We start from the raw sequence: 57,671 nt of genomic DNA, 5'->3' as shown, positions 1-57,671 counted from the left end.
TATGGACAACGCCGAGGCATCGGGCCAGATGGTGGCTTTAATTACCACCTATACACAGCATTTGGCTGTGCCTAAGCGGCGTATTCCTGATGTACAAAAAGCAAATATCGATCAAGGTGAAGCACTATTTAGCCAGCTAGGATGCCAAAATTGTCACACACCAAATTTTTCGTTTACGACAGACAAAGCACAGCGCAAAGCCATTAGCATTCAACCATATACCGATCTACTGCTACATGATTTGGGGGAAGGCCTGGCAGATCATCGCCCAGAGCAAGGGGCCAACGGTCGTGAATGGCGCACAGCCCCTTTGTGGGGAATCGGGCTGGCCGGTATGATCAATGATCATCGGTTTTTTTTACATGATGGCCGCGCTCGCACCCTTCAGGAAGCGATTCTCTGGCATGGTGGTGAAGCTGAACAGAGCACTCGTGCGTATAGGCAGCTTTCAAAAGCACAACGACAACAACTGATCCAATTTTTGGAGTCACTTTAATGATCCGTCAAGGCTCTCTTATCCCGGTATTGCTGGTATTTATTCTGATCACCCTCTCAATAGGTACGCTGCATGCTGCACCATCCGAGCAAGATTGGCACAAACTGAACAACGCCGTCGTCGAACAGCATATCCTGCCCCGCTATGAAGCACTTGCCAAATCCAGCGCGCACTTAGCCCAAACCGTCGAGGGATATTGCAGCCAGCAGCAAACCATCGATGCGGCCCAAAGCGCGTTTATCGATGCTTTTTCTCAATGGCAAACTATCCAACATATCCAATTTGGACCTGTCACACTGCTCATGCGCAACCACAGTTTGCAGTATTGGCCGGACAAAAAGAATACGGGCGCACGACAATTAAGAGCGGTGCTATCAGGATCTGATACTGCATTTAATGAAAGTTTCTTTCGCCAAGCCAGTATCAGTTTAAAAGGGTTTCCTGCACTAGAAAGAGTGCTATTTGATATGATTACCCCGTTACAACCCGCATCAAAGCCTTGCCGCCTAGCTTCTGCAATTGCAGCCAATATTCATCAGCTCAGCGAGGGGACGCTGTCAGATTGGCAAGCTGAATCCCAAGCGATAAAAGACGCTGGCAATAATGACCTCTACGAGTCAGCCGATGAGGCAGCGACTGAATTGATGAAATCGCTGGTGGAGCCCATTGAGGTGATCAGGGATAGTAAAATCCTTCGCCCACTGGGGGATAAGCCCAGCAAAACCAACTGGAAACGTAGCGAATCCTGGCGTAGTAAGCGCTCTATCGCCAATCTCAGTATTAATTTGAGCACCTTGCAACACCTTTATAGCGGAACACAAGGTAGCAGCACAAAAGCGCTATTAGCCATTGAGGATGCCACGTTAGCGGAGTCGATTGACCGGCAATTTAGTGCGCTCTTAAATAAGTTACAGCACATACCGGAGGTAGAAAACACCCTCGTATCTGACAATCAACGCGCGCAACTCATAGGGGTGGCATCCGATCTGAAGCATTTACATGTCGATCTTGAACAAGCGATGGCATTACTAAACATACAGCTAGGATTCAATAGTCGTGACGGGGATTAATCGTCGACACTTTCTCAGCTTCTTGGCCACGGCGCCTTGGCTTTGCCAACAAGCACTGGCAAGCTCTAATAGCACAGAGGCTAACCTGTTAGCCTCTGCTAGCAAGGGGGCGGATGGGCGCTATTTTCTGAACACACTCACAGCAGACGGCCAAGTATCGCTTGAGTATCCTCTGTCTGAGCGTGCGCACCAAGTCATCAATCACCCCCACCAGCCTTGGCTAATAGCCATAGCCCGAAGGCCCGGGACCTCTATCGACATCGTTGATTACCAAACCCATCAGCAGGTAGCCCATATCACCACTCAACCGGGTTATCACCTTTATGGTCATGCACAGATCTCTGCGGATGGCCGCCACCTGCTAACCACAGAGCACCACCCAACGCAGGCAAACGGCAGGATCGTCATCCGTGAACTTACCCCTCCTTTTGCAATCGTCGAGTCCTATTCGACTCAAGGGATTGGCCCCCATGAATTTCGCCTCTCTGACGATCAGCAACAGCTGATTATTGCTAATGGCGGCATTCAAACCCAAGGGCGTACCAAAGTTAACCTAGCAACGATGCGACCTTCACTGGTTTACCTCTCGGTCAGCTCCGGGCATTTATTAGAAAAAGCAGAACTACCCAACATTTATCATCAATGCAGTATTCGCCATATTGACCTTTCAGCCGATGGGGAGGTCGTCATTGCCATGCAATATCAGGGGCACTTAGCGGATGATGTTCCTTTGGTCGCACACCATCGTCGTGGAGAAGCGATTCGCACGCTGCCTTTGCCAGAGCATATCAGAAGCCAGTTAAAGCAGTATTGTGGCAGTTGTTGCTTTGATCAGTCAGGTCGTTATGCCGCTGTTTCTGCCCCACGAGGCAATCAGGTGATGTTTTGGGATATGCGTGAACAACAATTCCTTGGCACCGTTCGTTTAAAAGACGCCTGCGGACTAGCTGCGACTAGCGTCGCTGGGCGCTTCACGATCAGTACTGGCCGCGGAAAAGCCTACCGTTGTTCGGTGCGTAATGGCCAATTAGTCACTGACGTATTAAGCCGGTCACCCTTTTGGTGGGATAACCATTTAACTCGCCTCTAGTTTATCCAACCTCCCTTCGTCTAACACAGAGAAGGGAACCATTTCCCCATAAAACCACTCCTAATCGAGCTGTGATTAAAAGCTACGCTTAATTTTTTCAAAAAAAGTGTAAGGAATCTAAACCAAACAGCGACTAAATCAGTAAGAAAAGGTGTTTGCTGTGCTTTTTGGGTGAATTTGAAAAAAATTTGAAAACAAGTGTAAGGAACCACTTCCAGCGACGACTAAATAATCAAAGCTAAATAATTTATTAAAACATTAATAATGTAACCCGACTTTAAAAGGTGACTCATATGAACAAGACAATCAAACCTATCGTAGCTTCTGTTGGTACTGCTTTTCTTCTAGGTGCAGCGGCACCTGCAGTAATGGCCGCTGAAAACCCATTTGCAGCTCAGCAGTTAAGCGCTGGGTATGAGCAACTGGCTGACAGCCACAAAGCCAAAGAAGGCAAGTGTGGTGAAGGTAAGTGCGGTGGCGAGAAAAAAGCTGAGAAAGAGGGCAAGTGCGGCGAAGGTAAATGCGGCGGCGACAAAAAAGCTGAGAAAGAAGGCAAGTGCGGCGAAGGTAAGTGCGGCGGCGACAAAAAAGCCGAGAAAGAAGGCAAGTGCGGCGAAGGTAAGTGCGGCGGCGAGAAAAAATCTGAAAAAGAAGGTAAGTGCGGTGAAGGTAAATGCGGTGGCGAAAAGCGCAAAGGCTAATTCGCAACTAACAGCGATTGCTTTCTCACTGTAAGCACACACGGGCTCTTAGGAGCCCGTATTATTAAAGAGGCGGTATTTATGATGTCACAACCACTTCAGGGCACAGGACTGGGTTTACGTCGCTGTATGCTGAAAGATCTCCCTCCAACAGGCCCCCAAGGTGTCGATTTCCTTGAGGTTGCTCCTGAGAACTGGATGAGAATGGGTGGGCGTTTAAGCCGTCAGTTTAAAGCACTTACCGAACAATATCGCTTTGTAACACACGGACTCTCTCTCTCCGTGGGTGGACCAAAACCGTTAGACACGCAATTTTTAACTGACTTAAAACAGTTTTTGGATATCCATCAAATTGATACTTATACCGAGCATCTCAGCTATTGCTCGGATGATGGTCATTTATACGACCTGATGCCCATCCCTTTCACAGAAGAAGCCGTTCGCTATGTTGCCCAGCGTATTCGTGAAGTCAGCGACCGTCTAGAGCGCCCCCTAGCGATTGAGAATGTTTCTTTTTATGCCATGCCAAGCCATGAGATGACCGAACTGGATTTCCTTTTGGCCGTATTGCAGGAAGCGGATTGCGATCTGCTGCTGGACGTTAATAACATCTACGTCAACAGTATTAATCACGGCTTTGATCCCGCAGAGTTTTTGACTGCAATCCCGGGTGAACGTATTCGCTACATTCACGTTGCAGGTCATTATGATGAGGCTGATGACCTGATTGTCGATACCCACGGCGCCGACGTTATCGACCCAGTATGGCAATTGCTCGAACAGGCCTACCAACAGTTTGGTGCTATTCCTACCTTGCTGGAGCGCGATTTTAATATCCCCCCAATGGCTGAACTGATGGGTGAGGTGCATAAAATTCGGCACATGCAAGCGTCCGCCAAACCTGCCGTAAAAACCGCGGGGGTGAATCATGTCATCACAGCTTAACGCACCGACTGATTTCAAAGCCCTGCAAATGCAGTTTGCAGGCCATATTCGGGATCCAGAAACGCCAATCATTGCGGGGATTGAAGATCGCCGCATGAAGATCTACCGGGAACTATTCTTTAATAACGTGGAAGGTTTCGCGGCAACCGCTTTTCCAATGGCCAAGTCCATTATGGGAGAAGCCTGGTGGCAGCAAGCGGTACGTGATTTCTTGATCGAATACCGTTGCGAAAGCCCCTATTTCCACCAAATCAGTGCAGAGTTTCTGACATTTATTTCGGAGTTACGCGAGCCAACAATCGACCAGCCCGACTTCCTTAAGGAACTCATGCACTACGAATGGGTTGAACTGGCCTTGGATGTTGCCGAAGCCGACCCATTCAATGAGTCCAATGTCTATAGCAACGACCTTCTTGATCAACACCCAGTACAGTCACCCGTGGCTTGGTCGCTGAGCTATCGCTATCCGGTGCACCAGATTGGAACTGAGTTTCAACCAACAGAGGCTCCAGAGCAACCGACATGGATGATGGTTTATCGTGACCGCCATGATCAGGTTCAATTTATGGCACTCAATGCGCTCACCGCGCGACTGCTCTATTTGCTGGACCAGAATGAAAGCCTCACGGGCCGAGATGCTTTAACACAGATTTCTCAAGAGATGGGGCATAACGACCCGACCCCTATCGTCGATGCCGGCTATCAAATTCTTCAACAGTTCTATGAGGCAGGCATCTTGTTAGGTGCCCGTTAAAATAAAAAGGATAACACCATGAGTAAACTGATCGAACTTTACCGCTACGCCCACGACATACTGGAGCGCATTCGGGTTGCCGATGGCATAGCCCCCTTATTGCTACGCCTCTACTTGGCTCCTGTGTTTATACAAGCAGGTTACAACAAGCTTGCCCACTTTGAATCAACCGCCGCATGGTTTGGTAACCCCGATTGGGGGCTAGGCCTGCCAATGCCAGAAGTGATGGCCGCATTGGCCGCCGGTACTGAGTTTTTCGGGGGAATTTTGCTTATCGCAGGTTTAGCCGTACGTTGGATCAGTATTCCATTGATGGTCACGATGCTGGTCGCTGCGCTCACCGTACACTGGGAAAATGGCTGGCTAGCTATCGCTGATGCGAGCAGCTGGTTAGCGAATGATCGTGTACTCGAATCGGTCGAGCGTTTAGAGCGCGGTCGTGAGATTCTTCAGGAAAATGGCAACTATGATTGGTTGACAGGGCGTGGATCCTTTGTAATCCTAAATAACGGTATCGAATTCGCAGCTACGTATTTTGTGATGCTGTTGAGTCTTTTCTTTACTGGGGCTGGTCGTTACTTCAGCGTTGACTACTGGCTAGCGAAGGCAACGGGGCTCTCGAAGGATGCGTAGAACCTCGTGATAAAAACCACAATTTAATCCGGTTTCCTCCAGCGACTGGATTAGCCCAAAGGCAGCGAAAGCTGCTTTTTTATTTCCTTTTCATTGCATTTAGCCTATTTGACCTGCCTCAAACTCACATCAGGTTTACCTGATATACCCCGTTAAAAGGTCTATCCTTCTTTTATGCATTCAATGATGAGAGGGATCGTCATGCAACCCCAGTACCGTATGATGGATGGCAACGAAGCCGCCGCTTATATTGCTCACCAGCTAAATGATGTGATTGCGATTTACCCCATTACTCCCGCATCCCCTATGGGAGAACTGAGCGATGCGTGGAGTGCTGCCGGACGCAAAAACCTGTGGGGCACCGTGCCCGATGTTATCGAACTGCAAAGCGAGGGTGGGGCGGCAGGCGCAGTGCATGGTGCACTACAGGCGGGAGCGAAAACTTGCACCTTTACGGCATCCCAAGGGCTGCTCCTCAAAATTCCGAATATGTTCAAGATAGCAGGGGAACTAACACCTACCGTTTTCCATATTGCAGCTCGCTCTGTGGCAACCCACGCACTCTCTATTTTCTGTGACCACAGCGACGTGATGGCGGCGCGCTCTACGGGGTTTGCGATGTTAGCCTCCTCCTCGGTGCAGGAGGTCATGGATATGGCCACCATTGCCGAGATGGCAACGCTGAAAGGCCGGGTTCCAGTGCTGCACTTTTTTGATGGTTTCCGTACCAGCCATGAAGTTAGTAAGGTAGAGATGGTCACCCCTGACATGCTCAAAGCGCTGATTGATCAGGATGAAGTACGCGCCTGTCGAGACCGCGCCTTATCACCTGAGCATCCGGTGGTTCGTGGCACCTCGCAAAACCCTGATCTTTTTTTCCAGTCCAGAGAAGCTTCAAATCCGTTTTACAACGCCTTTGCAGATGTAGTGCAAGCGTCAATGGATCGTTTTGCGAACGTAACGGGCCGACAATATCACCTCTATGAGTACATAGGGGCTCCCGACGCAGAAAGGGTCGTGATTTTAATGGGATCAGGTGCAGAAACCGCGCAAGAAACCGTGGAGTATCTCAACCAACAGGGCGAAAAAACCGGCGCCTTAAAAGTTCGCCTATTCCGTCCGTTAGATGCCGAGCGACTACTTGCCGCATTACCCATAACCGTTCGCAAGATCGCAGTACTGGATAGAACCAAAGAGCCCGGTGCCGATGGCGAGCCTTTGTATAAAGACATATCCACCGCCCTTTTACAGCGCTTACTGGCAGGCACGTCTCACGCTGCTAGCGGCATAGAAACGCTGATTGGTGGACGCTTTGGTTTGTCTTCAAAAGAGTTTACACCGGCTATGGTTAAGGCGGTCTTAGACGAATTGGATAAAGCACAAAGCAAGAATCAGTTCACGGTAGGCATTGAGGATGATGTCACTCACACCAGTTTGGACTATGACTCAAGCTTCACAACGGATGCCTATGAGAGTAATTTTCAGGCCGTCTTCTATGGATTAGGTGCCGACGGTACGGTGAGCGCCAATAAGAACAGTATTAAGATTATCGGTGAGCAAGACGGATTCTATGCTCAGGGGCACTTTGTTTACGACTCTAAAAAATCCGGTGCAATTACCGTTTCTCACCTCAGGTTCGGTGCCGAGCCGATTCACTCCGCTTACGAGATCCAGGACAATCGCGCTAACTTCATAGGTTGCCACCAACCCGGTTTTTTAAGCCAATACCCGATGCTGGAAAAGGCCGCTCAACAAGCAGTGTTCCTCATTAATACCACCGCTAGCGTCGATGAGGCATGGGAAACACTTCCAACATCGGTGCAGCAAACCATTATCGACAAGCAGCTCAAAGTCTACGTCATTGATGCCTACAAAGTGGCTCAGGCAGCAGGCCTTGGCAAACGCATCAATACCATCATGCAGACCTGTTTTTTTGCTATATCAGGCATCCTTCCACAAGATGAAGCGATCGAGCAGATAAAAGCGGCTGTACATAAAACTTACGGTCACCATAGTAAACGCATTGTCGACCTGAACATCAAAGCGATCGATAGCACATTGGCTCAGTTATATGCCTTGGCGGTTCCAGCACAGGTCAGCAGCCGTATCCCTATGCGAGCGATCCATACAGAACGCGCTAGTGACTTTGTCAAAACCCTGACCGCCGAGCTAATCGCCGGGCATGGAGATCGTGTGCCCGTCAGCCAAGTACCCAACGACGGCACCTGGCCAACCGGCACGGCGCGTTATGAGAAACGTGACCTTGCTCATCAATTACCTCGTTGGGAAGAGGATCTCTGTACTCACTGTGGTAAGTGCGTTTTCGTCTGCCCCCACAGTGTGATTCGCTCCAAAGCCTTCTCCCCTGACTACTTAGAAGGGGCGCCTGACGGTTTTAAAGCGGTGCCAATCAAAGGCGCGAAAGATTTTCCTGATGGCACGTTGATGACTTATCAGATATCCCCTGAGGACTGCACCGGTTGTACCTTGTGCGTCGATATCTGTCCCATCAAAGATAAGAGCAACGTTAGCCGTAAAGCGTTGAATATGGTGCCAAAAGAGCAAACGTTGGCGCAAGAGAAAGCTAATTGGGCCTTTTTTGAACACCTTCCTGAATTTGATCGCTTAGGTGTAAAAAGTGACACGTTAAAAGGCGCGATGCTGATGCAGCCACTGTTTGAGTTCAGCGGCGCCTGTTCCGGCTGTGGTGAAACCTCATACATCCGCTTGGCTAGCCAACTTTTTGGCGATCGTATGTTGGTCGCCAACGCAACGGGGTGCTCCTCCATCTATGGCGGTAACTTACCCACAACACCTTGGACGACCAATGCGGATGGTCGTGGCCCCGCATGGAACAATTCACTGTTTGAGGATAACGCCGAGTTCGGGTTAGGTATGCGCGCGGCGGTGGATAAACAGACGGAGTACGCACGCGAACTACTCACACAATTGAAAGAGCACCTAGAACCAACACTGGTTGATGCGATTCTCAATGCTGATGAACAGGACGAGGCGGGTATTTATGCGCAACGCGAACGTGTTGACGAACTCAAGAAAGCGCTGGCATCCCTTCATTCCCCAGAAGCTGAAGAACTAACCCACGTCGCCAATAAACTCTGTCGTAAGAGCGTGTGGATTATTGGCGGCGACGGTTGGGCATATGATATTGGCTATGGTGGTTTGGATCATGTGCTGGCATCCGGCCGCAATGTGAATATTCTTGTGCTCGATACCGAGGTCTATTCCAATACCGGTGGGCAAACCTCGAAAGCGACGCCACTAGGTGCAGTGGCTAAATTCTCAGCTGCTGGTAAATCCGTAGGTAAAAAAGATCTGGCTCGCATCGCTATGGACTACGGACATGTGTATGTTGCTCACGTCGCCTACGCCGCCAAAGATGTGCAAACCTTGCGCACATTCCTTGAGGCTGAGTCCTATGATGGTCCATCGTTAATAATCGCTTACTCACCCTGCATTGCCCATGGTTACGAGATGCAAGATAACCATCTGCATCAAAAGCTGGCCGTGGATAGCGGCCACTGGCCGTTATTCCGTTTTGATCCAAGACGAGCCACACAAGGGGAGAACCCGCTAAAACTCGACTCTAAAGCACCCTCTATTCCTTATGCGAAGTTTGTACTGTTAGAGTCACGATTCAGTATGCTCTATCGCAGCCATCCAGAAGAGGCCAAAGCCTTTCTTGATCAAGCTCAACATGAGGTCAGCGAGCGTTATAAGCGTTATGAACAACTGGCCAATATGGATTATACCGCCGCGCCCATTCCAGAAGAGGCCGACCCAATCCTAAATTCAAAAGAGGAGAAGCCATCATGAATCGCCTACTGAGCCACTATCTAGGTATGACGCTGAGCTCTCCTTTGGTGGCATCGGCTTCGCCACTCACCGCTGGTGTACAGAGTGCAAAACAACTTGAAGATGCCGGCATAGGCGCGATTGTGATGCGCAGCCTATTTGAAGAACATTGCCAGCGAGACAATGAGCTGATACATCAGATTTTACATGATCAAGATATCGGGCACTTCGAGGCGGATGGATACTTGCCTCCTCCCATCTTAGAGAAGATGAAAACAACCGAAGATCGCTATCTTGAAACCTTGATGGCAATGAAAGCACAGCTGTCAGTGCCCATTATTGCCAGCTTGAATGGCGTGTCTCCCGAAGGCTGGGAGGAGCACGCTAGCAATATGCAGCAAGCCGGTGCTGATGCACTTGAGTTGAATATTTACTATGTTGCCGCCAATCTCAACGAAACCTCCGAGCAGGTAGAAAAGCGCTATACCGATATCGTGCGCACGGTACGCGAACGTGTTGATATCCCCATTGCTGTAAAGCTGTCCTCCCAATTCAGTAGCCCTATCCATATGATCGAGAAGATCAAAATGGCCGGTGCCGATGCCGTAGTGCTGTTCAATCGCTTTTATCAACCAAGCATCAACCTAGAAACCTTAGATGTGGACAGCCAAATTCAATTATCCACATCTGCGGAACTAGCTGAGCGGATTCGCTGGACTGCTATTCTCAAGCACCAAGTGGCTATTGATATTGCTGTTACCGGTGGTGTGCACACAGCGACTGATGTGATTAAAGCATCATTAGCAGGGGCGAATACCACTCAAGTGTGCAGTGTTTTGCTGAAACACGGCACACCGGTTATAGCGTCGATAACGGATGATGTGACACGCTGGCTTGAAGCAAATGAGTACGAGTCACTGGAGCAGCTCAGGGGGAGCGTTTCTTACAAGCACTCCCAAGACCCCGCTGCTTATGAGCGTGCTAACTATTTGGATGTTTTGGATAACTGGCAACCATAACTTACGAAACGAAAGAAAAGCTCCCTATTAAGCTTTATTTTTTAACCTTTATGCTTTTCTTTCGTTAGTTTCCCGCTGTATTCGTGAGTCAGTTTCTTCCTACAATAGCCCTATTGAAAACACCTATTGTTTGGATAAAACCGCATGTTCAATGTACTCAAACCTTCACACTTACTATTAGTGTGCGTCGCCGCTATTTGGGGCTTCGCTTTCGTTGCTCAAACCAACGGCATGGAGCATTTAGGGCCCCATAGCTTTAATGCCGCCCGTTTTCTGTTAGGGGCCCTGTCCCTTTTGCCGTTGTGGTTCTACTTTAAGAAACAGCATGTTCCCCATGGCAAAGAGTTATGGATCGGAGGCCTCTTGGCAGGCAGCGTGATGTTTGGCGGCTTTAGCTTTCAGCAGATCGGCCTACAGTACACCACGGCAGGCAATGCTGGTTTCATAACCGGCATGTATATCGTACTGGTACCTATTGCGGGCATCATGCTCGGCCATGCGACAAACATCAAGACATGGTGTGGCGTTGCTCTGGCACTGGCAGGTCTTTTCGCGCTATCGGTATCAGATGAGCTTAAGATCAATAAAGGGGATGCGTTAGAGCTGGTAGGCGCGTTTTTTTGGACGGCTCATGTACTCATTTTAGGCTGGTTATCTCGTAAGGTTGATGCCATCAGCCTCTCCATCTGGCAGTTTATTGTTGCCGCTGTATTGGCCAGCCTAGCCGCAGTTACGTTCGAAACCCCGGCACTAGCCCAATTTGAAGCGGCACTATTGCCTCTGTTATATGCCGGTGTTGCTTCCAGCGGTATCGCATTTACACTACAGATTATCGCCCAACGCAAAGTTGAGCCGAGCGTTACGGCCTTAATTTTATCCACAGAAGCCGTATTTGCGGTGATCGGAGGCTGGCTGTTACTCAATGAACAACTCACATCAAACCAACTGACAGGCTGCGCACTAATGCTCTGCGGTATGTTGATCAGCCAATGGCCCGACCGCAAACGTAAAGTTTCTGAAGAGCAAGTTACCATCTAAGCAAGCCATCCATCGCCTACTGGGAGTCAGGTTGTTGGAAAAAGGTATCGGGGAGTGTGCGATATACCGGCGTCGAGAGCACCATCATGGTGTTGGTATCGCACATATCTCCGAAGGTTTCGAGTATTTCATCTAATCGTGCCATCGACTGGGTTGCGATTTTGATCACAAAGGCCTGTTCGCCGGTGGTGTTGTAGCACTCAATCAAGTCAGGGATAGTCAGAAGCAAATCTTTAAACTTTCGCTCCATGGCAGGGAACACTTTACACTGTACGATCGCCAGTATCGGCAACCCCACTTTATCCAGATCCACCGATAGTCGATAACCCGTGATGATGCCATCTCGCTCCATCTTTCTCATCCTCTCCGCCACAGCTGGCGCTGACAGGTGCACTTGCTTGCCTAACTCGGCGTAGGATATGCGCGCATCTTCCTGAAGCGCTTTGAGAATTCGACGATTGGTATTATCCAGCATGGCCGCAACACTTCTTTGATAAATGAGCCACCAGTTTAGCGGAACGTTATCAGCCTGCCTATTCATCTTAATGGCGCGTTAATATGAAAAAATATCCGCTTATTTTTTGTACAAACGTGTCGATAAATTAAGTGATACGACACTCAGAGGTTTGTATGAAAGTCGAAGCAGCGGAGATTACTTTCAGCGCCCAAACGCATCAGTCGTCAGAGAGACGCGTAGAGGAGCAACTGACAGCTGGATTTGTTCAGGAAGGGGATGCCTTTAATGAAGCCTCCCTAGTAAATGGCGTGCACTGGGAAAGCTCATCCAAGGAAACCGCTGAGACAAACACCTACGAAGACCCACGCAGAGTACTCGCTTATGAGCAGATAGGAAAAATATCTCTACAACAACTCAGAGCATCGGCAACGCAAGAAGCAGGGCCTAAACTACTAGAACTGACTCCAGAGGATCAACTTAAGCTGGATGTGATCAAGACCCTGTTTGAAAAGGTCATGGGCCGTAGTCTGAATGTTGCGATGGTCAATCAAAGCAGTGAATCTACAACGCCTCAGCCTCAGGAAAATAGCTCAGCCCAAACAGATAATTTATCCATTAATATCCCAGAATCACCGGGGTTAGCCTTTGGTTTAGATTACACCTATCGAGAAACCTTAATCACACAGACACAGCAATCATTTTCTGCCTCTGGAAAAGTCACCACAACCGATGGGCGAACATTAGATATCGGGTTACAGCTCAATCTTAGCAGGGAAGCCAGCCAATCACGCGAATTACGCATTCGTTTAGGCGCTGCTCTCCAGGACCCATTGGTGGTCAATTTTGCTGGGGAGTCAGCACAACTACAAGACAAGACTTGGCAGTTTGATATCGATGTGGATGGATCAGAGGAAACCTTATATCGACTCAAAGAAACCAGTGGCTATCTCGCATTAGATAAAGATAGCAACGGCGTGATAGATAATGGCGCCGAGCTATTTGGCGCAGTTTCCGGTAATGGTTTTCAAGATCTACAAGCCTATGATGACGATCAAAATGGCTTTATCGATGAAAACGATGCTATTTTCGACCAGCTAACCATTTTAGTACAAGCTGCAGACGGTACAGACCACATGTTTACCCTCAAGGAAAAAGGCGTAGGGGCATTGTATCTAGGCTCAATTGAAACGCCGTGGGATATTCAAGCGGGTACGACAAATGATCTCGCCGGAAAGCTACGCAGCACGGGTGTCTTTCTCAGCGAAGAGGGCACCGCTGGCACCCTTCAACAAATAGACCTAGTGGTTTAACAAATTTATAAACTATCCAGAAACACTGACAGCGTTCATGCGTTGTGGCGTCATGGGTAGATGCACGGCGGCAGCGAGTAACCCTAGTGCCGCACTTACCATCAAGGCCACATCATAGGAGCCATACCACTCAAAGGTAAGCCCCGCCCACCAGCTACCAAAGAAAGCCCCAATCTGGTGGCTGAACATCACAATACCAAATAAAGAGGCTAAATTTTTCGTGCCAAACAACTGTGCAACCGCACCACTGGTGAGCGGAACGGTCGATAGCCAGAGCATGCCCATTAACCCAGAGAAGATATATAGAAGCGACTCTGTTTTCGGTAACACCAGCAACATCATGATCAAACAGGCGCGTAACCAGTAGATCAACACCAGCAGCCAAGGTTTATGCCAGCGATCACCTGCCCAACCAATCAGAATCACGCCAAAAATATTCATCAGCCCGATCAAGGCCAAGGAGTCAGAAGCCACCGCAGGCATCAAACCGCAAAACGCCACGAACCCCGACATATGCACCGAAATAAACGCGATATGGAACCCACACACAAAGAAGCCGATATTCAGCAGCTGATATTCTCTTAATCGAAACGCCTCTCCTATGGCCTGCCAATCAAAAATGGATTGCCGGGGCTCATTGACCGATGCCGTCACCGCTTTATCATCCTTCAGAAGGAAGATCATCGCTAATATCAGCACCGTGGTCGCCGCAAACAACATAAAAGTATCGGCCCAACCATTACCCGGTGCGTAGCTTCCTAGTAAAAGGGCATACAGGAATTGACCTAGCGATCCGCCAGCGCTGGCAATGCCTAGCGCTAATGTACGCTGATGGGCAGGAAAGCGCTTGCCAACAGCCGCCAGCACAATGGGAAAAGTTGTTGCCCCCACACCAACGCCTATCAGTAAGGCATTACCAACAAAAAAGAGCCAACCGCTTTGAGCAACCGCAGCAGCCACCAGACCCGCAGCATACAGCAGAGCACCCGCCAACAGCACTTTGGCTGTACCGTAGAGTTCTGCCATCATGCCAGCAACCGGAGAGACCGCTCCCCATAACAAGTTCTGAATAGCAAAGCCTAACGATATCTCCGCCACAGACACCCCAAGCCCCTGACTAATATCAGGTACTAACAGTCCCAACGCCAAGCGCACACCCATACTGTAGGCAAGAATGGATGCCGCAGCGAACACAATCCACCACGGATGTATTTTAGATAGACTCAACATGACCTCGATATAACGGATTTAGCGTTGCCGGTAAGGGATCTGGCAATAGGTGATACCTCGTCGAGGGGAGATCCCTGCTTTTGCAAGGTACATCGACAGCGAGTTCATCGACAAGCTAATATTCGGGGTAGGCCCTAGGAAAATGTGTTGCAGCTTTGGAACAGTCTCTTTAGGTGTGACCAAAGAGAACTCAAAGTAGGGCACTAGCATAGAGGTACCCTCCCGATAATGCACCGCAGCATCTTTAAAATCGGTGATCACAGGTGAGACAATTCGCCATTCCTCTTCCTCCTGAAAAGAGGGGTGCTTCAGAATAGCGGCAATACGCAGCAGGTCACTTTCTATTTGCTCAAATACTTCGGCAAAAATCCGATCATCACGACAACCATGTGTACCGCAAGAGCGAGCTGCCAAATCTTCTACAAAGTCGACGATCTGGTGAATCAAGCTACGCTGCTGTGTGTGATCATAGATGCATTTACCCACCATAAACCCTTGGGCGCGAGCGCAGGTCAGTATATGTCTGGGGTCAAAGCCAATACTAACTCCCTTGCCTAGTTCACTATAACCTCGCCATTGACTCAAAAGATTGCCGTTTGCACGAAACGAGCCGGCAAACAGCATATGTCCATTGGTGACACGCCGAGCAATCCAATCCTGAAATTGAGTTAATAGCTTGGGATTAGGGTGGCCAAGCTCAATGCGTTCTCCAACCTCTTCTCGAATCAAGGCCACCATATGGTTAAGTTCGGCGGAGTCATTCATATAGCGGATATCACTTGCCCACAGTGCTCCTCGCTCCACAATACCCAACAATCCAGAAAACGTGGTGTAGTGGTAGATGGTCTCGTTGGGGGTATCAGAATACAGTTTTCGGGTTATCTCTTGAATCATGTCGCTTACCGTTTATCTTTGGGCGAATAAGATAAACCTTAGCACAAGAATCAGGCGACTATCAGCCACTCTTGTTTATCGTTTGAGCCACATTCACTTAATCGATTTCTAGGTTTAGGTCCGAAAAAAAACCATGAGGCTATTTGGGTTAGGTACTGATGGTTACTGTTTTCACATACCTAATCTGAAACATAAAAAAGGGGCTCATAATGAGCCCCGAAACGTACAAACGTCATTCGCTATTACAGGTTTTTAGACAGCTCTGTTAGTTCTCTAATTACTACAGTAAAGGTCGCACTGTCGGCCTGGCTGGTGGACTTCAGATCATCGAGCACGCGCTCCCAACGCTTCAAGCCCTCGCCATTTTTACTCAACCAGCTATTAACCAGCTCCTGACCCGACAGTTCATTGTCACTGGCCAGAACCGACAGAGTTAAATGGCTTTGTTGCGTATTCAGATCTTCATTGAACCCTTCACGGGCCAGCAGCTGCCAATGATTTTGCGGTTCAATCTGGCGAATTTTCTCGCTAACCCAATCCAGTTGCAGGCGCTCCCCTAACGAGAAATCAACTTCGGCGGCATTCATCAAGGAGGTATTGGCCTCAACCGCGACTTCACTAATAGCCAGAGCCGCGTAGAGGCGCTCGGCACAAGCGATACGCGACGCTAGCTCGGCATCAATACCAGCATCAATAAGATCTTGCTGCTGAGCCAACCAACGGGTTTTTAGATCCCCCGTCAGTAAGGTCGAGATAGCACCACTGACTTCGCTGACCGCTGGCTTGAAGCGATCAATCACCTCCTGAACCGAGAAACATCCACGGCTACAAACATTGCGCAGGAACCAATAACTGGCACGTCGCATCAGTCGCAATAGATCCACCATCATGCGATGTTGCAGAGCTGCAGGTACGATATTATCCAAGGCTTCGATTTGGCCCCAAATCTCCCGAAGCTGGAAAACATCCCGTGCCACAAGGTAAGCCACGGCTACCTGATCGGCACTTTGCCCTGTGGTTTCCATCATGCGGTTGGTAAAGGTGATACCCATATGGTTCACCATCGCATTGGCGACCTGGGTTGCGATAATCTCTTTCTTCAGCTGGTGGTCCTGCACCGCTTCAGGAAAACGTGCAACCAGCTGTTCAGGGAACGCTTCTTTAATCTCATTTTTGACATAAGGGTCTTCCGTGATCCATGTATGGGTCAGGAGTTCTTTTAGCTCCGCTTTAGTGTAAGAGATCAACACCGATAGCTCAGGCCGGGTCAGCCCTTGCCCCACTTGCTGGCGTAGCTCAAGCGCTTCATCATCAGGTAAGAACTCCAGTGGGCGATCCAAACGCCCCTCACTCTCTAAGCGGTGCATCAGACGTACATACTCGTCCTGCGATTTCTTCGCATGGCCCAAAGCCAAACTGAGCGCTCTGGCTTGTCGGTCATTACTTTTCAGCACTTGAACCGAGACGGTATCGGTCATCTCACGTAGCAGCAGGTTACGTTGCTTAACGGTTAGATCACCTTCGGCAATACGTTCATTCAACAGGATCTTGATATTCACTTCGTGGTCGGAGCAATCAACGCCACCGGCATTGTCGATAAAGTCCGTATTACATGCGCCACCATTTTGGCAATATTCGATACGACCCAGCTGAGTTAGCCCCAAATTGCCACCTTCACCAACCACTTTGCAGCGCAGCTCTTTACCGTTCACTCGTAGGCCATCATTAGCTTTATCACCCACATCGGCGTGGGTTTCATGGCTGGCTTTGACATAGGTTCCTATACCACCATTCCAAAGCAGATCTACCGGGGCTTTAAGTAACGCAGAGATCAGTTCATTCGGCGAAAGCTTATCCTCAACGATACCAAAGCACTGCTTCATCTCTGGGGTGATTTGAATCGATTTTGCGGCACGCAAGAATATCCCACCGCCCTTGGAAATCAATTCACGGTTATAATCTTCCCAGCTGGAACGGGGTAGAGCAAACATGCGCTGACGCTCAACAAAACTGGCGGCCTCATCCGGGTTAGGGTCAATAAAAATGTGCATATGGTTAAAGGCGGCTACCAAACGAATTTTATCCGAGAGCAGCATCCCATTACCGAATACATCACCGGCCATATCACCGATACCAATAACGCTGAAGGGATCCGTTTGTGTGTTAATGCCTTTTTCACGGAAGTGCAGTTTCACCGACTCCCAAGCACCTTTCGCGGTAATCCCCATACCTTTATGGTCATACCCCTGGCTCCCCCCAGATGCGAAGGCATCCCCTAACCAAAAACCATAAGATTCGGCAATTTCGTTAGCGATATCCGAAAATGTCGCGGTTCCTTTATCGGCGGCAACGACAAGATAAGGGTCATCCGCATCTAAACGCACTACATTCTTGGGTGGGATTACTTGTCCACCTTTAAGGTTATCCGCCAGATCAAGCAAGCCTTTGATGAATATGCGGTAACTTTCGATACCTTCGGCCATCACTTCGTCACGGCTACCATCAACCGGGAGGCATTTTGCGACAAATCCACCTTTAGCGCCCACTGGCACAATAACCGCATTCTTCACCTGTTGTGCTTTTACTAGCCCCAGCACTTCGGTGCGGTAATCTTCCAATCGATCCGACCAACGCAGGCCGCCACGGGCTACCTTGCCACCACGAAGGTGCACACCCTCGACTCGAGGTGAGTAGACAAACACTTCAAACATCGGTCTTGGTTTAGGAATGTCACTAATCAGATGAGGATTAAGCTTGAAGGAGGTATAAGACTTCGCCTTACCCTCAGCATCATTTTGAAAGAAGTTAGTACGTAAGGTTGCTTTAATAAGCTCTAGATAGCGTCTAAGAATTTTATCATCATTTAGGTTGTCTACCTTATCTAACGCATCGAGGATGCTGTTTTCGATTCGGTCCGCCAGTGCCTGAACCTTGCTGCTGGTTTGGCGACCTGGCTCAAACCGCGCACGAAACAGTGCCACCAGTAGCTTAGCGATTTGAGTGTGGCGCACGAGCGTTTCTGCAATATAGGCCTGACTAAAGCCAAAACGAATTTGCTGATTATAACGGGCATAGGCACGCAGCATAGCAACTTCACGCCAATTCAGGCTAGCACTCAAAACTAAGCGGTTAAACTCATCATTATCAGCATGTCCTTGCCAGATTGCTGCAAACGCCTGCTGGAAGATCTCTTTGACCTCATCCAGATCTAAAGGCTCAGATCCGCCACGATGAGACAAAGAAAAATCATGTATCCAATAAACAGTGCCATTATGGCAATACACAGTGTAAGGGTGCTCACCGACAACACGCAGGCCCAAATTCTCCAGTACAGGAATAACATCCGAAAGGATCAGGGGAACTTCTGCAGTAAAAAGCTTAAAGCGCAACACCGAACTGGATTGCTCCAGCAGGCGGTAGAAACTCATAGTCAGCGGGGTAGTCGCCAAGCCTTCCATTTTTTCAATATCGTGCACGGCATGTAGCGTTGTGAAGTGCTCACGATAAGCCGCAGGGAAGGATTCACGATACAGATTACTGCGTGTGGTTCCTAACTCCTCACCACACGCATCCACCAGCGCATGATGTAGCTCATCATTCCATGAACGCGATAGTTCCTGGACCTCAGCCTCCAACTGCTCCAGATCAGGATCAGCCTGCCCTGGCGCCACCCGCATCACAAAGTGCGTACGCGCCAGAATAGACTCACTAAACCAGTTCGTGAACTCAATATCGTGTGCTTTAAACGCTCTAACCAGCAAGCCTTGGATATTCAAACGTAACGCTGTACTAAATTGATCTCTCGGCACATAGTACAAACAAGAGATAAACTGGCCGCTTTTGTCTTTACGTAGCAACAAGCACGCTTTACGACGCTCTTGCAGGTAAAAAATACGGGTTGCTGTATTAAAGAGTTCATCTTCGGATGCCAGAAACAGCTCATCTCTGGGCAGATCAATCAACACCTGAGCCAAAGACTTACCACTGTGGCCACTGGGGTTGAAGCCAGACCTTGCCAAAATGCGATCCACTTTTTGACTGATCATAGGAATACGTCGAGGACGCTCGTTATAAACGGGCGAAGTATAAAGCCCTACCAAACGCGTTGCGCCGATACACTGGCCTGAGTCGTCGAATCGCCCGATTATAATCAGATCAAGATACGCAGGGCGGTGCACCCGAGAACGCTCACCATGACGAGTTAACAACAGTGGTTGATCCGTCATCTCAGCGGCTGCTAAGTTAACAACACTTGGCAGTGTCATTACACCGAGTTTGCTACCCTCAACGACATTGATCTCCTCTCCACTATAGGCAAGTTGATCGCTACCTAAAAAAGTGAAGTGATCATCCATCAGCCACTGCGTGAAGGCTTGCTCCTCTTGATACCCCCGTTGACCCAGCGACTCAGCACACTCAGCAGCACGCGCCTTCATTGTCGAAAAATCCTTGACCGACACAGATACAGCGGTCATGGCTGTGGATAACTCGGCATGTAACCGTTTTAGCAGATCAGGTTCAGCGTGCCGGTCCACCTCTAAGTAAACGACGGACTCATCAGCCCCCTCGTTCGACTCAGATAGTGACTGAAACGCTTTACCATCGCGCATCACATTTAACACAACATTCTGGATAACATGGATACCGATAGCCTGGCGGTTTAGCTCCATGCGAATCGAATCGACTATAAAGGGCGTATCAGGGGAGAGAATCTGGATAACCGTGTGATTGCTATGCCAGCCGTGTTGTTCTAAGTCAGGGTTAAACACTTGAATCTTAGAGGAAAGCCCATCAAAAGATTGTAAAAACGACCACGTCGATAGTGTCGCTCCATACAGAGCTTCCATCGGGCGTAATGCCACTTCATCCTCTGGCGCATAAGTAAAGAATAGATCTGAAAATTGAGTGATCGGCTGCGCCTGATCCTCTTCGAGGCGTCGGTTAAACAATTCCTTGAGCTTAAGTAGCGTTTTATTATTTTTCTTGGTCGCAATTTCACTGTCCATAGGGGCTGGCTCCACTACAAGTTGGGTATCAAGTTAGCGTAATTGGGAATAACAGATAGGTGCACAACGGGGATCGACTGGCCGCAGAAAGCCTTGGCACAAGGGTATGCCATAAAACAGGAGGGTCGAAACGTACAGCATCTATACATGGTTATTATTTTTTGGATGCAGGATTTAATCAGTATGGTATGCCCCAGCAAGAGGCACATCAAACTTTAGTCTAGTTATTCAGAGATTTCTGCAAAAAAAACCGTGAATGGCGCAATTTCAACAATTTCTGGCGCAATTCAAGCAACCCTGAAAATCCTTTCTATACTGATGACAGATTCAAAAGTGAGGGATGTTGAACAATGCCGTACCGGTCCATGAAAATGTCAGAGCTGATTGGAGCATTAAGTCATGCACTGGATATGACAGAGGGCCAGCCTCCTGGGCATTGTATACGCGCTTGCTGGATAGGCTTGCAAATAGCCAAATCCATAGGCCTAAACAACCAACAACAATGGGAGCTTTATTACACAATCTTACTGAAGGATTTAGGGTGTAGTAGCAACGCGGCTCGTATTTGCCAGCTTTATGCCACTGACGATCTCTCTTTTAAGCATGACTATAAACGCGTAGATGGCAGTCTCTCCCAAGTACTGAACTTTGTACTCCAACACACGGGAGTACAAACAGGATTAGCAGAACGTTTCCGACAAATCTTATCAGTGGTACGTCACGGAGAAACCTGGGCACAGGAGCTCATGCAAACCCGCTGTGAACGGGGTGCTGATATCGCTCGACAGCTGCGTTTCAGCGAGCCAGTAGCGGAGGGTATTCGAGCGCTGGATGAACACTGGAATGGCGGCGGCAAACCCTACGGCCTAACAGCAGATTCGATTCCGCTATATGCCCGAATTGCCCTTATATCCCAAGTTGTTGATGTATTTTTCACAGGTACAGGACGAGAAGCCTGCTTAGCGGAGCTGGAAAAGCGCAAGGGCAGTTGGTTTCAACCGGAACTGGTAGACGCCCTATTGAACATAGCCAACGAGCCTTTTTGGAAGACCCTCAGCTGCCCAACACTTCCACAACAAGTCATTGATCTTGAGCCAGCCCATCAAAGCATCGAGCTTGATGAGGACTATATCGATGAAATAGCAGCCGCTTTTGGCCAAGTAGTTGACTCCAAAAGCCCTTATACTGCCGGCCACAGTGAACGGGTGGCACTTATTACAGACTTGATTGCCGAAAAGCTTGGCCTTAATGCAGCAAAACGCCGCTGGTTAAAGCGCGGTGCACTACTTCATGATGTCGGCAAGCTGGGCATTAGTAACAGTATTCTGGATAAGCCCGATAAACTAACAGACGAGGAGTTTGATACGGTCAAACTACATGCAAAGTTTACCGGTGAAATACTCTCGCGCATTACCGCATTCAAGGAGCTTGCCGATATAGCCCAAGCCCATCATGAAAGAATGGATGGGCGAGGATATCCCTTAGGTTTGAAAGAGGAAGAGATCTCTTTGGAAACCCGCATCATCACAACAGCCGATATTTTCGATGCGATTACCGCAGCCAGACCTTACCGAGGCCCGATTCCTGTCCCTCAAGCGCTGGATATGATGCGTGAGCACCTTGATACACAAATTGATCGACGTTGCTTCGAAGCCCTACTCAGTGTCACAGACGAGCTACAATTTGATGCCCATTAGCGATAGATTTATTTGACATGGTTCAACCACCTCTTAAAAAAGCACTTTGGTATTAGTAAACCGCTGCCTTTGTACAAGAGCCTGCCTATTTCCTTACTCAATATACTGGTTTAACTGTGTATTAACAGGGAGATACCCCATGAAAAATGTATTACGAGCCGCTGCTGTTTGTAGCGTCCTCATCACTCCGATTGCCGCACAGGCAGAGGAGGGCGGCATGATTGAAGCGGGCCGTCAAATTTTCAACCACCACTGCACCGCCTGCCATACGCTAGATCCGAGCAAAAATGCATTTGGCCCAAGCTTAGTAGGCGTAGTAGGCCGACCAGCGGCGTCCGTGCCACGCTTCTCCTATTCAAAAGCGATGCAAGAATCAGGGCTCACATGGAATGAAGAAAATCTACGTAAATGGATTGCCGATAATGAGGCTCTGGTACCTGAAACCCGAATGCGTCATGTATCAATTAACGACCGGGCAGAACAGGACTACTTAATTAGCTTTTTGAAGTCTTTGAAATAAAAAGTAAGTACTTACACGCCGGTTAAATACCGGCGTGTCTGCTACTTTCCTGATACAGCCGTATGTAACTCTTTTAACCTTTTTACAACTTGATGGTTGATGCTACGCTGGGTGAAGCTGCCATTTTCCTTGCGCTTACCGGCTGATCGGCCCATTAAAATCTCCAGACATTCATCCACAGTGGCAACCGCATAGATACTGAATAACCCTCCATCCACTGCATTAACCACCTCTTTTTTGAGCATCAGGTTTCGCACATTGGCTTTAGGAATAATAACACCCTGATTTCCTGTCAGCCCACGGGTGTCACAGAGCTTGAAGAAGCCTTCGATTTTCTCGTTAACACCACCGATCGCTTGCACTTCACCATATTGGTTGATGGAACCGGTCAGCGCATACTGTTGATAAATAGGAATATGTGTCAGAGCAGAGATTAATGTACAAATCTCCGCTAAAGAGGCACTATCGCCATCCACATAACCATAAGATTGCTCCAAGGCGATACTTGCAGACAGCGTCAACGGAAAGTCCTGTGCGTACTGGTGCCCTAAATATCCGGAGAGAATCAGTACACCTTTAGAGTGGATCGACTGCCCTAACTGGGCTTCGCGTTCAATATCAATAATTCCGCGACTGCCCGGGTGGACGGTTGCGGTAATACGAGCCGGTGTACCAAAGGACACATCGCCTACCTGTAACACCGTCAGGCCATTACTTTTACCAACCGCTTTGCCTTCTGAGTTAATTAAAACAGTCTCGTTAAGAATCCCATCAAGAATCTTTTGGGCTAAGCGGCCAGTACGTTTTTCCTGTGCCTCCAGCGCAAGCTCTACATGACGAGCACTAATCAAGTCGTCGCCCGTTCCTTTACGCTTATAATCGGCCTCACAGAGCAGATCCACCAATTCTCCAATGTGTGTAGAGAGCAACTCCTGATCACCGGATAAACGTGAGCTTTGCTCCACTAAACGGGCTACCGCTTCTCGAGTTAACGGCGCAAGGTGCTCTTCATCCGCCAGTGTTTTCATTAATCGCGCATAGTTACGAATCGAAGAGGGCGTTCGCTCCACATCCTCATCAAAGTCTACAACCACACGAAACATCTTCTCAAAGTCCTGATCAAGCTCTTGCAACAGGTAATAAGTATCCCGCCCTCCAATCAACACCACCTTCACTTGTAAGCGAATCGGCGTAGGGCTGAGTGTGATCGTACTGACTCCCGAGAGTTCGCTGATGGGGTTCTCTATACGCACTTCATGAGCTTTGAGGGCGCGTTTCAATGCACTATAAACAAAGGGCTGCTCTAGGAGTTTTTCCGCTTCTAAAATTAAATAGCCTCCATTTGCTCGATGGAGCGCACCAGAACGAATCATTTGGTAATTGGTGACCATCGCGCCCATATCGCTGTTGTACTCAACCCGACCAAACAGGTTGTCATAGCTGGGGTGAGCTTCGAAAATAACGGGGGCACCTTTCGTCTTGCTATTATCCACAAGCAAATTGATACCAAATTGGTCCAGAAGCGTTTGGCGCTCATCTGATATCAACTCAGCGCTATTTTTAACAATATAACTTTCTAGCTGGTTAAAATATTCCGGAAGGCCACTAATACTGGAGTACTTGTCCTTTACCGACTGAACTAACGGGGAGATGGTCTGGCGTGCCGTTTCACGGTCCAGTACTTTCATACGCTCTGCCGCTTCTCTGCGCCACTGGGGCATCTCCGTCAGACTGTCGTTAAGGAAGTCCTCAAGGTCCGCGATATTGCGCGTGAAGGCATCACGTACGTCTTCGGGCAGTTGCGAGAACATCGCTTCATCCATCGCTTGGCCTTCTGCCACAGGCGTGAATCCGACGCTGCCAGCATCGCGATAGAGTGCAATACTATGCTCTCTGGCACGACGCTCCACACCATCAATAGCCTGATCATAGTGGCGGTTAAAGTCCCGCTCGATCTTGCTTTTCTTGCGCTGATAGGAAGGGTTCTCAAATGCGGCAGGTAGCTCCGTCATGATGGTTTCCACCATGCGCTTATTATCTCTTCGAAGCTGTGTTGCTTTACCCGCCAGCAACTCAACCGCTATAGGGTAGCGATTATCCTGCAAATTGTTTAAATAACACCAATCAGAAGGCTTTTTCTCTTTCTTGGCGATACCCTTAATATTTTCCATCGCAAAAGAGAATCGACCTGTGTGGGGGTTACCCATCACAAATAAGTTGTACCCAGGGCGGCGCATCCCCACACCAAAACCCATCGCTTCTATCGCCCTTTCCTGACCAAAGAACCCACTAAAACTTTCGAGTGTTTCCGTGGTTCTAAAGGGTAAAAGGTTGGTATCACAGACTTTGTAGAGGGCTTCGCAGGAGAGTGGTTTTAGCTTTTCCATAGGGGCATCCTGAGCCGAGGGTTTATATTGGTTATAAACCCTGACTGGTCAGTATGCAAGAAATCAATCCGAATTCTTTTCTTTGAACGCTTGATAAATCAAGCAGTTAACAGTTGATTGCGTATTGTACGAATCACAGCATCCGTAGCAGGCCTTACGCCACGCCATATAGAAAAGGCTTCTGCCGCTTGTTCAACCAACATACCTAAACCATCCAGCTGCTGTGCTGCACCTTGCGTTTTGGCCCACTGATTAAAGGGCGTTATACCTGCACCATACATCATGTCGTAACACCACGTGTTACCAACGACTAATCCAGAGGGAAGCGGGGGCAATTCTCCCTGCAGGCTTGCGGCTGTCCCATTAATGATCAGATCAAACTCTCCCTCCAGCGCCTCAAAGGCACTGGCACGCACATCACCTAATGTATCAAACAGAGTGACTAAAGCATCCGCTTTAGATACCGTTCGATTAGCGATCACAACTTCGCTGGGGGATTGTTCTAAGATGGGCTGTAAAACACCGCGAACAGCTCCTCCTGCACCCAGTACCAGCACTCGCTTTTTGCTAATGCTGTAATGGTGATTGATGCAGATATCTCTGACCAAGCCGATACCATCCGTATTATCACCACATAACTGCTGCGCATCGTTAAGATAAAGGGTGTTAATAGCGCCTGCGAGTTCAGCTCTGGGGGAGCGCACGTTAGCCAGCAGCCATGCCTCTTCTTTGAAGGGCACAGTGACATTCAGGCCTTTACCTCCCTGAAGAATAAACGCTTCAACCGCACCTTTGAAGTCATCCAGCGGGGCACATATCGCCTCATAACGCATATCTTGCTGGCACGCTTGAGCAAATGCCTGATGGATCGCTGGGGATTTAGAGTGGCTAATGGGGTTGCCAAAAACAGCGTATCGATCAGTCATTTATGCGCCAGCCCAATCAATTGGTTTTAGATAACGTTCGTACAATTGTGCCTCTTCCGTACCGGGTTCTGGTTTCCAGTCATATCCCCAACGCACCTCAGGCGGCAAGGACATAAGAATCGACTCGGTACGTCCACCAGATTGCAGGCCAAACAAGGTGCCGCGATCATAGACGAGATTAAACTCAACATAACGCCCACGGCGGTGCAGCTGGAAGTCACGCTGACGCTCTCCATAAGGGGTATCTTTACGGCGCTCAATAATAGGGATATATGCAGGAATATAAGCGTTACCAATCGACTGCATTAGTGCAAAACTTTTCTCGAAACCCAGCTCATTCAGGTCATCAAAAAACAGCCCGCCAATACCACGGGGTTCATCTCGATGTTTTAGGTGAAAATATTCATCACACCACTGCTTATAGTGGGGATAAATCGTTTCCCCAAAGGGTTCACATGCTGCTTTCGCTGTCAGGTGCCAATGGCGACAGTCATCGTCGTTCCCATAGTAGGGTGTCAGATCAAAACCACCACCAAACCACCATACAGGATCTTCGCCCTCTTTCTCCGCTATGAAAAAGCGCACATTGGCATGAGAGGTAGGGATGTAAGGATTTTTAGGGTGCATCACTAACGAAACGCCCATCGCCTCAAAACTACGGCCGGCTAATTCAGGGCGATGCGCTGTCGCCGAAGCGGGTAGAGCTCCACCAAATACATGAGAAAAGTTAACACCGCCTTTCTCAAAGATTGCTCCGTCACTGATCACTCGGGTACGTCCACCACCGCCTTGGGGCCGCTCCCAGCTATCTTCGATAAATGTCTGCTGACCATCAGCTTCAGTAAGGGCGTCGCATATGCGATCCTGCAAATCCAGCAAGTAACGCTTAACGGCGTCGATATCAGGTGCAGACATGATCAGTCTTCCTCTCTAAAAATAAGTAATTATGCGCGTACAATGCGCTGATCACGAAGATCTCTAATTTGCGTCGGTCGGCTTTGATCACCCAGCGAACCTGGCACTAAATAATCCAACTTAGAGCCGAAGTAAACACTCACTCTCAATAAAGTCTTTGCTGGTTGAGCTCCCGCAGGATTTGCAGAAGTGGACACTAACATCCCACCAAAGGCATCACACAAAGCCGAAACCCCTGGATGAGCACTAATACGCACCGCTATACTATCATGCTTACCTTTGACCCAAGAGGGAATAAGGCTATTTGGGTCGGGTAGTAGCCACGTGTTTGGCCCGGGCCATGAATCGAGCAACCGTGTTTTTTCCTGATCGCTCAATGGGTCAAAAAGGGGGGCGATTTGCTCAACCGATGAAGCGACTAAAATTACACCTTTCTCTACTGGGCGCTTTTTTAATGCCAACAAACGCATGACCGCGGCTTCATTGAATGGATCACATCCGACGCCCCAAACGGCTTCGGTCGGATAAGCAATAACACCACCCTGATGCAGTACCCGAGCGGCTTGGGAAAAATGCCATTGGTTCATCTGTAAATATCTACACTTAGGAAAGTCGCAAAAGCTACCTGTTTAAGTAGCGAGTTGCAACTCTCCCTTAGCGTATCCTTTGGTATCCGTTTGCCGACATTTCGACCAGCCCTGCTAGCTCAAGCTCAACCAGTGGCTTTGTAACTCCGCCATGGGGATCCCGCTATTGAGGAAGACCTCCTCAAGCGAGGTGCTGGTAAATTCAATGAATTCCAATATTGGATACCGGTCTATCAAATTAAAATTTTGATTATTTTCTTGTGGTTCGCTACGTTCTGCTCCCCACACGCCTAATAGGGAAGATAGCTCAGATATCATTTCATCAGCCGTTTGCACCAGCGTTGCACCTTCACGAATTAGTGCATTACTGCCACGACTCCCCGGATGATCAATAGCACCAGGAAGTGCAAATACTTCACGATCTTGGTTGAGTGCTTGTCTGGCGGTGATCAAGGAGCCACTTTTTAAAGCCGCTTCTACCACCAGCACGCCAGCGGATAACCCACTGATAATACGGTTTCTACGCGGGAAATGCGGTGCGAGCGGTCCACTTCCTGGCAGCAGTTCAGTCAAGAGCACGCCTTGATGTTCGAGGATAGACTCAGCGAGTGGCCGATGCCGAGAAGGGTAGACTTGATCACTTCCCGTTCCCATAACCGCCACTGTTGGTTTTTGAAGGTCAACAGCCGCTTGATGAGCAGCCCCATCAATACCCAGCGCCAAACCACTTGCCACCACACACCCTGACGCCGATAGCGCTTTAGAAAATTGATAAGCATGTCGAAGCCCAGCCGTGCTTGCCTTACGGCTCCCCACAATAGCAACGATAGGTAGCTGCAAGGCTTGGAGATTGCCTTTAGCAAACAACAAGATCGGGTGATCGTGAGCTTCTTTTAAAAGAGGAGGGTAGTCAGGAGAGGCGGGGAGCAGTATCTGGGCACCTAAACTTGCCAACTCCTCAAGCGTATTGCAAACCTGCTCATAAAGCTTACCTTGGCGGTTTTGATAAGCAATAAGTAGAGCACGCTGCTCCGGCTTTAATGTTTCTGGAAAGTGCGCTAAGAGCTGCGCAGGATTCCTGCCTGCATAGTACAACTTACCCAATGTGACAGTACCAACACCGGGTAAGAGGCTTAACGCGATCCAGTCCTTTGGATCACTTTGCATAGGTTATTAACTCACTCCTGAGCATCCGGAGAGCGGACTTTATCGCCTACCGACATGACATTGGTTGCTGTCATAACTAGGCCATAACTGACTCTCTCGTAAGCCTTAAAAACCATTAAAGTACCCGCTTCTTCAGATGGCAGTTCAATCGTTTCCTTGGTTATCGGGTCTTTAAGGGACTCGCCCCGTTTAAAGATTTTGTAGACATGACCAGCCTGTACCCCTTCACGGTAACCTTGGTTAATTGCAACCGCATCGAAACGACCAATTTTATTCACACCCCGTAACACCGACATAATATAGCCTTCTGAAAACTCAGGAGCCGGAGCAGGGTTAAAGACAGACTGTACACGCCCTTCTGGCGAAGGTAGTACACGGTCCAACACGCGGACCTCTTCACGAGTCTTGAGCACATCTAGACTGATCACATCTTCTTTGGTACTGATAACCCGAGTTTCAGCGACTTTATGCATCTCATAGCCGAGCAACTCACCCGTATCTTTATCGACATACTCTTTAGCAGGTCGATAGATATTTTGTGTTTTAACAGAAGTATCCAGCTCTCCACGGGCATAGATGCGATCACCCGCACCGGCTATGATCCGCTCGTTACGGCCACCGACGACATAAGGTGTGGTCTTCAGCAACTCATCATCAAGCACTGCATTATCACTCAAGAACGAATGAAGATCCTTTAACGGTATCGCGGGGATGGCACTCTCAATTTTCGATACACGCGCCCTAGGCTGCAGACGGTCGTTACCTTTTTTTCTTAGCTTCGGCTTACCATCAACCCAAGTCAAATAGAGCACATCGCCCGGATAGATCCAGTGAGGGTCATCAATCTGTTTGTTCACATCCCAAATTTCAGGCCAGCGCCATGGTTTCTTTAGGAAACGCCCTGAGATATCCCACAACGTATCTCCCTTAACAACGACGTATTCCTCAGGGTGACCGTCTCTCAGTTGTATCTGATCACCTTTTGCCTGAACTGATGCAGATGAAAACACCAGCACACAGGTAGTCAGACACACACTCAACAGTTTTTTCATTATCAAATCCCTTGCCAAATCCCCGGTTTGCACCATTGTGCGTATAATAGACACAATGTTAAACGACAAATGCATCACAACGCTATATCAGTATAATAGCTTGTGTACAGTTTTGCGCCGTTTATGCTGTCTCTAACTTATAATCTGAAGAATATTACTTATGGCTTTGTTACCAATTTTAGAATTTCCTGATCCGCGATTGAGAACCATCGCCGAACCTGTTGAACAAGTAGATGATGAAGTACGCCAAATCATCAAAGATATGTTCGAAACCATGTACGATGCGCCAGGCATTGGGCTCGCAGCCACTCAAGTGAATATCCACCGTCAGATTATCACGATCGACATCTCAGAAGATAATAATGAACCGCTCGTGCTTATCAACCCCTCTTTTGAAGTGATTGATGAAGCCCTTGAAGAGATGCAAGAAGGCTGCTTATCTGTACCCGGCTATTATGAAGAAGTACGCCGCCCTAACCATATTCGAGTCAAATCGTTGGACCAAGAAGGCAATCCTATAGAGTTTGATGCTCATGATTTATTAGCCGTCTGTATCCAGCACGAGATTGACCATCTTAACGGCAAGCTCTTCGTAGATTACTTATCGCGACTAAAACGCGATCGAATAAGAAGTAAGCTTGAAAAAAAGCACAAGCTAGAAAAGGCTAATTGATTAGCGAATAACTTCTCCCAACAGGTTTGCTTACAGCAAGCCTGTTTTTGTTTGTGGACACATAACTTATGTCATTAAAAGTCGTCTTTGCTGGAACACCCGAGTTTGCAGCCAGCAGCCTTGCTGCTCTCATCGAAAGCGAACATGAAATCATTGCTGTATATACGCAACCCGATCGTCCTGCAGGGCGCGGCAGAAAGTTAACTGCGAGCCCCGTTAAGGCATTAGCATTGCAACACGACATCCCTGTGTTACAGCCGCAGTCTCTTAAGAATGAAGACGCCCAGCAAGAGTTGGCGTCTCTAAATGCTGACATCATGATCGTGGTAGCTTATGGCCTTTTGCTACCCAAAGCCGTGCTAGAAATCCCTGCCTTGGGCTGTATCAATGTACACGCGTCATTACTGCCGCGTTGGAGAGGCGCTGCGCCCATACACCGCTCGCTACTTGCCGGGGACAAAGAAACCGGCGTAACTATTATGCAGATGGATGTAGGGCTAGATACTGGAGATATGCTTTACAAATTGAGCTGCCCAATTCACCCCCATGATACCAGCGGCGAACTACACGACCGCCTTGCGCCTTTGGGTGCGAAAGCCTTACTCAAAACCCTGTCGCTTATGAGTGCACAGCAAATCGAACCCGAGAAGCAAGATGACTCACAAGCCTGTTATGCACATAAGCTAGAGAAGCAGGAAGGAGATATCGACTGGAGCCAAGATGCCATCACCATACACCGTAAAATCCGCGGGTTATCTCCTTGGCCAATAGCCTTTACCCTACTTGGTGACAGTACTATTCGAGTTCATAGCGCAACAGTAGTAAACAGCTTTCACGACTCGGCCCCTGCTGGAAGTGTGATAGAGATCACAAAAACTCAAATTCTCATCGCCTGTGGTGAGAACACCGTACTCGCACTTGATAAAATTCAACTGTCCGGCGGTAAGGCATTAGCAGTCAAAGATATACTCAATGCAAAAAAAGAACTCTTCTCTGTAGGAACTAAATTAGGCTCATGATAAATGTTCGCGGCTTAGCAGCGCTTGCCATCACCCCTTTACTGCAAGGCAAAGGATCATTAAATTACACTCTACAAGGCGCGCTAAACCGCTGCGAAGAGAAAGATCGCGCGCTCGTGCAACAGCTCTGCTATGGCGTTTGCCGAAACTATCCGAAGCTAGAAGCGATTTCACACCACCTGCTCGACAAACCCATGCGTCAAGCCGATAAGGACGTATACGCCCTTCTGCTGGTAGGCTTATACCAACTTCTAGAGATGCGCATACCTGCACATGCGGCCATCAGCGAAACGGTAGAAGCTTGCCATCAAATCGACAAGAGCCGCGCCTCAGGTCTGCTTAATGCCATATTACGACGTTTTGCTCGCGAAAAAGATGACGTTCTGCATAGCTTGCAAGACTTACCAGAGATTGTTTTTAACCACCCAGACTGGTTTATTCAGAAGCTACGCCATAACTGGCCAGAAAACTGGGAAACGATTCTTAAGGAAAACAACTGCCAAGCGCCCATGACATTGCGAGTAAACCTTTCAAAAGTTTCACGTGAAACATATTTAGATTTTCTCCGCGCTGTAGACATAGAAGGCCACCCCTCAACAATAACGGATAGCGGCATTGTTTTAGAGCATCCTGTCGATGTTTACTTATTACCTCATTTCCAAGAAGGCTTTGTCAGTGTGCAGGATGAAGCCGCACAACTCAGCGGATACCTACTAAAAACACAGCCCAGCGAAAGAGTGCTGGACGCGTGCGCCGCACCGGGTGGAAAGCTCTGCCATCTATTTGAGATAAACTCCGAAATACAGCTTGATGCTATTGAGATAGAAGCAAGCAGGGCAGTAAGAATTCAAGAAAATCTGGAACGTCTTCAGGTTACAGCCAACCTGGTCATCGCAGATGCATCCGAGTCAAATTGGTGGGATGGCGAACTCTACGACAAAATACTCGTCGATGCCCCTTGCAGTGCAACGGGAGTTATTCGCAGAAACCCGGATATCAAACTGCTTAGAAAAGGGGAAGACATCCATGCTCTGGCAACCATTCAATGGAACATCTTGAGCAATCTGTGGCCTATGCTAAAGCCGGGTGGCACACTTTTATACGCGACCTGTTCAATATTTTCGCAAGAGAATGAGCGACTGATTGAGCGCTTCTTAAAAGCTCATAATGACGCACAGCACCAAGTCATCGATGCCTCATGGGGTATGGAAAGAAAGTATGGAAGGCAAATGTTCCCACAACAAAACGGGCACGATGGCTTCTACTATGCGCTACTAACCAAAGCTTAATAAAAAGAGCGGCACTACATGAAAATCATCATTCTAGGCGCAGGTCAAGTTGGCGGAACCTTAGCCGAGAATCTAGCCAATGAAGCCAACGATATTACGATTGTTGATATGGACAATAATCGCCTGCGAGAGCTGCAGGATCGGCTAGATATTCGTACCGTGGAAGGCAAGGCTTCATACCCTGGCGCACTTGAACAAGCCGGCGCCCAGGATGCTGATATGCTCATAGCCGTTACAAACAGCGATGAAGTCAATATGGTAGCCTGCCAAGTAGGACAAGCTCTGTTTAACATACCCACGAAGATTGCTCGTGTAAGGGAGCATGACTATCTGCAGCAGGACAGAAGGCTTTTCAATAAAGATGCACTGCCTATCGACGTACTCATCAGCCCGGAAGAGCTGGTAACTCGTCATATCAAGCGACTAATTCAACACCCCGGAGCATTACAAGTACTCGACTTCGCCGAAGGTAAAGCGCAGCTCGTTGCCGTTAAGGCTTACTATGGAGGGCCGTTAGTGGGTCGAGAGATCGCTTACTTGCGCACTCATATGCCCTCAATAGACACACGCGTTGCAGCCATATTTCGACAAGGCAAAGCAATTATTCCGCAGGGTAACACCACCATCGAAGCGGATGATGAGGTGTTTTTTATCGCTGCCAAAAAAGATATACGAGCCGTGATGAGCGAATTGAGACGTTTGGACAACCCTTACAAGCGCATCATTATTGCAGGGGGAGGGAATATCGGAGCACGCTTGGCTAGCAACATAGAGGGCAGCTTTCAGGTTAAGATCATTGAGCGTTCGATCAAACGTTGCAACACACTAGCACGACAGTTGAATAACAGCATCGTGCTCAATGGCAGCGCTTCCGATAAAGAGCTATTGCTCGAAGAAAATATTGAAGATACCGATGTGTTCTGTGCACTGACCAATGATGACGAAGCCAATATCATGGCATCGATGCTCGCCAAACGCTTAGGCGCACGTACCGTAATGACGCTGATTAACAACCCTGCCTACGTTGACCTTGTGCAAGGTGGTGTTATTGATATCGCCATTTCACCGCAGCAAACCACTATAGGTGCCTTGTTGACTCATGTTCGCCGCGGTGATGTCGCAGCTGTTCATTCATTACGTAGAGGGGCAGCAGAAGCGCTAGAGGCCGTTGCTCATGGCGACAAGCGCAGCTCAAAAGTAGTAGGCAGAGCCCTTGAAGATATTGACTTGCCACCAGGAACAACCATAGGTGCTATTGTGCGCAATGATGAAGTACTTATCGCCCATGATGACGTGGTTGTCGAAAATGGCGACCATGTGATTCTATTCTTGGTGGACAAGCGACGCATAGGCGAAGTAGAGCGCCTTTTCCAAGTGGGTTTGGCATTTTTCTAATTTAGAGAAGCAAGACTATGCATTACCGCGTCATACTGCGAATTCTTGGCATCCTATTGATGATCTTCAGCATCACTATGCTGCCTCCTGTGGCAGTTTCTTTGATCTATGATGATGGTCATGACTACGCCTTTGTAGGCGGGTTTGCTATTACGCTGGTAACCGGCTTTTTGATCTGGTTACCCGTCTATAGAGTACGGCAAGATTTACGTACACGAGATGGCTTCTTAATCACCGTGTTATTCTGGGTGGTTCTGGGGCTGTTTGGTGCCATACCTCTAATTATTTCCCACAACCCCCATCTTACAGTTGTTGATGCGGTATTTGAGTCCCTCTCAGGACTTACCACAACGGGGGCCACAGTCATGACAGGCATAGATTATTTGCCTGAGTCCATCCTGTTTTACCGACAACAATTACAATGGCTAGGCGGGATGGGAATTATCGTTTTAGCCGTCGCTATATTGCCAATGCTAGGCATCGGAGGGATGCAGCTTTACCGCGCCGAAACGCCTGGCCCTGTGAAAGACAGCAAACTGACGCCTAGGATTACAGAAACGGCCAAAGCCCTTTGGTATATTTATCTATCACTAACAATCTTGTGCGCGCTAGGGTATTGGTTAGCCGGCATGAGCGCATTTGATGCGATTGGTCATAGCTTCTCTACAGTCGCCATTGGTGGTTTTTCTACCCATGATGCCAGCATAGGATACTATGACAGCCCTACCATAGAAGCGATCTGCACGTTCTTTATGGTGATTTCAGCCGTCAACTTTGGCTTGCACTTTTTCGCATGGCGACAGAAAACTCTGCTCCATTACTTTCAGGATCCTGAATTCAAGTTCTATTTAGGCATACTAGGGTTTGTGATCTTAATTACTTTTTTCTCTTTGATCATTACCGCTACCTATGTGCCATTAGAAGCGTTGCGAAAGTCGGTGTTTATGGTGGTATCTATTGCGACAACGACGGGCTTTGCAACAGCCGACTTTGCTCACTGGCCAGTCATGCTGCCATTCATGCTGTTTGTAGCCGCATTTGCCGGTGGTTGTGCAGGGTCAACAGGTGGTGGGATGAAGGTGATTCGTATTCTTTTAATCCTTAAACAGGGTTATCGAGAGATACAACGCTTAGTACACCCTAATGCCGTCATTCCTGTGAAGCTGGGTAATAAACCCATCTCTGATAAGGTGCTCGAAGCCGTATGGGGCTTTTTCTCAGTCTACCTGATCGTCTTTATCGTGATGCTTATTACGCTGCTAGGAACGGGCTTAGATCAGGTTACAGCATGGTCTGCCGTTGGCGCGACACTCAACAACCTCGGCCCGGGGTTAGGCGATGTTGCTGCTCATTATGGAGACCTGAATGATACCGCCAAGTGGATATTGTGTTTTGCCATGCTGCTTGGCCGCCTAGAGGTATTTACCTTTCTGGTACTCTTCACACCCGCATTTTGGAAGCGCTAGTTAGCGCTTTCTATACAGACTGGGTTGGCCTTCAGGTCGGTGATCAAAGAGCTTGTACTCCCATTGGTACTGTGTCGGTTTCCGGTCGACACAGTCCATTACTGAACGATTCATCCCATTAACTGCCGTCTGTAAATCCCTATCGTAAATGGACTCGTCCGCTTCTAAAAAATGAATTTCAAACCCTTTACCGTTTTCCAATCGCTCAGCAAAACCGCAGACAACCCGGGCACCGGTTTGTTTTACCAACTGTGCAAGCAGCTTCATAGAATAGATATCCTGACCATAAAAGGTGGAAAAAGTCCCTCCAGATTCGGGTTCCTGATCCGGTAGGATACCAACCATCTCACCCCGCTTCAGTGCCTTCATCACCATACGCACACCTGATGCATCGGCTGGTGCCATGCGAGTACCTAAACGCGCTCGCATTTTTTTGATCAGATCATCCAGCATCTTAAGCTTTGGTGGTTTATACATAGCCGTGAAAGGGTATTTAGCGGATAGGTATAGGTTCAGCACTTCCCAGTTACCCAAATGAGGAGCGATCAGAATACAGCCCTTTCCGAGCGCAACTGCCTCATTGATAAGCCGCTCATTGTTAACTTGCGTAACTTTTTTGAGAGTACGCGAGGGGGACCATAACCAAGACATCCCCATTTCTGATATAGACATACCGGTCTGTAAGAGACTTTCTTTCGCCAGCTGCTGGCGTTCTCCATCGGACATGTCGGGGAAGCAGGCCTCAAGGTTAATTTGGGTTACACGGCACAACTCCCCTTGCGGATTAGCACTGGCACGGCGGCCGATCCAACGTCCAACCGCCTGCGCCCACCGTAGAGGCAACAGCGACAACAAGCCCAGCACAAAGATCGCGACAACCGCCTTAAACTTCTTCATTCAACCGCCCTGAAATAAAACGCCATTATAGCGTTTTGCGCCAAAATGTTTATTCATAAAGAAAACACAGCAAAATATCTAACTATTTCGGCGGATATCAACAGCCCCAGAAAGGATTTGCCAAGTCAATCGTGTATAATTTAGCGCTAATTTTTCTTATCTATTTCAGAAATGGTGGTTTCCGTGACTGACAATACGAACCCAGACGCTAGTACGTTTCAGGGCTTAATCCTGGCATTGCAATCTTACTGGGCTAAACATGGCTGTGTAATTGTTCAACCACTCGATATGGAAGTAGGGGCTGGCACATTCCACCCAGCTACATTCCTGCGTGCGATAGGCCCAGAGACGTGGCGTTCTGCTTATGTACAGCCTAGCCGCCGTCCTACAGATGGCCGCTACGGGGAAAACCCAAACCGCCTGCAGCACTACTATCAGTTCCAAGTAGTCATGAAGCCATCCCCTGATAATATTCAGGAACTCTATCTCGAATCTTTGCAGCATCTAGGTGTAGACCTAAATGTGCATGATGTTCGCTTTGTTGAGGACAACTGGGAATCTCCAACACTAGGCGCATGGGGTCTGGGTTGGGAGGTATGGCTAAACGGCATGGAAGTGACCCAGTTTACTTACTTCCAACAAGCCGGCGGCTTAGAGTGCTATCCCGTCACAGGCGAGATCACCTACGGTCTTGAACGTATCGCTATGTACCTGCAAAACATGGATAGCGTCTACGATCTTATTTGGGCCAAAAACCCTGATGGAAGCATCGTGACCTATGGCGATGTGTTCCATCAAAATGAAGTTGAGATGTCTGCTTATAACTTTGAACAAGCGGATGTGCCTAAGCTGTTCGACAACTTCGATCACTATGAAGCAGAGTGCACAAAGCTCCTCGAAGCTAACCTGCCATTACCGGCCTATGAAATGGTCTTAAAAGCATCTCATACGTTTAACTTATTAGATGCGCGCCACGCCATTTCAGTTACCGAACGACAGCGTTTTATCTTACGCGTTCGCACCTTGGCACGCGAAGTTGCCAAAAGCTACTTTGATGCTCGTAAAAATTTAGGCTTCCCACTCGCGCCTGAAGCGATCAGAAATGAAGTACTGGCTGCCAACCAGGAGGATAAATAATGAGTACACGTGATTTCCTGGTTGAGCTAGGAACGGAAGAACTACCACCTAAGGCACTAAAGTCACTCTCTGAAGCGTTTACAAAAGGGGTTAAAGACGGCCTTAAAGCGGCCGGAATAAACCATGGCGAAGTGACCAGCTACGCTGCGCCTCGACGTTTAGCGATTCGCATCCAAGGCCTTCAAACACAGCAGCCAGATACCGACGTTGAAAAGCGCGGACCATCATGCAAAGCACCACAACCTGCTATCGAAGGTTTCGCACGCTCTTGTGGTGTAACAACGGATGAGCTTCAAATTTTGGCAACCGAGAAGGGCGATTATTACCTCTACCGCTCTACAGAAAAAGGCCAGGCAACAGCACAATTATTGCCAGCACTGATTCAAGATTCACTCAACAGTTTACCCATCCCTAAGCGTATGCGCTGGGGTTCGAGCCGAGTTGAGTTTGTAAGGCCGACTAAGTGGTTGGTGATCTTATTTGGTGATGAAGTCATTCCAGCCACAATTCTAGGCCTGACTTCTGGTAGGAAAACACGTGGGCATCGCTTCCACTATAACCATGATATTGAACTCATGGCCGCGTCAGAGTATGAAGCTAAGCTGCTAAACCCCGGCTATGTTATTGCCGACTTTGCAGCACGACGCGATAAAATTCAGCAACAAATTATCGCTGCCGGAGAAACGATCGGCGGGACTACAGAAATTGATCCTGATCTGCTGGATGAAGTAACCGCCTTGAATGAATGGCCTGTTGCACTAACAGGACGTTTTGAGGAGCGTTTTCTGGATGTTCCAGCAGAAGCACTGATTCTTTCAATGAAAGAGAATCAAAAGTATTTCCATGCGGTCGATTCCGAAGGCAAGCTCATGCCTTATTTTATCACGCTGGCCAATATTGAATCCAAAGATCCACAGCAGGTTATCGAAGGTAACGAAAAGGTTATTCGCCCTCGCTTAGCAGATGCTGCCTTCTTTTTTGAAACTGACAAGAAGCGGACGCTTGAATCCCGCGTTGATAATCTAAAAAGTATCGTATTCCAAAACCAGCTAGGCACGCTGTTCGATAAAACGGAACGCATATCTGCTCTGGCAGGCTACATTGCTGAGCAACTTAGCCAAGATACCGCCAAGGCCATGCGCGCCGGGTACCTAGCAAAAGCAGATCTGTTAAGTGACATGGTTTACGAGTTCACCGATCTGCAAGGGCTAATGGGCTACCACTACGCCATCCATGACGGCGAAGATACGGAAGTAGCGCAAGCTATCAATGAACAGTACCTCCCTAAATTTGCGGGCGACGAACTCCCTCAGACTAACGCAGGCATTGCCGTTGCCATCGCTGACCGCCTAGACACCCTGACAGGGCTGTTTGGTATTAACCAACCGCCAACCGGCTCTAAAGACCCATTTGCACTGCGACGTGCATCCCTCGGCGTATTACGCATTATCGTGGAACGCGGCCTAAATCTTGATCTCAAAGCACTGATTAGCAAAGCCGCTAGCCTGCACAACAATCTACCAGCAGCCGACACAGTAGCCGATCAAGTGACGGATTTTATGCTAGAGCGCTTCCGTGCATGGTATGAAGACAAAGGCATTGCCATAGACAGCTATTTAGCGGTTCATGCAATTCGCCCAACCAAGCCATTAGACTTCGATCAGCGCGTGAATGCCGTCAATGCCTTTGTGCAGATGCCCCAAGCGGTTTCACTAACTGCCGCAAACAAGCGCGTATCCAATATACTTGCCAAGAACGGCGGCAACGAGCAGGCAGAGGTCGATGAGTCGCTGTTGAGCGAAGCCGCTGAAATCAAGTTGGCGATCTCCGTAAAGAATCTCACTACTGAACTGGCACCCTTGTTTGCAGCGGGAGAGTATCAGAGCGCACTCGAAAAACTTGCATCACTCCAAACGGAAGTGGATCAATTCTTTGATGGCGTAATGGTTATGGCAGATGATGAGGCTGTGCGCGCGAACAGGATTTGCTTGCTTGCAAACTTGAGGGCACTCTTCTTACAAGTTGCTGATATCTCTTTATTGAATAACTAGACTTCTCAGCTGATTAAAGACCTAAAAAAACCAGCCTCGGCTGGTTTTTTTATTTGGTTAAATCGATGTTTCACGTGAAACAATCGAGTTTACTTCGCACAATAGACGCTCCTCAGTACGCCCTGATAAACAAGCAAACAGTACCCTAACCGGGTTATCTGTTTCACAGATTAGCTCAACATCACCTTTTGCTTTAGCCTCCCGAGCTACTGACTCATGCAAAAGGCCCACACCAACACCACCAGCAATCAGCGTACGAGTCACAGCCTCACTATCAATACTGATTATTCGTTTAGGCCTTATACCATGAGCCTGAAACAAAGCCTCAGCAGCTTGCCCACAACAGGTGCTTGAAGCAGGGCAGATCCACGGAAGATCTGCCAAACGATCCCAATTCAGGGGGAGAGCAGGATCTATCATTTCTATTGGTGCTGCTAAGTACAAAGCAAAACGATTGATCTCAATAAAAGACAACGCTCCACTCGGTTGGCCTGCTTCATTATAAAAGCCAGCGTCAAGGTTTCCGGCTTTTATCCCACTGACAATATCAAGAGAAGAGCTATGCTTAAGCACAACTTCTACTTCTGGATATTCCTCAGATAAGGAACACAGCAATCTACCCAGCGCTTCGGAACTAGCATGCCCTCCAACGCCTAAGCGCAGTTTCCCAGATAATATCCCTTTGATCTGAGTAGCTTCAGAAAGAAACTGCTGATGGGAGCACAACACATCCTCTGCTTTAACCAACAACCGATGCCCTCCATGAGTAAGCACCATACCCTTTGGAGTGCGATCAAATAGAAGGATGCCTAATGTATCTTCCATTGCCTTTATGTGGGCACTTACAGCTGGCTGACTCAAAAAAAGTAGATCCGATGCTCGCGTAATACTCCCTTCGCGGGCTACCGTCACAAAGGTTTTAAGCTGATGAATATCCATACACTTGCCTCAAGACTTACCCTTACCATTACAGAATACCAAGGATCATCCACCACAACAGATCCAAGGGAATTAATACAAAAATCGACACTACAAACATCATGAGACACAACTTTGTAACTTTGCCTACAGGCAAGTTCCCTAGCTGAATGGCTGCAACCAAAGGGGGCGCCTGAAAAGGCAATAAAACGCTCGAAAATGCTAACACCTGAGTCATGAGCACAGCCGACAAAGAAAGCCCGGTAAAAGCAGCCAGGTCGCTTGCTATCGGAGTCATGATAGCAGGCACTCCCGGTAAGTTTGTTACGGCACCAACCAATGTCGAGATTAGTGTTAAGGCCGCTATATTCCAGTAAGGCGTATCAGGAGAAAAGCCCGCACGATTACTCAAACCATCAACAACCACACCCCCTAGACCCGTGTCCGAAATCACGGCTCCTAGCCCCATAATAGCGGCAACAAAGAAGAGGGGGCCATATTTAATATCTTCATTCAAACAGTTTTTAGACGTCAGCCCAGCACCTGGCCACAAGCAGAAGAGCGCAGCAGCCAAGCCTATCCAACCCGGAGAAATATGGTGGACGCTATCTGTAAACCAAAAAAGTAAGCAGACCGCCAGCAGCGTCGTTAATCGTCGTTCACTGCCATTCATCGGTTCAGACTTGAGGGGAACCGAACGCACGATAGGCGCCCGATCAGGAAAAACCCACAGGATCAGCAAGACTAAAAAAACAGATTTAAGTAACCCCAGAACAGGAAAGTGTAATAGTAGATAATCCCAATAGGGCAGATGCATACCGTATAAACCTTCAGCCATACCGGCCAGAATCATATTTGGACCATTAGCAGGCAATATTGAAAATGCCGGCAAACAAGTACCAAACGCCGCAGCCGTCAGCATTCCCGCACGACCATTACGCCCTGGTTCATAACCCATCTGATCAGCAAGCGCTAAAGTTATAGGGATTAACAACGCTACACGCCCCATGGCTGAGGGCATAATAAAAGCTAAGCCAACACCAAAACACACAATCCCAGACAGCACACTCACATATTGATCACCCAACATCTTCGATAGAAAAATCGCCGAGCGTCGACCGAGGCCAGTATACGAGATCGAGGCCCCTAAGACGATGCCGCTAAATAGCAACCAAAAAGCCGAAGACTCAAACCCTGAAAAAACAACTTGCTCAGGCGCAACAGACAGCACAGAAGCTATTAGAAAAAAAGCCAGGGCAGGCCAGTACTCAGGCAATGCAGCTGTAGACCACAACCCAATACAAAAGACCGCTAAGGCAGCAGTAATTGCCATTGTAGGTGACAGAAATAGCCAGCTAAGCACTCCCACAAGCAGGGTTGCAGAGATCACACCCACAAGCTTCCAAGGGTACTCGCGGCGTTGCTTAGGTGCTTCTCCTATTTCGGCTCTATTAAGAACCCCTGTATCTGACATACCGTATAGCCTCGTTTCAGATTGATAGAGGCCATAATTTTTTCATTGCCCTAAAAAACTATCCAATTGTTTATCTAAAGGGAGGCCCTCAGAAAACCTGAGGGGGAATAGCCAACATCTATAGGCTAACTGTGGTAGGGTATAGAGCACCCCACCGCTTAGTGGGGACCTCTTATTGCCGTCCAACGATTAGTGTTGGTTCAATGTGTCGCCTCCCTGAGCATAAATCAGTCCGAGGTATTACCATGTCTATTATTCCACCACTACCTACGCAAGCTCGATTTTATTCGCCCCAAGGGCCACCCAATCCACAGCAAAGCGCTCAATCAGATCTGGCAACACACACGTCTACACAGCTAACTTTATACCCATTAAAACAACACCATCCAACCAAACATTTGGCAAGCGCTGTCCTTTATTGCGAAGGACATTTCGGCGGCATAGACGGTAAAACAGCCAATGGCTTAGTCAGACACTCAGAGAAATATGAAATACTATCGGTAATCGACAGCCAGAAAGCAGGGCAAGATGCTGGCGTTGTGCTAGATGGTAAAGCCAACTCGATACCTATTCATAAAGATCTTGCCACAGCCCTCTCACACACAGCTGCCGTGCCAGCGTTCTTTATTTATGGGATAGCACCTTCAAGCGGCATGCTTTCCTCAAACGAGCGAGCCCTGTTACTTAACGCTATGAGCCTTGGAATGAACATTGTAAATGGCTTACATGAATTCCTTAATGATGATGCTCAATTTGCAGCTGCCTGCATAACTCACAATGTAAACATTCTTGATATACGGCGCCCCAAAGCCAAGAAAGAATTGCACATATTCAGCGGTAGAATAAAAGAAGTGACTTGCCCACGAATTGCCATTTTAGGTACTGACTGTGCAATCGGCAAACGAACAACAGCTACCATTTTGGCACGAGCACTCAGACACGTTGGCCTAAATGTTGTGCTAATCGGTACGGGCCAAACCAGCCTAATTCAAGGCGCACGATATGGTATTGCCCTGGATGCGGTTCCTTCACAGTTTTGTGCAGGCGAGCTAGAAGCAATTATCCTTGAGGCTTTTCAGACAGAAAAACCTGATGTGATTTTAATCGAAGGACAGGGAGCCCTTAGCCATCCGGCCTATTCGACTACTTCCTTCATTCTCCGCGGGAGCTGCCCTAATGGAGTAATACTGCAACACGCGCCTAAACGAATAGCCCGCTGCGATTTTGATTTGATGCCAATGCCTAGCCCAGAGTCGGAGATCAATTTAATACAAACGTTTTCCGATACCACAGTGATTGGCTTAACGCTCAATCACGAGAACATGACCAATGAAGAAACTTGCACGGCTGCCACAACGTATGAAAGGAAACTCGGTATCCCCTCTATCGATGCACTCTCATGCTCACCCAAACACTTAGTCGACATGGTTTTTAAAGCGTTTCCTGAACTCAGTGAAAAGCAAACCATTTGCCCGCTATGAATACGCCAAGGCTTGAGATAGACCTTACCAAAATAAAACAAAACACTGAGTCCCTCGTTAGCAGGCTATCCGAAGTGGGTATATCCATAACAGGGATTACTAAAGTGAGCCTGGGCTCACCTGAGATAGCCCTCACAATGCTGCAGGCCGGAGCTACCATGATTGGGGACTCTCGCATTGAGAATATCGAAGCGATGAGTCATGCGGGCATTCAGGTACCATTGATGCTTATTCGCTCCCCAATGATGAGCGATGCAAGTCGTACCGTTCGATATGCTGATATTAGTTTAAATAGTGAGCTTGAGGTCATTCATAAACTCTCTGATGCAGCCGTCACAGCCCGAAAGTGTCATGGTATCGTATTGATGATTGAATTAGGGGATCTTCGAGAGGGGATCATGCCCGCTGATTTGGAGAATACCGTCAGACAGGTGCTGGCACTTCCGGGCGTCAAGCTGAAGGGTATCGGTGCAAATCTAGCTTGCCACAACGGTGTATCCCCCTCTGCAGACAACATGGCCGAACTTTCATCGCTAGCCAATGATATCGAGCATACCTTTGGCATATCACTCGAAATAATTTCTGGCGGTAACTCAGCTAATATAAACTGGGCCTTGAGTGGCGCCGACCTTGGTCGCATCAATAATTTACGCTTAGGCGAATCGATACTCTTTGGTCGGGAGGCATTGTATCGACAACCAATAGAGAGCCTACATACTGATGCTATTACACTCATTGCAGAAGTCATTGAATCAAAGATTAAGCCATCCCTCCCTTGGGGGGAGATAGCCCAGACTGCCTTCGGCATGGCCAAATCATCGGACATTGACAAAGGCAGCATAGCACAAGCAATCCTAGCTATTGGTCAGCAAGATGTTGACCCCACAGGACTGACCTCACCAACAGGTATTAAAATCATCGGAGCTAGCAGTGATCACCTCATCATTGACTGTGGCAGAAAATCCTTACCCATTGGTACGGAGATACGCTTTTTACCTAACTACAGCGCAGTATTACGCGGAATGACATCCCCCTTTGTAAGTAAAGTCATAAAGCGCGACAATACGCCGATCATCGCGCCTCGCTTATGCAATACCTTGCCCAGCACAGGTCGGTCTAAAACCATCAATGTCAACGTACTTACAAACAGGGAAAAGCGCTTATGGTCTATTACGCGGTAATAGCAGAGCTGCATCTTCATTGAGAAGAGCGATTAAAATACAGAGTCGGCAAACTGGCTTCTAGATATGGCGCCATCAACGTAGGCGGGTAATGTTTCACGTGAAACAATCATTATTAAATGCATATCTCTAGCCAACAAACAAAGCGTAAAGCAAGACTTTAGTAGCATAAAATAAAATAACAAAAAAGAGGAATAACTCAGTTTTGCGTCTACACTGAATCTACGCTTAACAATTGTACAATTATTAAGCGCCTTTGATTCAAATAAAAACACTAACGCAAAGGATAGGCAAAATGTACAAGCAATCTCTTATCAAAGCACTTGGTCTTTCTGTTCTTCTTTCCATTCCAACCGCACAAGCAAGTAATTTTGCATCCCCTTTCCTTAATATTGGTGGAAACGGTGGGTTTATCGGCATGGGGCCGTATCCTCCAACCTTCAATATCGGTGGAAACGGCGGATTTATCGGCATGGGTCACCCGGGAATGATGCCGCCACCGTTCTTTAATATCGGAGGTAACGGTGGTTTTATTGGTATGGGCCATCCAGGAATGATGCCACCACCTTTCTTTAATATCGGAGGTAATGGCGGATTTATTGGTATGGGTCACCCAGGAATGATGCCACCACCTTTCTTTAATATTGGCGGAAATGGCGGTTTTATCGGCTTCTCCCCATTTATGCCACCACTCTATAACATTGGAGGCAATGGCGGCTTTATCGGGATGCAGCCACAACAACCACAACACAGCGCGGTTTATTGCGGCTTTGGCGAAGAGCACTTAATAGCATCATCTGTTGAGTCTTGCGAGAAAGCTGGAGGAAAAGTCCCAACGCCTCCAAAACAAGAAGCGGCTAAGAAATAAATCAGGATTGCCGGTAAGCTGACATTCGTTACCGGCATTTTGTCACGGAGGCTACGATGTTCTTTTCTTTAAAAAACACCCTCAAAATAACCACATTGGCCCTGCTTATAATAGCAGGGCAAGCATACGCCAAGAGTCACGCAGTAATCATTGCCGTTTGCCCGCCCTGGAAAGATGGCGGCGACAAAGAAACAACTTCTTTAATGGCGGAATCATGTGCTAAGACCACTAAGCTGGTACAGGACAGCCTCAAAGAATCTCTGATGATACCGTTAGAGCAACAGCATGTATTCCTTAACGAAGACGCCACCTATCAGAAGGTTGTCGATGGGATAAACAACGTAAAAACACAGCTTACGCCTAATGACAGACTTTTGGTTTATGTAAACGCTCACGGAGGACATCTACAAGGAAAGTATAACGGTTACGATATCGCTGACGAAGGTATCGCTTTCTGGACAGAAAAAGAGCCCGACCTTAAAACAGCAGTTGATAATAAACAATATATGCTCGTAAAAGCATTTAGAGATTTAATTCTTGAAAATATGCCAGCTAATGAAATCGCTGTCTTTTTTGATTCTTGCGAAACGGGTGCCTCTTACGATGACTTTAGATACAACCCCTATGCAAATGACAAACGCATAGCTGTCGTGTTCTCAGCGCAAAAAGACCAGTTTGCCAATTTTAACCATAGTTTCGATTATCCTCTTTTTACAGAGATGCTAACCAAATCACTCGCTCTATCCGCATATAGGGATTTAGCTTATTCGATTGATCTCGCCGCTTCAGCAACCCATAGAACACAACGAGCCAGATGCAACGTCCCCGAGGTGAGGGAAACGTATAAGAAATGGAAGGCAGACCTTAATGCTATCTGCTTACAACAGCCTTACTACTATGACCCGACTGCGCTACTAGAAGATTGGGTCGTCATACCTGACGAGTCATAAAGGCGCTGTAAATGCTAAAGCACAGATTGCACTATCCGCTCCTGATAGTGCTAGCTTTATCCCCATCCTATCCAGCGATAGCAGTTGAAAGCCACTACAGCATAGAGTTTGGCTATGAACGAATTGATGCCCAAACCGATACTCTCGTGGCTAATCCAACCCTGTTAGCCAGTCATGAGATAGGCTTGAGTAACAAGTCCAACTTAAGGATCAGCTGGCAACTTGCCCCCTCTAAACAGAATGCCTCTGGGATAGAAAGGCTCTATGCCGAACCTGAGATCAATTTCTCAGATATAAGAGTGTATGGCGAAAAAGATAGCATCTACTGGAACATAGGTATCCAGCCTATCTTTTTCGGCTACCCTGCGGCTTTACCATCATCTATATACAGTGCCGATTTTCTTCAAGAACACTCACAAATCAACCAACTAGCTATCTCCCTAGGGTATAACTTTGGACAAGCCAAACTAGAGGCTTCACTCTTTAAGAATTCCCCTTGGGATACATTACATTTTGATTTGAATAGAAAACGCCACGGCCCAAGATGGCAGTCAGACTTGGGTAATACCGATTCGCCATCTTCAGTTAATATAAATTTATCAGGAGTTGCTAACCAAAATCATCAATGGAGCATCAATTACACCCATCTGGCAAGCGACCTTGACGCCGTACTTAACAGCGATCTGCTCATGGGGGCTTATGTTGGATCTTTTAACGACTTACGCTTACAAGCCGAGGTAGGTGTGTTTCAGAACAACAGAGGCTATCCTGTTGACTCAATCAGTACTCTACTTGGCTTGGTTAAAACCGTTGGCCGGCATAATTTTTCATTAGGTTTGGGATATCGGGCACCTAGTAATGATAATACACCCGTTATTAGAGAACGGTTAATTGAACTTGCCTACCAAACCCACCTAACGAACAATCTCTCATTTACCCTAGGGATCAGCACATTATTTGAGGACAAGAGCAGCCAGCGTGCTTTTGGTTTGATCATTGACTATCAGCTGTAGTGAAGGACACCTGAGCCTCAAACGTACCTCTTACGATCGCCTCACCATCGCGCACCATACACCGACCACGGGCAAAGGTATGCTTTAACATAAGATTATCATCCAACACCAACAAGTCAGCACTCATACCTACTGCAATCCGACCTTTGCAATGATCCAGACCCAATGCATAGGCGGGTGCTTGAGTGAAAGGCATTAGCGCATCGGACAGGGCAATACCTTCGTGCAGGACCAGTTCACGTAACGTCTCCAGTAATGAGCTAAACCCCGATACGCCTAAACCGATCATAGTACCCTGATCATCAAACAGCGGCAGTGAACCGTTACCATCAGAGCTGATACATACTCGCTTAAGATCGAGCCCTGCACGCAAACATCGCACAAAAGCCGAACTAGGTTTAATCGCCCCCTTAGCGCCAATGTCCGGATTAATCCCCGAGGTAATGTCAATAAAACCTCCTTGCTGGGCCCACTCCAAGGCCTGCTCAAACAAAAAGGCCTTACGGTTGATATGCGTTGGGATAAACTGACTAATGGGGATATCCGTCATCTCAAGCAGAGCTTTTAACGGTGCAAGCCCCTCAGTAGCACCCCCTAAATGCACCACCACGCGACCACACTTTTTACCCACCATGCCCGCAACTCGCGCATCCGATACCATACGCGCCAGCTCATCCAGCGAAGGGCAAGAGGAGCGATGATCAGAAATTGCCAACTTCAGCCCAACCACCGTGTCCAAAAATACAATATCATCTTGGATCGACTGCGTAATCGTGCGGCTGGGAACGGTATAACCACCGGTAAACATAACAGCAGTAATGCCTTCAGCGTTTAAGCCTTTCGTTTTGGCATACAACGTGGCATTGTGGCGGGTTACACAATCCGTACCCAACAATCCCGCTACCGTCGTCACACCAGCGGTTGTCAGTTTACTCATGGTAACCTCTGGAGTACGGGTAGCAAAACCTCCTTCACCACCGCCGCCAATCAAATGCACATGTCCATCCACCAACCCAGGCACCACCGTTTGCCCTGCCAAATCCAGCGTAACCAGGCCCGGCAACCCCGTAATCGACAGGGCAGGCTCAATGGCAGCTACCTGCTCACCGGCCAGCAGAATATCCACGACACCTAGAGCTTGAGGCGCAAAAAGATTAGCGTTTTTGAGTAACGTGAAAGTAGGGGACATAGATAACCTCGTACTGAACGGAACCGCTTATTGTCAGTATGCTTAATAAACATGAGCAGGGACAATTAAATCATGTCATAAAACTTTACATAATCGGTAAAGAATATGTGATATCCAGTACTAACTAAATAAATTGATACGGAGTAATGTATGAAGGACTTCCCTGCGCAATTCAAAGAGCTATGTACTTGGATGGATAAGCTAGGCCTCGCTATTCCAGAAGCGATGGAAGGGTTTGGATTGTTACATAAAGCAAGCCGAACACCTAGAGCACTTGACTGTAAGACAAAAGAGCTAATCGCCCTCGGTATAGCCGTTACCGTTAGATGTGATGGCTGCATCGCTTTTCACGTACATGATGCAATGCAAGCGGGAGCAACAAAAGAGGAGATAGCAGAAACCGTATCTGTATCAATTTTAATGGGCGGTGGACCTTCGGTAGTATATGGCATTGAAGCGATGCAAGCCGTTGAGCAGTACCAAGCTCAAGGGCTGTAGTCAAAACGCTTCGAGTGACCGTAGAGTGTTGCGTATGCGGCGCTCTACAACCTCAATCACGAGACGTTGGATATGTATGCAGGCTATTAGGCTATTGATCGAGGAGCCTGTTTGTTCAGCAAACTATAAGGGAGGGTAATAGCTAAACCATAGGCCTCACCAGTATTGGTAAAAAGATAAATAGCTAATTGTGGTGCTCTAAGGTTTATAACGGCAGCTTCTGGCTGGCATAGTATAAAGCTCTACTAAATCCCTTCCGACTTCCCAATTACAATGGAAAGCAGGGCCATTATAAGGAGTAAGCGTAGGCTCCCATGAAATACTCATCTTGTAGTCAACTATACCATCTGCTTGGTAATCGCCTTGGTACAAACTGACATTTCCAAACTCGTCATACAGGTAGTGACTTTGATACTCTGCGATTCCATCAGCATCATCATCTTTAGAAGCCGATGTGATTAGACCAGCTTCGGAGTAATCGTAGGTTTTCGTTGAAACAGAAAGAGCATAATGATTATCCTTTTTATAATTTCTTAAAAGCCCAGCCTCGTATGTGTACGACTCTGTAATATACAAAGGGTGATATTCAGCCGTACCTCCGTAATGAAGAGTACTTACCAAATTGCCATCCTCATCATATGAATATTCTTCACGACTTCCGCTAATAGCCTTAATTGGTTGAATATCATATCTAGTGATTCTTCCTAACTCATCATAATAAGTTTTTCTGATGTCTCCGTAACCAGCTGTATATAGACTATACCTATGTTCAGTTTCTGTTCTATTAATGTCGTCATATACAATGCGAACTGAGGACAACATCAAATTGTTATGATCATACTCTGACCAGGAAACAAGCCTACCCAAGTCGTCGTAAGAACTTAATAAAACTGAACCTGCACGCCCACTAGCATTCCCATCATATTCTGATCGAATAACGTTGCCGAACTCATCGAGTGTTTCAATTGATATAGCATCAAGAACGCCATCCCTTCCTGCATCATATTCAGCTCTTCTCACAAGACCGTCAGACTGGATTGTTAGCATGGATTCGGGATGATCTTGCCGCTCAGCCACATCTGCCATCTTCCAAAAAGAGCTCCAGTTAGGGTTAGAGAAATGGATTTCAGAAGTAAGAGAGTGGTCTTCGACCTTCCTATATTTGACATTGCCTGAAGGAAAATATTTCCATGTAAAGACTACTTCATCGATACCATCATCATTATGATCGTAGGCCTCTCTTATCAAGTTCCCATACTGATCATACTGAAAAGATACAACGCTATCCGCTACACCATCAGCGTTAGTGTCTGTTTTAATTAGTAAAGGGCGGCTTGCGACATTCCCGCGTTTAAAAACGAGCTTATCGATACCTAAAGATCGATACACGTGCGAAACTGTACTATACGCAGAAAAAAGATCTATATACTCGGCGTTATTTTGATTAGTGTTCAAATAATCAAATACGCCCTTAACTGCGCTGGATTGACTAAATTTATCTATTGAAAGTGAATAGTCCGGCACATGATTAATAAGTGCTCTAATAGCGTAATCTGAGATTCGAATACCATTTTCAGGTTTTTGGTCATCATCAACAGACTGGAGCAGTCTCAATATATTGATTGCTCTGGTAAATGGTGAAGGGCCACCCTGAAGAGCGTCCATTAGCTCAGATGGGTCTGTAATAGGTTCGGCATCCTGTAAATCAAAAGGTGTAACCTGCGTAGCTCCCACAGTTGAACCCAAGAAGCTCGAGCCAATATAGAAGGAAACCTGTTCACCTTCGAGATAACTAAACTCACCCTTACTATTAGTAATGCCCTGATGAGATTTAGTTATATACCTTAAACCCTCAACCGGACTGTCCAAAAAAACACCTATCAAAGGCACTGGAGCGACAGAGCCCTGACTACTTGAAGAACCCCCACCGCATCCTACAAGAAGAGCTGATACAGACGCCAAGAGCATAATGGACTTTGTGGGCGAAGATTTTCTTAGCATAACGACTTCCCTGTTTAAGATAACAATGAGAGAGCTTAAAACTCTCCAAAGCAATATAGGGTAAGCACCATGGCTTTACAACGGGAACAGGGCAGCTAGATAATGAAAAGAGGTTTGAGTGTTATTACTCTTAGAGCGCCAAGAAACAAAAAAGCAGCCTTTCAGCTGCTTTTTTATTCTTATGTCATTTCATACAAGAAATGACACATCAAACATCCACATTGGTCGCGTGTAACGCGTTGGATTCTATGAAGTTTCGTCTAGGTTCTACTTCATCGCCCATTAGTGTGGTAAACAGTTGGTCGGCGGTGATCGCGTCTTCAACCGTTACCTGTAGCATACGGCGGGCGTCTGGGTCCATGGTGGTTTCCCATAGCTGTTCTGGGTTCATCTCGCCCAGTCCTTTGTAGCGCTGGATGGTGTTGCCGCGCTTAGATTGTTCCATTAGCCATGTGATGCCTTCTTTGAAGTTGCTCACCGGGAAGGTACGTTCGCCACGTTTTACGAAGGCGCCTGGCTCAAGCAGGCCGTCTAGGGCGTTAGCTAAAGCGACAATGGATGCGTATTCTTTGGAGGAGAAGAAGTCACTACGGAAGACATAATCCGTGTCTACCCCGTGGTTGATGTAGGTCAGCTTAGGCAGATAAACGCTGTGTTCTTTGTCATGCACGATTTCTGCTTTGTAGCTTTCGCTAGCACCGGTACGGCTTTCGAGTGCTTCGTGTAGCTGTTTTAGCCAAGGCTCGACCTTTTCAGGCGACTTCAGGTCTTCTGCGTTGAGCGTCGGCTGATAGATCATTTGCGTGAGTGCCGGGGCAGGGTAAAGCTTACTCAAGCGCTCGATATTACGATCTACGCCACGATATTGGTTGACTAAGGCTTCTAGCTGCGCACCTGAGATTGCTGGTGCGCTTTCGTTAACATGGAAGCTGGCGCCGTCTAGTGCGCCTTGCAGAAGGTAGTTATCCAGCGCATCGTCGTCTTTCAGATACTGTTCCTGTTTGCCTTTTTTGATCTTGTACAGTGGCGGCTGGGCAATAAAGATATGGCCACGGGTAATCAGTTCTGGCATCTGACGGAAGAAGAAAGTCAGCAGCAGGGTACGGATGTGTGATCCGTCCACGTCAGCATCGGTCATGATAATGATACTGTGGTAGCGCAGTTTGTCGGGGTTGAACTCTTCACGCCCGATACCACAGCCCAGCGCGGTGATCAGGGTGCCAACTTCTGCCGAGGTCAGCATTTTATCAAAGCGCGCTTTCTCTACGTTTAGGATTTTACCTTTAAGCGGAAGAATCGCTTGGGTTCGACGGTCACGGCCTTGCTTAGCCGAACCACCTGCGGAATCACCCTCCACGAGGTAGATTTCAGAAAGCGCTGGGTCTTTTTCTTGGCAGTCGGCCAGTTTACCCGGCAGGCCTGCGATGTCTAATGCCCCTTTACGGCGCGTCATTTCACGAGCTTTACGGGCGGCTTCACGGGCACGCGCAGCGTCGATCATTTTATTAACGACCGCTTTGGACTCTTGCGGGTTCTCTTGCAGGTAATCCGTAAAGTGTTGGGCAAACATTTGCTCAACCGCCGTTTTTACCTCAGAAGAGACCAGCTTGTCTTTTGTCTGGGAGGAGAACTTAGGGTCCGGGACTTTAACCGAGATGATGGCACACAGGCCTTCACGGCTGTCATCACCCGACGTCGCCACTTTGCTGCCTTTGTTGAGGTTTTCACTCTCGATGTAGTTATTTAGCGAGCGAGTCAGCGCGGCACGAAAACCAGATAGGTGAGTACCACCATCACGCTGTGGAATGTTGTTGGTAAAACAGTGGATGCTCTCTTGGTAGGAGTCGTTCCACTGTAATGAGACCTCAACGCCCACACCATTTTCATGCATTCCGTTAAAGTGGAATATCTTGTTAACGGTGGTCTTGTTCTTGTTGAGGAAGTCAACAAACGCACTTAAGCCACCGGCATATTCAAAGACTTCCTGGCGGGCAGAGCGCTCGTCGGTCAAGACAATACGTACACCAGAGTTCAGGAAAGATAGCTCTCGCAGGCGCTTCGCCAGCAGGTCGAACTGGAACTCCACATTACTAAACGTCTCTTCAGAGGCTTTAAAACGGACTTCCGTACCGCTTTGGTCGGTTTCACCTACAACGGCTAGCGGCGCTTGAGGCACACCGTGTACATAGGTCTGCTCATGGACTTTACCGGCACGGCGAATCGTCATTTTAAGTTCGCTGGATAGGGCGTTTACTACCGATACACCTACACCATGCAAGCCGCCAGAAACCTTATAGCTATTGTCATCAAACTTACCGCCGGCGTGGAGTACGGTCATGATGACTTCCGCCGCCGAAACGCCTTCCTCTTCGTGAATATCTGTTGGGATACCACGGCCATTATCCGATACCGATACACTCTCGTCAGGGTGGATAGTAACGTTGATCTCGCTACAATGCCCAGCGAGGGCTTCATCGATCGAGTTATCTACGATCTCGAACACCATGTGATGCAGCCCGCTTCCGTCGTCTGTATCACCGATATACATTCCAGGACGTTTACGAACGGCATCCAGCCCCTTAAGGACTTTAATACTACTGGAATCGTAATTGTGCTCTTCGCCACTCATGGCTTTCTCCTGACTCAGTGTGTATGCAGCAATCGGCCATCTTCCACCTGGAAGTAGGCCACCTCTGTGTCGGCACTCCAACAGTCCTGAAGACTGATAGGGTCAACACAGGTGATAAAACATTGATTATTCGTTTGTTCTAAAAATTCGCAAAACAAGCGGCTGTGTTGCTCATCCAACTCCGATGGCAGATCGTCTATCAAGTAGACACACGCTCGCTGGTTCATGCGGTGGAAGAGTGCTCCCTGAGCTAATTTCAGGGCGCTCACTACCAATTTTTTTTGGCCTCGGGATAACCGTTCGGCCGCGCTGACCCCATCAGACTTAACTTTTAAGTCTGCTCGCTGGGGTCCAATACCGGTAAATCCTTGCTTAAGATCCCGCGGGAGCTGCTCTGCCAATAGCTCATCCAGCTCACGTTTAAGATCCCAGCCGGGGGAGAACTTTAAGGTGACATCTAAATCGCCACCCAGTTTCTCGAGAATTGTATCAAAATCCGGTTTCAACTGATCAATATAGGCTTTTCGCAGGGACGTCATACGCTTTGCGTAGTGAATAAATTCGCTATCCCAAACTTGCCTCAGCGCTGGGTCGATTTTACCACATTTCAGCAGAGAATTGCGCTGTTGTAATACACGCCGGCACGCTCGCCACACCTGAATGAAAGCGGGGTCGTAATGGAAGCTACCCCAGTCGATAAACTGGCGCCGTGTGGCAGGTGAGCCTTCCAGTAATTCAAAGGTGTCGGTATTGATGACTTGTAACGGGATCAGCGAGGCCAGATCGGATAGATCAATATCATTCCCACTGTAACGTATCTTTACATCGCCTTCTAAACTTCGGCTGACACCCAGTGCTTTAGCTTGCCCGGATGCGGTTGGGTCGATCTGTGAAAACACCAGTGATTCTCGTTGCTGCGAAGAAACCAGATAACGAAACTGATGGGTTCGGAATGAGCGAGTTAAACCCAAAAAATGTAAAGATTCCAGCAGGGATGTTTTACCACTACCATTCGCACCATACAGAATATTAATACGCGGTGAGGGTTCAAAAGCGACAGAAGTCAGGTTGCGGATGTGCTCGATAGAGACAGATTTGATTGGCATATAGGACTAGGTGTAGAGCCTTAGCTCCACACCTTATCACTCCGTTACATACGCATCGGCATAACAACGTAAAGGTTGCCTTCTTCGTCATAACCCTCAATCAGCGCACTGCTGTTGGAGTCAGACAAGGTAAAGCGGACGATGTCTGAGTTAAGAATAGACAACGCATCCAGCAGATAATTGACATTAAAGCCGATCTCTAAAGCATCGCCTTGATAATCAATCGCTACTGTTTCTTCTGCTTCTTCTTGCTCAGGGTTGTTTGCCATCACCTGCAAGTAACCACTCGTCAGGGACAAACGCACACCGCGATATTTTTCGTTAGAAAGAATCGCAATACGGCTGAACACTTTGCGCAGTTCTTGACGGTCACCTAGCACGATTTTGTCGCCATTACGCGGGATTACGCGCTGATAGTCCGGGAACTTGCCGTCAACCAACTTAGAGGTAAAGATAAAGTCACCGACATGAGCACGAATATGGTTAGCGCCGATCACCAACTTCAGAGGCTCTTCGCCGTGCTGTAGTAAGCGCGCCAGCTCTAAAATACCTTTACGCGGTACAATGATCTGGTGCGGTGTTGTTTGCGCTGTCTCTACAGGTGCGACGCTGGTAGCCAAACGGTGACCATCGGTAGCAACGGTGCGTAGCGCACCATCAGCGATCTCTAGCAACATGCCGTTTAGGTAGTAACGGACATCCTGTTGCGCCATGGAGAAACCTGTCTGATCAATCAGGTAACGCAGTTGCCCCTGAGAGAGTGTCAGATCAAACGTTTGCGGGCTATCTTCTACATTCGGGAACTCCGCCGCCGGTAGAGTAGATAAGCTAAAGCGACTACGGCCTGCTTTGATGACCATCTTCTGATCTTTGAGCGTTAACTCGATCACTGCATCATCCGGAAGGGACTTACAGATATCCATCAGCTTACGCGCAGGAACGGTTACCGAACCCGGTTCTGCGGGCTCTTCCAACGTCACTCGGCCAACCAACTCAACTTCCAAGTCAGTTCCTGTCATCGATAACTGATGGTCTTCAGCAACCAGCAGTATATTGGACAACACTGGGAGTGTCTGACGACGCTCGACCACGCCCGCTACCAGCTGTAGCGGTTTAATCAGTGCTTCACGTGATATGACGAATCTCATGGCTACCTACCTTAGTTCGATCCGATACTACGCCGTCAGATGACGCAGCAGGTTCTGATAATCCTCACGGATATCCGTATCTGTTTCTCGCAGCTCTTTTATTTTACGGCAAGCATGCAAAACAGTCGTATGATCTCTACCACCAAACGCATTGCCAATCTCAGGTAAGCTGTGATTGGTCAACTCTTTAGCAATACTCATCGCTACCTGTCTAGGTCGCGCAACTGAACGGCTACGACGCTTGGATAGCAGATCAGATATCTTAATTTTATAATACTCCGCGACCACACGCTGAATATTGTCAATACTAACTTGTTTATCCTGTAATGCCAGCAAGTCTTTCAGTGATTCTTTAATGAAAGGCGTAGTAATTGCACTACCGGTAAAGTGGGCGTTAGCGATAACCCGTTTTAAAGCGCCTTCCAGCTCTCGCACGTTCGAGCGAATCTTCTGCGCCAAGAAGAAAGCGGCGTCATCCGGCAGGATAATCTTAGCTTCTTCTGCTTTTTTCATAACAATCGCGACACGGGTTTCAAGCTCGGGTGGCTCAACAGCAACCGTCAAACCCCATCCAAAGCGAGACTTCAGCCGCTCTTCAACACCATTGATCTCTTTAGGATAGCGATCACTGGTTAATATCATCTGCTGGCCACCTTCTAGTAATGCATTAAAGGTGTGAAAGAACTCCTCTTGGGAGCGCTCTTTGCCCGCAAAAAATTGAATATCATCAATCAGCAAAGCATCAACCGAGCGATAATAACGTTTGAAGTCATTAATCGCGTTTAGTTGCAGCGCCTTTACCATATCTGCCACAAAGCGTTCAGAATGCAGGTAAACAATCCGCGCATTCGGGTTATGCCGAAGCATCTCCATACCCACAGCATGCATTAAGTGGGTTTTACCTAAACCAACACCGCCATATATAAAAAGCGGGTTGTAAGCGCCGCCGGGGTTATCGGCTACTTGCTGGGCTGCAGCCAAAGCAAGCTGGTTCGACTTACCCTGTACAAATGACTCGAATGTAAAGGCTTGGTTCAAATTGGATTGATGTCTTACGCCACCCTCTACATCAATATTTTTGCGCTCCTGCTCGATAGTACCGACATCCAGTTCAAGTTGCGGCGTCTGATAGCGCTCAACTGGCTGTGCTTGAGGCATGACTTCAATTGAAACGCGCGCTTGGCGGGCATCTTCAGAAATAGGCTCAAATGCTTGGTTGGATGTGGGCGCAGAATAGGCCGCAGGCTCAGCATAAGTGGTGGGCGGTGGCGGTGGAGCAATAGGGCGTGGAGACGGGGGTGCAGGTGGCATTCTGCGGTTCATCATCGTGTTGGAGGCGACGTTCACTTCAATGCGCACATCCATACTGATGTCGCCCGACACATCGCAGACGACTTGGCGGATACGCGAGAGGAACTTGTCGTTGACCCAATCTCGTACAAAACGGTTAGGCGCAACCAGAACCAGCACAGAGCCCGCACTGTCTTCTGCACGCAAAGGACGCACCCATGTATTGTATTGCTGGGCGGGGAATTCGCTTTGCAAACTAGTCATGCAACGCTCCCACAATTCACCCGACAT

General features: G+C 48.1%; 45 protein-coding genes (1 of these 45 running past the window's edge). 26 read left to right on the top strand and 19 right to left on the bottom strand.

Annotated features, from left to right (window positions below; all coding sequences use genetic code 11):
* The 10 genes from F0U83_RS00225 to F0U83_RS00180 all read left to right on the top strand — a co-directional run.
* Positions 1–496, top strand: the 3' end of a protein-coding gene (locus F0U83_RS00225; protein ID WP_211343597.1) for a di-heme oxidoreductase family protein. The gene continues 863 nt to the left of window position 1, outside the view; 496 of the gene's 1,359 nt are visible here — the last part of the coding sequence; the start codon falls outside the window, past its left edge; the stop codon is at positions 494–496.
* The gene (locus F0U83_RS00220; protein WP_138985955.1) at positions 496–1,566 is read left to right on the top strand and encodes an imelysin family protein; all 1,071 of its coding nucleotides are present in this window, start codon (positions 496–498) and stop codon (positions 1,564–1,566) included. The genes F0U83_RS00225 and F0U83_RS00220 overlap by 1 nt, the downstream gene beginning before the upstream one ends.
* Positions 1,553–2,656 carry a DUF1513 domain-containing protein gene (locus F0U83_RS00215; RefSeq protein WP_170221679.1) on the top strand — a complete coding sequence of 368 codons (1,104 nt, stop codon included), beginning with the start codon at positions 1,553–1,555 and terminating at the stop codon, positions 2,654–2,656. Before F0U83_RS00220 ends, F0U83_RS00215 begins: the two co-directional genes overlap by 14 nt.
* A gap of 293 nt (positions 2,657–2,949) precedes the next feature.
* Positions 2,950–3,357: an HvfA family oxazolone/thioamide-modified RiPP metallophore gene (locus F0U83_RS00210; RefSeq protein ID WP_138985953.1), complete on the top strand. Its 408-nt coding sequence runs from the start codon at positions 2,950–2,952 to the stop codon at positions 3,355–3,357.
* 81 nt (positions 3,358–3,438) lie between these two features.
* Entirely contained in the window at positions 3,439–4,302 is an 864-nt protein-coding gene (locus F0U83_RS00205) for an HvfB family MNIO-type RiPP peptide maturase (RefSeq protein ID WP_138985952.1), read from the top strand.
* On the top strand, positions 4,286–5,056 hold the full coding sequence (locus tag F0U83_RS00200) for an HvfC family RiPP maturation protein (RefSeq protein ID WP_138985951.1): 771 nt from the start codon (positions 4,286–4,288) through the stop codon (positions 5,054–5,056). The genes F0U83_RS00205 and F0U83_RS00200 overlap by 17 nt, the downstream gene beginning before the upstream one ends.
* 18 nt (positions 5,057–5,074) lie before the next feature.
* A complete protein-coding gene (locus tag F0U83_RS00195) occupies positions 5,075–5,689 on the top strand; it encodes an HvfX family Cu-binding RiPP maturation protein (RefSeq protein WP_138985950.1) in 615 nt (204 codons plus the stop codon).
* A 201-nt stretch (positions 5,690–5,890) separates the two neighbouring features.
* Positions 5,891–9,523, top strand: a complete 3,633-nt coding sequence (gene nifJ / locus F0U83_RS00190; RefSeq protein ID WP_170221678.1) for a pyruvate:ferredoxin (flavodoxin) oxidoreductase — start codon at positions 5,891–5,893, stop codon at positions 9,521–9,523.
* A complete protein-coding gene (locus F0U83_RS00185; RefSeq protein WP_138985949.1) occupies positions 9,520–10,521 on the top strand; it encodes a dihydroorotate dehydrogenase-like protein in 1,002 nt (333 codons plus the stop codon). Before nifJ ends, F0U83_RS00185 begins: the two co-directional genes overlap by 4 nt.
* A gap of 144 nt (positions 10,522–10,665) precedes the next feature.
* Complete coding sequence (locus F0U83_RS00180; protein WP_138985948.1) at positions 10,666–11,559, top strand: DMT family transporter; 894 nt, start codon at positions 10,666–10,668, stop codon at positions 11,557–11,559.
* A gap of 16 nt (positions 11,560–11,575) precedes the next feature.
* Here the strand turns inward: F0U83_RS00180 and F0U83_RS00175 are convergent, their stop codons facing one another.
* Positions 11,576–12,034: an Lrp/AsnC family transcriptional regulator gene (locus tag F0U83_RS00175; RefSeq protein WP_246077564.1), complete on the bottom strand. Its 459-nt coding sequence runs from the start codon at positions 12,032–12,034 to the stop codon at positions 11,576–11,578.
* Between the two features lie 155 nt (positions 12,035–12,189).
* On the opposite strand from F0U83_RS00175, the gene F0U83_RS00170 reads away from it, so the two are divergent.
* A complete protein-coding gene (locus F0U83_RS00170; protein ID WP_138985947.1) occupies positions 12,190–13,326 on the top strand; it encodes a hypothetical protein in 1,137 nt (378 codons plus the stop codon).
* Between the two features lie 12 nt (positions 13,327–13,338).
* Here F0U83_RS00170 and F0U83_RS00165 read toward each other — a convergent pair whose 3' ends face one another.
* The 3 genes from F0U83_RS00165 to F0U83_RS00155 form a co-directional block, all read right to left on the bottom strand.
* Entirely contained in the window at positions 13,339–14,556 is a 1,218-nt protein-coding gene (locus tag F0U83_RS00165; RefSeq protein ID WP_138985946.1) for an MFS transporter, read from the bottom strand.
* 18 nt (positions 14,557–14,574) lie between these two features.
* Positions 14,575–15,450: a DUF2971 domain-containing protein gene (locus tag F0U83_RS00160; protein ID WP_138985945.1), complete on the bottom strand. Its 876-nt coding sequence runs from the start codon at positions 15,448–15,450 to the stop codon at positions 14,575–14,577.
* 242 nt (positions 15,451–15,692) lie between these two features.
* Positions 15,693–20,456 carry an NAD-glutamate dehydrogenase gene (locus F0U83_RS00155; RefSeq protein ID WP_138985944.1) on the bottom strand — a complete coding sequence of 1,588 codons (4,764 nt, stop codon included), beginning with the start codon at positions 20,454–20,456 and terminating at the stop codon, positions 15,693–15,695.
* 350 nt (positions 20,457–20,806) lie between these two features.
* On the opposite strand from F0U83_RS00155, the gene F0U83_RS00150 reads away from it, so the two are divergent.
* Both F0U83_RS00150 and F0U83_RS00145 read left to right on the top strand, forming a co-directional pair.
* Positions 20,807–22,153 carry an HD-GYP domain-containing protein gene (locus tag F0U83_RS00150; RefSeq protein WP_138985943.1) on the top strand — a complete coding sequence of 449 codons (1,347 nt, stop codon included), beginning with the start codon at positions 20,807–20,809 and terminating at the stop codon, positions 22,151–22,153.
* Between the two features lie 139 nt (positions 22,154–22,292).
* A complete protein-coding gene (locus tag F0U83_RS00145; RefSeq protein WP_138985942.1) occupies positions 22,293–22,673 on the top strand; it encodes a c-type cytochrome in 381 nt (126 codons plus the stop codon).
* Positions 22,674–22,714: 41 nt separating this feature from the next.
* Here F0U83_RS00145 and F0U83_RS00140 read toward each other — a convergent pair whose 3' ends face one another.
* The 6 genes from F0U83_RS00140 to F0U83_RS00115 form a co-directional block, all read right to left on the bottom strand.
* Positions 22,715–25,060, bottom strand: a complete 2,346-nt coding sequence (locus tag F0U83_RS00140) for a Lon protease family protein (protein WP_138985941.1) — start codon at positions 25,058–25,060, stop codon at positions 22,715–22,717.
* A 98-nt stretch (positions 25,061–25,158) separates the two neighbouring features.
* Positions 25,159–25,986 carry a shikimate dehydrogenase gene (gene aroE, locus F0U83_RS00135; RefSeq protein WP_138985940.1) on the bottom strand — a complete coding sequence of 276 codons (828 nt, stop codon included), beginning with the start codon at positions 25,984–25,986 and terminating at the stop codon, positions 25,159–25,161.
* The gene (hemF, locus tag F0U83_RS00130) at positions 25,987–26,901 is read right to left on the bottom strand and encodes an oxygen-dependent coproporphyrinogen oxidase (protein ID WP_138985939.1); all 915 of its coding nucleotides are present in this window, start codon (positions 26,899–26,901) and stop codon (positions 25,987–25,989) included.
* Between the two features lie 29 nt (positions 26,902–26,930).
* The gene (tsaC, locus tag F0U83_RS00125) at positions 26,931–27,488 is read right to left on the bottom strand and encodes an L-threonylcarbamoyladenylate synthase type 1 TsaC (RefSeq protein WP_138985938.1); all 558 of its coding nucleotides are present in this window, start codon (positions 27,486–27,488) and stop codon (positions 26,931–26,933) included.
* A gap of 114 nt (positions 27,489–27,602) precedes the next feature.
* The gene (dprA, locus tag F0U83_RS00120) at positions 27,603–28,655 is read right to left on the bottom strand and encodes a DNA-processing protein DprA (RefSeq protein ID WP_138985937.1); all 1,053 of its coding nucleotides are present in this window, start codon (positions 28,653–28,655) and stop codon (positions 27,603–27,605) included.
* A gap of 11 nt (positions 28,656–28,666) precedes the next feature.
* Positions 28,667–29,707, bottom strand: a complete 1,041-nt coding sequence (locus F0U83_RS00115; RefSeq protein ID WP_138985936.1) for a LysM peptidoglycan-binding domain-containing protein — start codon at positions 29,705–29,707, stop codon at positions 28,667–28,669.
* A gap of 160 nt (positions 29,708–29,867) precedes the next feature.
* On the opposite strand from F0U83_RS00115, the gene def reads away from it, so the two are divergent.
* The 5 genes from def to F0U83_RS00090 all read left to right on the top strand — a co-directional run bounded on the left by def (position 29,868) and on the right by F0U83_RS00090 (position 35,549).
* Positions 29,868–30,380 carry a peptide deformylase gene (gene def, locus F0U83_RS00110; RefSeq protein WP_138985935.1) on the top strand — a complete coding sequence of 171 codons (513 nt, stop codon included), beginning with the start codon at positions 29,868–29,870 and terminating at the stop codon, positions 30,378–30,380.
* Positions 30,381–30,448: 68 nt separating this feature from the next.
* On the top strand, positions 30,449–31,399 hold the full coding sequence (gene fmt, locus F0U83_RS00105; RefSeq protein ID WP_138985934.1) for a methionyl-tRNA formyltransferase: 951 nt from the start codon (positions 30,449–30,451) through the stop codon (positions 31,397–31,399).
* A complete protein-coding gene (rsmB, locus tag F0U83_RS00100) occupies positions 31,396–32,688 on the top strand; it encodes a 16S rRNA (cytosine(967)-C(5))-methyltransferase RsmB (protein ID WP_211343596.1) in 1,293 nt (430 codons plus the stop codon). The genes fmt and rsmB overlap by 4 nt, the downstream gene beginning before the upstream one ends.
* 18 nt (positions 32,689–32,706) lie before the next feature.
* On the top strand, positions 32,707–34,083 hold the full coding sequence (trkA, locus tag F0U83_RS00095) for a Trk system potassium transporter TrkA (RefSeq protein WP_138985933.1): 1,377 nt from the start codon (positions 32,707–32,709) through the stop codon (positions 34,081–34,083).
* Positions 34,084–34,100: 17 nt separating this feature from the next.
* Entirely contained in the window at positions 34,101–35,549 is a 1,449-nt protein-coding gene (locus F0U83_RS00090; protein ID WP_138985932.1) for a TrkH family potassium uptake protein, read from the top strand.
* Here the strand turns inward: F0U83_RS00090 and F0U83_RS00085 are convergent, their stop codons facing one another.
* Positions 35,550–36,446 carry a lysophospholipid acyltransferase family protein gene (locus tag F0U83_RS00085; RefSeq protein ID WP_138985931.1) on the bottom strand — a complete coding sequence of 299 codons (897 nt, stop codon included), beginning with the start codon at positions 36,444–36,446 and terminating at the stop codon, positions 35,550–35,552.
* A gap of 171 nt (positions 36,447–36,617) precedes the next feature.
* Here F0U83_RS00085 and glyQ point away from each other — a divergent pair, with 171 nt between their 5' ends.
* Together glyQ and glyS are read left to right on the top strand one after the other, a co-directional pair.
* Positions 36,618–37,583 (top strand): glycine--tRNA ligase subunit alpha, encoded by a 966-nt coding sequence (gene glyQ / locus F0U83_RS00080; protein WP_138985930.1) that lies wholly within the window; start codon positions 36,618–36,620, stop codon positions 37,581–37,583.
* Entirely contained in the window at positions 37,583–39,634 is a 2,052-nt protein-coding gene (glyS, locus tag F0U83_RS00075) for a glycine--tRNA ligase subunit beta (protein ID WP_138985929.1), read from the top strand. The genes glyQ and glyS overlap by 1 nt, the downstream gene beginning before the upstream one ends.
* A gap of 57 nt (positions 39,635–39,691) precedes the next feature.
* Here glyS and F0U83_RS00070 read toward each other — a convergent pair whose 3' ends face one another.
* Entirely contained in the window at positions 39,692–40,573 is an 882-nt protein-coding gene (locus F0U83_RS00070; RefSeq protein ID WP_138985928.1) for a LysR family transcriptional regulator, read from the bottom strand.
* 28 nt (positions 40,574–40,601) lie between these two features.
* Complete coding sequence (locus F0U83_RS00065; RefSeq protein WP_138985927.1) at positions 40,602–42,026, bottom strand: SLC13 family permease; 1,425 nt, start codon at positions 42,024–42,026, stop codon at positions 40,602–40,604.
* A 245-nt stretch (positions 42,027–42,271) separates the two neighbouring features.
* Here F0U83_RS00065 and F0U83_RS00060 point away from each other — a divergent pair, with 245 nt between their 5' ends.
* From F0U83_RS00060 to F0U83_RS00040, 5 genes are all read left to right on the top strand, one after another.
* The gene (locus tag F0U83_RS00060; protein ID WP_138985926.1) at positions 42,272–43,507 is read left to right on the top strand and encodes an N-acetyltransferase DgcN family protein; all 1,236 of its coding nucleotides are present in this window, start codon (positions 42,272–42,274) and stop codon (positions 43,505–43,507) included.
* Complete coding sequence (locus F0U83_RS00055; protein WP_138985925.1) at positions 43,504–44,688, top strand: alanine/ornithine racemase family PLP-dependent enzyme; 1,185 nt, start codon at positions 43,504–43,506, stop codon at positions 44,686–44,688. Before F0U83_RS00060 ends, F0U83_RS00055 begins: the two co-directional genes overlap by 4 nt.
* Before the next feature lie 295 nt (positions 44,689–44,983).
* Positions 44,984–45,556, top strand: a complete 573-nt coding sequence (locus F0U83_RS00050; RefSeq protein ID WP_138985924.1) for a hypothetical protein — start codon at positions 44,984–44,986, stop codon at positions 45,554–45,556.
* Between the two features lie 56 nt (positions 45,557–45,612).
* Positions 45,613–46,506: a caspase family protein gene (locus tag F0U83_RS00045; RefSeq protein ID WP_138985923.1), complete on the top strand. Its 894-nt coding sequence runs from the start codon at positions 45,613–45,615 to the stop codon at positions 46,504–46,506.
* An 11-nt stretch (positions 46,507–46,517) separates the two neighbouring features.
* Positions 46,518–47,519 (top strand): hypothetical protein, encoded by a 1,002-nt coding sequence (locus F0U83_RS00040; protein WP_138985922.1) that lies wholly within the window; start codon positions 46,518–46,520, stop codon positions 47,517–47,519.
* Here the strand turns inward: F0U83_RS00040 and iadA are convergent.
* Complete coding sequence (gene iadA / locus F0U83_RS00035; protein ID WP_138985921.1) at positions 47,500–48,708, bottom strand: beta-aspartyl-peptidase; 1,209 nt, start codon at positions 48,706–48,708, stop codon at positions 47,500–47,502. The genes F0U83_RS00040 and iadA overlap by 20 nt on opposite strands.
* Before the next feature lie 150 nt (positions 48,709–48,858).
* Here iadA and F0U83_RS00030 point away from each other — a divergent pair, with 150 nt between their 5' ends.
* Positions 48,859–49,206: a carboxymuconolactone decarboxylase family protein gene (locus tag F0U83_RS00030; protein ID WP_138985920.1), complete on the top strand. Its 348-nt coding sequence runs from the start codon at positions 48,859–48,861 to the stop codon at positions 49,204–49,206.
* Positions 49,207–49,404: 198 nt separating this feature from the next.
* On the opposite strand, the gene F0U83_RS00025 is transcribed toward F0U83_RS00030, so the two are convergent.
* The 5 genes from F0U83_RS00025 to dnaA all read right to left on the bottom strand — a co-directional run bounded on the left by F0U83_RS00025 (position 49,405) and on the right by dnaA (position 57,671).
* The gene (locus F0U83_RS00025) at positions 49,405–51,207 is read right to left on the bottom strand and encodes an RHS repeat domain-containing protein (RefSeq protein ID WP_138985919.1); all 1,803 of its coding nucleotides are present in this window, start codon (positions 51,205–51,207) and stop codon (positions 49,405–49,407) included.
* 208 nt (positions 51,208–51,415) lie between these two features.
* Positions 51,416–53,836, bottom strand: a complete 2,421-nt coding sequence (gene gyrB, locus F0U83_RS00020) for a DNA topoisomerase (ATP-hydrolyzing) subunit B (RefSeq protein ID WP_138985918.1) — start codon at positions 53,834–53,836, stop codon at positions 51,416–51,418.
* Between the two features lie 14 nt (positions 53,837–53,850).
* A complete protein-coding gene (recF, locus tag F0U83_RS00015; RefSeq protein ID WP_138985917.1) occupies positions 53,851–54,942 on the bottom strand; it encodes a DNA replication/repair protein RecF in 1,092 nt (363 codons plus the stop codon).
* 44 nt (positions 54,943–54,986) lie between these two features.
* Positions 54,987–56,090 (bottom strand): DNA polymerase III subunit beta, encoded by a 1,104-nt coding sequence (gene dnaN / locus F0U83_RS00010; protein WP_138985916.1) that lies wholly within the window; start codon positions 56,088–56,090, stop codon positions 54,987–54,989.
* A 27-nt stretch (positions 56,091–56,117) separates the two neighbouring features.
* Positions 56,118–57,671 carry a chromosomal replication initiator protein DnaA gene (dnaA, locus tag F0U83_RS00005; RefSeq protein ID WP_138985915.1) on the bottom strand — a complete coding sequence of 518 codons (1,554 nt, stop codon included), beginning with the start codon at positions 57,669–57,671 and terminating at the stop codon, positions 56,118–56,120.

It is taken from the genome of Neptunomonas concharum (genome assembly GCF_008630635.1).
Lineage (GTDB): Bacteria > Pseudomonadota > Gammaproteobacteria > Pseudomonadales > Balneatricaceae > Neptunomonas > Neptunomonas concharum.
The sequence above is the reverse complement of the archived record's forward strand: the minus strand, read 5'-3'. Positions and strand labels throughout refer to the sequence as shown.

Excerpts from the sequence above, each read along its gene's own strand:
- F0U83_RS00220 (WP_138985955.1), top strand. The coding sequence starts at position 496 with ATGATCCGTCAAGGCTCTCTTATCCCGGTATTGCTGGTATTTATTCTG.
- F0U83_RS00210 (WP_138985953.1), top strand. The coding sequence starts at position 2,950 with ATGAACAAGACAATCAAACCTATCGTAGCTTCTGTTGGTACTGCTTTT.
- F0U83_RS00205 (WP_138985952.1), top strand. The coding sequence starts at position 3,439 with ATGATGTCACAACCACTTCAGGGCACAGGACTGGGTTTACGTCGCTGT.
- F0U83_RS00200 (WP_138985951.1), top strand. The coding sequence starts at position 4,286 with ATGTCATCACAGCTTAACGCACCGACTGATTTCAAAGCCCTGCAAATG.
- F0U83_RS00195 (WP_138985950.1), top strand. The coding sequence starts at position 5,075 with ATGAGTAAACTGATCGAACTTTACCGCTACGCCCACGACATACTGGAG.
- nifJ (WP_170221678.1), top strand. The coding sequence starts at position 5,891 with ATGCAACCCCAGTACCGTATGATGGATGGCAACGAAGCCGCCGCTTAT.
- F0U83_RS00185 (WP_138985949.1), top strand. The coding sequence starts at position 9,520 with ATGAATCGCCTACTGAGCCACTATCTAGGTATGACGCTGAGCTCTCCT.
- F0U83_RS00180 (WP_138985948.1), top strand. The coding sequence starts at position 10,666 with ATGTTCAATGTACTCAAACCTTCACACTTACTATTAGTGTGCGTCGCC.
- F0U83_RS00175 (WP_246077564.1), bottom strand. The coding sequence starts at position 12,034 with ATGCTGGATAATACCAATCGTCGAATTCTCAAAGCGCTTCAGGAAGAT.
- F0U83_RS00170 (WP_138985947.1), top strand. The coding sequence starts at position 12,190 with ATGAAAGTCGAAGCAGCGGAGATTACTTTCAGCGCCCAAACGCATCAG.
- F0U83_RS00165 (WP_138985946.1), bottom strand. The coding sequence starts at position 14,556 with ATGTTGAGTCTATCTAAAATACATCCGTGGTGGATTGTGTTCGCTGCG.
- F0U83_RS00160 (WP_138985945.1), bottom strand. The coding sequence starts at position 15,450 with ATGATTCAAGAGATAACCCGAAAACTGTATTCTGATACCCCCAACGAG.
- F0U83_RS00155 (WP_138985944.1), bottom strand. The coding sequence starts at position 20,456 with ATGGACAGTGAAATTGCGACCAAGAAAAATAATAAAACGCTACTTAAG.
- F0U83_RS00150 (WP_138985943.1), top strand. The coding sequence starts at position 20,807 with ATGCCGTACCGGTCCATGAAAATGTCAGAGCTGATTGGAGCATTAAGT.
- F0U83_RS00145 (WP_138985942.1), top strand. The coding sequence starts at position 22,293 with ATGAAAAATGTATTACGAGCCGCTGCTGTTTGTAGCGTCCTCATCACT.
- F0U83_RS00140 (WP_138985941.1), bottom strand. The coding sequence starts at position 25,060 with ATGGAAAAGCTAAAACCACTCTCCTGCGAAGCCCTCTACAAAGTCTGT.
- aroE (WP_138985940.1), bottom strand. The coding sequence starts at position 25,986 with ATGACTGATCGATACGCTGTTTTTGGCAACCCCATTAGCCACTCTAAA.
- hemF (WP_138985939.1), bottom strand. The coding sequence starts at position 26,901 with ATGTCTGCACCTGATATCGACGCCGTTAAGCGTTACTTGCTGGATTTG.
- tsaC (WP_138985938.1), bottom strand. The coding sequence starts at position 27,488 with ATGAACCAATGGCATTTTTCCCAAGCCGCTCGGGTACTGCATCAGGGT.
- dprA (WP_138985937.1), bottom strand. The coding sequence starts at position 28,655 with ATGCAAAGTGATCCAAAGGACTGGATCGCGTTAAGCCTCTTACCCGGT.
- F0U83_RS00115 (WP_138985936.1), bottom strand. The coding sequence starts at position 29,707 with ATGAAAAAACTGTTGAGTGTGTGTCTGACTACCTGTGTGCTGGTGTTT.
- def (WP_138985935.1), top strand. The coding sequence starts at position 29,868 with ATGGCTTTGTTACCAATTTTAGAATTTCCTGATCCGCGATTGAGAACC.
- fmt (WP_138985934.1), top strand. The coding sequence starts at position 30,449 with ATGTCATTAAAAGTCGTCTTTGCTGGAACACCCGAGTTTGCAGCCAGC.
- rsmB (WP_211343596.1), top strand. The coding sequence starts at position 31,396 with ATGATAAATGTTCGCGGCTTAGCAGCGCTTGCCATCACCCCTTTACTG.
- trkA (WP_138985933.1), top strand. The coding sequence starts at position 32,707 with ATGAAAATCATCATTCTAGGCGCAGGTCAAGTTGGCGGAACCTTAGCC.
- F0U83_RS00090 (WP_138985932.1), top strand. The coding sequence starts at position 34,101 with ATGCATTACCGCGTCATACTGCGAATTCTTGGCATCCTATTGATGATC.
- F0U83_RS00085 (WP_138985931.1), bottom strand. The coding sequence starts at position 36,446 with ATGAAGAAGTTTAAGGCGGTTGTCGCGATCTTTGTGCTGGGCTTGTTG.
- glyQ (WP_138985930.1), top strand. The coding sequence starts at position 36,618 with ATGGTGGTTTCCGTGACTGACAATACGAACCCAGACGCTAGTACGTTT.
- glyS (WP_138985929.1), top strand. The coding sequence starts at position 37,583 with ATGAGTACACGTGATTTCCTGGTTGAGCTAGGAACGGAAGAACTACCA.
- F0U83_RS00070 (WP_138985928.1), bottom strand. The coding sequence starts at position 40,573 with ATGGATATTCATCAGCTTAAAACCTTTGTGACGGTAGCCCGCGAAGGG.
- F0U83_RS00065 (WP_138985927.1), bottom strand. The coding sequence starts at position 42,026 with ATGTCAGATACAGGGGTTCTTAATAGAGCCGAAATAGGAGAAGCACCT.
- F0U83_RS00060 (WP_138985926.1), top strand. The coding sequence starts at position 42,272 with ATGTCTATTATTCCACCACTACCTACGCAAGCTCGATTTTATTCGCCC.
- F0U83_RS00055 (WP_138985925.1), top strand. The coding sequence starts at position 43,504 with ATGAATACGCCAAGGCTTGAGATAGACCTTACCAAAATAAAACAAAAC.
- F0U83_RS00050 (WP_138985924.1), top strand. The coding sequence starts at position 44,984 with ATGTACAAGCAATCTCTTATCAAAGCACTTGGTCTTTCTGTTCTTCTT.
- F0U83_RS00045 (WP_138985923.1), top strand. The coding sequence starts at position 45,613 with ATGTTCTTTTCTTTAAAAAACACCCTCAAAATAACCACATTGGCCCTG.
- F0U83_RS00040 (WP_138985922.1), top strand. The coding sequence starts at position 46,518 with ATGCTAAAGCACAGATTGCACTATCCGCTCCTGATAGTGCTAGCTTTA.
- iadA (WP_138985921.1), bottom strand. The coding sequence starts at position 48,708 with ATGTCCCCTACTTTCACGTTACTCAAAAACGCTAATCTTTTTGCGCCT.
- F0U83_RS00030 (WP_138985920.1), top strand. The coding sequence starts at position 48,859 with ATGAAGGACTTCCCTGCGCAATTCAAAGAGCTATGTACTTGGATGGAT.
- F0U83_RS00025 (WP_138985919.1), bottom strand. The coding sequence starts at position 51,207 with ATGCTAAGAAAATCTTCGCCCACAAAGTCCATTATGCTCTTGGCGTCT.
- gyrB (WP_138985918.1), bottom strand. The coding sequence starts at position 53,836 with ATGAGTGGCGAAGAGCACAATTACGATTCCAGTAGTATTAAAGTCCTT.
- recF (WP_138985917.1), bottom strand. The coding sequence starts at position 54,942 with ATGCCAATCAAATCTGTCTCTATCGAGCACATCCGCAACCTGACTTCT.
- dnaN (WP_138985916.1), bottom strand. The coding sequence starts at position 56,090 with ATGAGATTCGTCATATCACGTGAAGCACTGATTAAACCGCTACAGCTG.
- dnaA (WP_138985915.1), bottom strand. The coding sequence starts at position 57,671 with ATGTCGGGTGAATTGTGGGAGCGTTGCATGACTAGTTTGCAAAGCGAA.